Source organism: Streptomyces sp. HUAS MS02, from assembly GCF_055702265.1.
The window spans coordinates 2,792,874-2,850,544 of sequence record NZ_CM146747.1; the positions used below are offsets into that span (position 1 = coordinate 2,792,874).

Sequence of the window (57,671 nt, forward strand, 5' to 3'; positions counted from 1 at the left end):
GCAGGGAGCCGGTGTCGGCGGCGCGCATGTCGGCGTACCGCTGGAGGACGGCACGCGCGCCCTCGACGTCCGTGGCGGTCTGCCCGAAGGGGACGTACTCGTTGATGAAGTCCCGTCCCCGCTCCAGGTGGGCGAGGAACTCCTCGGCGTGCCAGGGCTCCAGGGGCCCCAGTCGGGCTCCGTCGTCACCCAGGGATATCGCGTACATCCTTCGGCCGCTCCTTCTCCACGTCTTCCACCACGACGTCCGCGAGCCTCTCATGGGCGGCGCGGGTCTCGGGCGGTTCGATGCTGATGCGGGGCATGCGGCGGTCGAGCCAGCGCGGCAGCCACCAGTTGGCGCCGCCGAGCATGTGCATCAGGGCGGGGACGAGGAGCGTACGCAGGACGAAGGCGTCCAGGGCGACGGCGGCGGCGAGCGCGATGCCGAACATGGCGATCACACGGTCGCCGCTGAGCACGAAGGCGAGGAAGACGGAGATCATGATGACCGCCGCGGAGTTGATCACCCGGCTGGTCTCGGCGAGGCCGACCCGGACCGCGCGCCGGTTGTCGCCGGTCTCCAGCCACTCCTCGTACATCCGGCTGACCAGGAAGACCTGGTAGTCCATGGAGAGCCCGAAGAGGACCGACACCATGATCACGGGGAGGAAGGGTTCGATGGGCCCGGCCCGGCCGAGGCCGAGCAGCTCGCTCCCCCAGCCCCACTGGAAGATCGCGACGACCACGCCGAACGCGGCGGCGACGGCGGCCACGTTCATCGCGGCGGCCTTGAGCGGTATCCCGATGGACCGGAAGGCGAGCAGGAGCAGCAGACAGCCGAGGCCGATGACGACGCCGACGAACAGCGGGAGCTTGGCGACGATGACGTCCGCGAAGTCGTCGTATCCGGCGGTCACCCCGCCGACGTGCAGGTCGAGGGAGGTTCCGGTCTCGGCGCGCGGCAGCACCTCGTCGCGCAGGCGTTCGACCAGCTCGCTGGTCTTCGCCGACTGCGGGGAGGAGTCGGGGACGACCGTGAGATACGCGGTGTCGCCTCCGGGGCTGAAGGTCACCGGGGTCACCGCCGAGACGCCCTCGGTCGCCCTGAGCGTGGTGTCGAGGTTGCCGAGGGCGAGCTTGTCGGCGGCGCCGTCGACCTCGGTGACCAGGGTCAGGGGGCCGTTCGTGCCGGGCCCGAAGCCGTCGGCGAGGAGGTCGTAGGCCTGGCGGGTGGTCGTCGCCTTCGGGTCGTTGCCCTGGTCGGAGGTGCCGAGGCGCAGGCCGAGGGTGGGCAGGGCCAGCAGGGTCATGACGACGAGGGCGATGGCGCCGAGCTTCTTGGGGTGCCGTTCGACGAAGGCGGACCAGCGTGCGGCGAAGCCCGTGGGCAGCTCGGGCTCGGGGCCGTGCTCGGCGAGGCGGCGGCGTTCGCGGCGGCTCAGCGCCCGCATGCCGATGAACGACAGCAGGGCCGGCAGCAGCGTCACGGAGGCGGCGACGGTGAGGACCACGGTGAGGGAGGCGGCGATCGCGACGCCGTTGAGGAAGCCGAGCCGCAGGATCAGCATCCCGAGCAGGGCTATGCAGACCGTGGCGCCGGCGAAGACCACGGCCCGTCCGGTGGTGGCGACGGCGCTCCGCGCGGCCTCCTCGACGGACAGGCCCCGCTTCAGCCCCCGGCGGTGCCGGGTCACGATGAACAGCGCGTAGTCGATGCCGACGCCGAGGCCGACGAGGGTGCCCAGCATGGGCGCGAAGTCGGCGACCGTCATGGCGTGCCCGAGCAGGGTGATCCCGGCGTAGGCGGTGCCCACGCTGACCACGGCGGTCGCGATCGGCAGCAGGCTTGCGGCGAGCGAGCCGAACGCGAGGAAGAGGACGACGGCGGCGACGAGGACACCGACGATCTCCGCGAGGTGGCCGCCGGAGGTCTCGGTGAGCCCGATCGACGTGCCGCCCAGCTCCACCTGGAGCCCGTCGCTCTCGGCGGACTTCGCCGTGTCGACGACGGCCTCGGCCTGCGCCTTGTCCACGTCCTCGGCCGGCTGGTCGAAGGTGACGGTGGCGTACGCCGTACGGCCGTCCTCGCTGATCCGGCCACCTTCGGCGCCGTCGTAGGGGTCGGTCACGGCGGCGACGCCGGACAGGTCGGCGATCTCGTCGAGGGTGCGGGTCATCGTCTGCTCGACGGCGGCGGCCCGCACGCTCCCGGCCCCCTCGCTCGTGTGCCAGACGACGGTGGCGCTGTCCCCGCTGACTCCCGGGAAGCCCTCGTTCAGCAGCTCGGTGGCGCGGCTGGACTCGGTTCCGGGGGTCTTGTAGTCGTTCGAGTACGCGGCTCCCGCGACGGCGGCGCCGGCTGCCGTGCCGGCGAAGGCGAGAAGCCACAGTAGGACGGCGACAAGACGGTGCCGGACACACCAGCGCGCGAGGGCTGCCACGGATCGTGCTCCTGAGGGGGGAGGCCTGAGTGATTCCCGGCAACTGTTGCACCACAATGTGATCGTTTGGCCCCTTTGAGGGTCTCCTCACATGGGATGGGAGACACCTCACAGGACAAACGGCGGCACTCTGTCGCCCCGTGTCACCGCGGTGACACGCCTGAAGGCGGCCCATCGCCGTGATGTGCCGCCCTCAGGGATACGCAGTGACCCGCTGTCGCGTTCAGCCCTCGCTGACGCCCAGTTTCTCCAGGATCAGTTCCTTGACGCGGGCCGCGTCCGCCTGACCGCGCGTGGCCTTCATGACCGCGCCGACCAGGGCACCGGCCGCGGCCACCTTGCCGCCGCGGATCTTGTCCGCGATGGCCGGGTTGCCCGCGATGGCCTCCTCGACCGCCGTCGTCAGGGCGCCCTCGTCGGAGACGACCTTCAGACCGCGCTTGTCGACGACCTCGTCCGGGGTGCCTTCGCCCGCGAGGACGCCCTCGATGACCTGCCGGGCGAGCTTGTCGTTCAGGTCGCCCTTCGTGACCAGCTCGGTGACGCGGGCGACCTGCTGCGGCGTGATGGCCAGCTCGTCCAGCGCCTTGCCCGACTCGTTCGCGCTGCGGGCCAGCTCGCCCATCCACCACTTGCGGGCGGAGGCGGCGTCCGCCCCGGCCTCGATGGTGGCGACGATCGGCTCCAGCGCACCGGCGTTGAGAATGGCCTGCATGTCGGTGCCGCTGATGCCCCACTCCTCACGGAGCCGGTTGCGGCGGACCAGCGGCAGCTCGGGCAGTGCGGCCCGCAGCTCCTCGACCCACTCGCGCGAGGGGGCCACCGGTACGAGGTCCGGCTCGGGGAAGTACCGGTAGTCCTCGGCCTCCTCCTTCACGCGGCCCGAGGTCGTGGACCCCGTGTCCTCGTGGAAGTGCCGGGTCTCCTGGATGATCGTCCCGCCGGACGACAGCACGGCCGCGTGCCGCTGGATCTCGAAGCGGGCGGCACGCTCGACGGACCGCAAAGAGTTGACGTTCTTCGTCTCCGAACGCGTACCGAACTTCTCGGTGCCGTGCGGGCGCAGCGACAGGTTCACGTCGCAGCGCATCTGGCCCATCTCCATCCGGGCCTCGGAGACGCCGAGCGCCTTGATGACCTCGCGCAGCTCACGGACGTACGCCTTGGCGACCTCGGGGGCGCGCTCGCCCGCACCCTCGATCGGCTTGGTGACGATCTCGATGAGCGGGATGCCCGCGCGGTTGTAGTCGAGGAGCGAGTGCGAGGCGCCGTGGATGCGGCCGGTGGCACCGCCGACGTGCGTCGACTTGCCGGTGTCCTCCTCCATGTGGGCGCGCTCGATCTCCACACGGAAGGTCTCGCCGTCCTCCAGCTGCACGTCGAGGTAGCCGTTGAAGGCGATGGGCTCGTCGTACTGGGAGGTCTGGAAGTTCTTCGGCATGTCCGGATAGAAGTAGTTCTTCCGGGCGAAGCGGCACCACTCGGCGATCTCGCAGTTCAGCGCGAGACCGATCTTGATCGCCGACTCGACGCCGATCGCGTTGACGACCGGGAGCGCGCCGGGCAGGCCGAGGCAGGTGGGGCAGGTCTGCGTGTTGGGGCCCTGACCGAGTTCGGTCGAACAGCCGCAGAACATCTTGGTCTTGGTGCCGAGTTCGACATGGACCTCAAGGCCCATGACGGGGTCGTACGACGCCAGCGCGTCCTCGTACGACACCAGGTCGGTCGTGGTGGTCACGGTGGAAACTTCCCTCTCAGCCCAGCAGGACGTCGTCGTCGCCCAGCCGCTTCAGTTCGCGGTAGAGGACGGCGAGGCCGGTGACGATGCCGATGGCGGCCACGGACGCGTCGATCAGCCGCAGCGTGTCCTGCTCGGCGCGAGCCTTCTTGATCCGCTTGGCGATGCCCCACGCGCCGAAGGCGGTGGTGGCGATGGACACGTACGTACCGGACTTGGACTTCTGGAAGTCCTTGGCCTTGGACAGTGCGTTGCTCACAACGACGGAGCCTCCTCCAGGAGCGGGTGCCCCCACTTTTCCACGAAGGCGGCCTCGACGGCGGCGCCGACCTTGTAAAGACGGTCGTCCTTGAGCGCCGGGGCGATGATCTGCAGTCCGACCGGCAGCCCGTCCTCCGGCGCGAGGCCGCAGGGCAGGGACATCGCGGCATTGCCCGCGAGGTTGGTCGGGATGGTGCAGAGATCCGCCAGGTACATCGCCATCGGGTCGTCGGCGCGCTCGCCGATCGGGAAGGCGGTGGTCGGCGTGGTCGGCGACACGATGACGTCGACCTTCTCGAACGACTTCTCGAAGTCCCGGGTGATGAGCGTACGGACCTTCTGGGCGCTGCCGTAGTACGCGTCGTAGTAGCCGGAGCTGAGCGCGTACGTGCCGAGCATGATGCGGCGCTTCACCTCGGGGCCGAAGCCCGCCTCACGGGTGAGGGAGGTGACCGCCTCGGCGGAGTTGGTGCCGTCGTCGCCGGTCCGCAGGCCGTAGCGCAGTCCGTCGAAGCGGGCGAGGTTGCTCGAACACTCGCTCGGCGCGATCAGGTAGTACGCGGCCAGCGCCAGGTCGAACGACGGGCAGTCCAGCTCGACGATCTCGGCGCCCAGCTCCTTCAGCAGGGCGACGGACTCGTCGAACCGCTGCACCACACCGGCCTGGTAGCCCTCGCCGCGGAACTGCTTGACGACACCGACGCGCATCCCGGCGACGCTGCCGTTGCGGGCGGCCTCGACGACCGGCGGGACCGGGGCGTCGATGGAGGTGGAGTCCAGCGGGTCGTGGCCGGCGATCACCTCGTGCAGCAGCGCCGCGTCCAGGACCGTACGGGCGCAGGGCCCGCCCTGGTCGAGGGAGGAGGAGAACGCCACCATGCCGTAGCGGGAGACCGCGCCGTACGTCGGCTTGACGCCGACCGTGCCGGTGACGGCGGCCGGCTGGCGGATGGAACCGCCGGTGTCGGTGCCGATGGCGAGAGGTGCCTGGTAGGAGGCGAGGGAGGCGGAGGAACCGCCGCCGGAGCCGCCCGGGATACGGGTGAGGTCCCAGGGGTTGCCGGTAGGCCCGTAGGCGCTGTTCTCCGTCGACGACCCCATGGCGAACTCGTCCATGTTGGTCTTGCCGAGGATGACGACGTCCGCGTCCTTCAGTCGCTTGGTGAGGGTGGCGTCGTACGGCGGGATCCAGCCCTCCAGGATCTTCGAACCGACGGTGGTGGGAACTCCGACCGTGGTGAAGATGTCCTTGAGCGCGAGGGGGACACCGGCGAGCGGGCCGAGCTTCTCGCCCCGCTCCCGCTTCTCGTCGACGGCACGGGCCTGCGCGAGGGCGCCCTCGCGGTCGACGTGCAGGAAGGCGTGCACCTTCTCGTCGACGGCCTCGATCCGGGCCAGATGGGCCTCGGTGACCTCGACGGCGGTCAGCTCGCCGGAGGCGATCTTCGCGGCGATCTCCGCCGCGGTGAGCTTGATGATGCTGTCGGTCATGACGTGATCAGTCCTCCCCCAGGATCTGCGGCACCTTGAAACGCTGCTGCTCCTGGGCCGGGGCGGCGGACAGCGCCTGCTCGGGGGTGAGCGACGGACGGACCTCGTCCGCGCGCATGACGTTCGTCAGCGGCAGCGGGTGCGAGGTCGGCGGTACATCTTGGTCGGCGACCTCGCTGACGCGGGCGACCGCGCCGATGATGTCGTCCAGCTGGCCCGCGAAGTGTTCGAGTTCTTCGGGCTTCAGCTCCAGACGCGCCAGCCGTGCGAGGTGGGCGACCTCCTCGCGCGTGATGCCAGGCATGCAGCGATCCTCTGGGGTGAGTGTGTGTGGTTTGGCGCCAATCCTATGGGGCGCGGGGCGCTTGGCGCGCCGCTGGGCCGGGGCGCCTGACAGCTCGGGGGTTGGGGTGTGTTGGCGGGTGCGGGTGAGTGGGGCTTCTCGCGCAGTTCCCCGCGCCCCTGAAAGACCAGGCCCTGCGGGCCTGAATGACCACGGCCCGGCAGCCTGAAGGGCGACGGGGCCGCAGGGCCGGTGGCGGCGCTGCGGGCACGAAAGTCGACAGGGCTGCGGGCATGAACGGCGGCGACGGGGCCGCGGGACTGGAGGTGGCGGGGCCGCGGGGTGAAAAGCATGGGGCGCAGCCCCTGCTTTTCAGGGGCGCGGGGAACTGCGCGAGAAGCCCCACCGAAGCCGCACCCGCCAACACACCCCAACCCCCGAGCTGTCAGGCGCCCCCGCTATTCCTCAGCCGTGACCGCCGGCAGGGCCGCCGCCGGCCGCTGCCAACCCCGAGACCCCCGCGCCCGCAGCCACGCCGTGGTCTCCTCCGGCGGCATCGCCGCAGCGACCAGCCACCCCTGCACCGCGTCGCACCCCAGATCCCGCAACCGCTCCCACGTCTCGTCGTCCTCGACCCCCTCCGCCACGACGAGCAGCCCCAGCGAGTGCGCGAGATCGACCGTGCAGCGCACGATCTCCGCGTCCTCGTTGTCGATGGCCAGCCGCGCCACGAACGACCGGTCGATCTTCAGCTCACTCACCGGCAGCCGCCGCAGGTGCACCAGCGACGAGTACCCGGTCCCGAAGTCGTCGAGCGACATCTTCACCCCGTGCCCGGTCAGCCCGGCGAGCGTGTCCGCGGCCCGCTGCGGGTCCTCCAGGAGCACGTGCTCCGTTATCTCCAGCTGAAGCGCCCCGGCCGGCACCCCGTGCCGGGCGAGCCGCGCGGCCACCGCGCCCGCGAACCCGGGGGTGTGGACATCACGTGGGGACACGTTCACCGCGACCGGCACGTGCAGCCCCTGCGCCCGCCATCGCGCCACCTGCCCGAGCGCCGTCTCCAGGACGTACTCCGTCAGATGCGGCATCAGCCCGGACGACTCGGCGATCGCTATGAACTCGTCCGGCGGTACCTTCCCCCGCTCGGGATGCACCCAGCGCACCAGCGCCTCCAGACCGGCGACCTGCCCGTCGAAGCGGACCTTGGGCTGGTAGTGCAGCTCGACCTCCTGCGCGTCCAGCGCGCGCCGCAGGTCGCCGAGCAGACCGAGCCGGTCCGGGGTGTTGGAGTCCCGCTTGGACTCGTAGACCTCGACACCCGTGCGGTCCCGCTTCGCCTGGTACATCGCCACGTCCGCCCGCCGCAGCAGTCCCTCCGCGTCGAGCGCGTGGTCGGGGAAGACGGCGAGCCCGGCGCTGGCCTCCAGGACGAGGGTGAGCCCGTCGAGGTCGAGCGGTGAGCCGAGCGCGGCGACAAGGTTGCGGGCGACGCGCGACGCGGACGTGGTGGAGTCGGCGACGGGCAGCAGGACGGCGAACTCGTCGCCGCCGAGTCGCGCGGCCTCCGCTCCGCGGGGCAGGGCGACCCGCAGCCGGTCGGCTATCTGCAACAGCAGCCGGTCGCCCGCGAGGTGCCCGAGCGTGTCGTTGACGGACCGGAAACGGTCGAGGTCGATCAGCAGCAGCGCCGATCTCGCCCCGATGCGTTCGGCGTCGTCCAGCGCGGTCCAGGTGCGTTCCAGCAGCCACTGGCGGTTCGGCAGTCCGGTGAGCGGGTCGCGCAGCTGTTCCTCGGCCCGGGCGCGGGCGATCCACAGGGTGGAGTCGAGCGCGATGAGGGGGATGGCGAAGAGCGGCAGCAGCAGGGGCTGGGCGAGGGCGACGACGCAGACCAGCGGGGCGATGCCGAGCAGCGCCACGGCGAGGAGACCCTGTCTGACCAGGGCCGTGCGCGCGACGGTGGGCAGACCGCCGCGCGGTGCGGCCAGGTACCAGAGCAGGACGCGGCTGACCACGAGATAGGCGAGCGCGACCAGGGCCACCTGGGGGGCCGAGTAGAGGTTCCAGCTGTCCGGGTCCCAGGGGTGTTCCACCGAGGGGACACGGCCGAAGACCCGCAGGACGAGCGCGGCGGCGCCGATGCCGAGGATGTCCACCGCGCCGTGCAGCACGCCCTGGCGCCAGCGCCCCCGGCGGGCGACGCCGACGAGCACGACGACCGTGAGGCTGACCATGCCGGCGGCCACCCAGCCGTAGAGCAGCAGGACGGCGAGGGTGAGGGCGGCTCCGGAGCCGGTGCCGCCCCACCAGCGGGCGCGGCCCATGGCGACGAGGTGGCCGACGATGATGCCGGTGAGCAGGGCGAGGGACCAGCCGACCGCTCCGGCCGGAAAGAGGGCGTGCTGTCCCGCGAACGCCCGGTAGAACCCGGCGCCCAGAATGGCGCCGGCCAGGCCCACGATCACGGCGGGCAGGGCGGGCCAGGACAGGTGCCGGTCGGCTTCGTGGCCCGGCAGTTCGTGGCCGCGGCTCTCGCCGAGGGCGCCGCCGAGGGCGGCCGTCCCGCCCGCGTCGACCGCGGTGCCGGAGGTGAGCTGTGCCGGGCCCGGTACGAGCGGGCCGCGTGCGCTCGCACCCGCACGGCCCGGCGGCCAGGTGACGCCGGTCCTGGACACCACCCCTGTCACCCGGCCGGGTCCTCTCTCCCGGCTCCCCGGCTCCGGGCTCGTGGGCCCCCGGCTGCCCGGCTCCCGAGATCCGGACTCACGGCTTCCCCCGAACGGGCGTTCTCCCGTGAACAGGGAGCGGCCCCGTCGCCAGGCCCCGGAGACCCGGCGCAGGCGCAGCCGCGAGTCCGGGGCGACGCTCTCGGTCGGTTCCATTCCCGTCCCTCTCACAGCCGGCGGTGCCCACGCCACGCGGCCCGTTGCTCCCGGACAAACCCGGGGCGACACCGCGTCCGAGAACCCGCCACGCGTCCGGGCACGGCAGGCGCACATCTCAACAGTAGGCCGCACAAGGCTTCCACGGGCAGCGGTTCGGTGTCGGTTGCCCGAATGCGACCGGCCACCCGTATGCATCTGGTATGCGCCGAACGGGTGGCCTTCAACCCCTACTCCTCGATCGGGAGCGCGACTTCCGCGGCCGCGTCCGGACCCTGTTCGAGCAGGACGGCGAAGCCGTCCTCGTTCAGGACGGGCACCTTGAGCTGCATCGCCTTGTCGAACTTGGAACCCGGGTTCTCACCGACCACGACGAAGGAGGTCTTCTTCGACACCGAGCCGGTCACCTTGGCGCCCCGGCTCTGCAACGCCTCCTTGGCCCCGTCGCGCGTGTGGTGTTCGAGTGTGCCGGTCACGACGACCGTCAGCCCTTCGAGGGGCCTGGGACCTTCGTCCTCGCCGGCGCCCTTGTCCTCCAGGGGGACTCCGGCCGCCTTCCACTTACGGATGATCTCCCGGTGCCATTCCTCGGCGAACCACTCCTTGAGCGCCGTGGCGACGATGGCGCCGACCCCGTCGACCGCGGTGAGTTCCTCCTCCGTGGCCTGCTCGATCCGCTCGATCGAACGGAATTCGCGGGCCAGGGCCTGGGCGGCGACCGGTCCGACGTGGCGGATGGAGAGCCCGTTGAGGAAGCGGGCGAGCGGACGGCTCTTGGCCTCCTCGATCTTCTGGAGCAGCGCGAGGGTGTTCTTCTTGGGCTCGCCCTTCTGGTTGGCGAAGACCGTGACGACCTTCGGTTCGCCCGTCTTCGGGTCGTGCTTGGGCAGGCCGCTGTCCGCGTCCAGGACGTACGCCTTGATGGGAAGCAGTTTCTCCACGGTGAGGTCGAAGAGGTCGCCCTCGTCGACCAGGGGCGGGTCGGCCGGCTCCAGCGGGCGGGTCAGGGCCGCGGCGGCGACACCGCCGAAGTGCTCGATGTCCAGGCATTCCCGGCCCGCCAGATACGAGACGCGCTCTCTCAACTGGGCGGGACAGCTGCGGGCGTTGGGGCACCGCAGATCGATGTCGCCCTCCTTCATCGCGCGCAGCGGCGTCCCGCACTCCGGGCACTCGCTCGGCATCACGAAGGGACGCGTCTCGTTCTCGTCGCGCAGTGCCACGACGGGCCCGAGGATCTCGGGGATGACGTCACCGGCCTTGCGGATGACGACCGTGTCGCCGATGAGGACGTTCTTGGCCTTGACGACCTCCTGGTTGTGCAGGGTGGCGAACTCGACCTCGGAGCCCGCCACCGTGACCGGCTCGACCTGGGCGTACGGGGTGACCCGGCCGGTGCGGCCCACGCCCACCTTGATGTCGATGAGCTTGGTGTTGACCTCTTCCGGCGCGTACTTGTAGGCGATCGCCCAGCGGGGTGCGCGGGCCGTCGATCCGAGGCGGCCCTGGAGCCGGATCTCGTCGAGCTTGACGACGACGCCGTCGATCTCGTGCGCCACGGAGTGGCGATGCTCGCCGTAGTAGGCGATGAACTCCCGTACGCCGTCGAGGTCGTCGACCACCCTGTTGTGCTCGGCGGTGGGCAGGCCCCACGACTTGAGGAGGTCGTAGGCCTGGGAGAGGCGGGTGAAGCCGCCGTCGAAGCCCTCCAGGGCGCCGATGCCGTGGACGACCATGTGCAGCGGCAGGGTGGCGGTGACCTTGGGGTCCTTCTGGCGCAGTGAACCCGAGGCGGAGTTGCGGGGGTTGGCGTACGGCTTCTCGCCGGCCGCCACACGGCGTTCGTTGAGGCCCTGGAAGGCCTCCATCGGGAAGTAGACCTCGCCCCGGATCTCGACGAGCCGGGGGACGCGGTCGCCCTTCAGCCGGTGCGGGATCTCGGCGATCGTCATGACGTTGGGCGTGATGTCCTCGCCGGTCCGGCCGGTGCCCCGGGTGGCGGCCCGGGTGAGCCTGCCGTCCTCGTACGTCAGGTTCACCGCGAGGCCGTCGATCTTGAGCTCGCACAGCAGGTGGTAGTCGGACGTGCCGACGTCCTTGGCGACGCGCTCGGCCCAGGCGGCGAGCCCCTCGTCGTCGAAGACGTTGTCGAGGGAGAGCATGCGCTCGCGGTGCTCCACCTCGGCGAGGTCGGTCTCGTACTCGACGGCGACCTTCTGCGTCGGCGAGTCCGGGGTGCGCAGCTCGCTGTACTCGTCCTCCAACGCCTCCAGCGTGCGCAGGAGTTCGTCGAACTCCGCGTCGCTGACGATCGGGTCGTCCTTGACGTAGTACCGGAAGCGGTGCTCCTCGATCTGTTCGGCGAGCCGCGCGTGCTTCTCGCGGGCCTCGGCGGGCACCGCTGCCTCGGCGGTTACCGATGTGGGCTGTGCGTCCTTGTCGCCGGCCACCGTGTTGTCCTCCGTCACTCTGGGTTGTCCGCGAGGGATCTCGCCGCCTTGACACAGTGGGCGAGCGCCCGGCGCGCGTACGCCGGGGAGACCCCCGCGAGCCCGCACGTCGGGGTGACCGTGACCGCGTCCGCGAGCAGCCCCGGATGCAGTCCCAGCCTGCGCCACAGCGTCCTGACCCCCATGACGCTACCGGCAGGCTCTGACAATGCCCCCTCGGTGGTCGGCACGACACCGACGAGCAGCTTCGTGCCTCCTTCCACCGCTTCCCCGATCATGTCGTCGTCACGCTCAGTGAGCAAGGTGAAGTCGAAGGAGATACCGGTGGCACCGGCGCGGCGCAGGAGCGCGAAGGGCACGTCGGGGGCGCAGGAGTGCACGACGACGGGCCCGTGATCCGCGTGGACGCCGATGACGTCCCTGAGGGTGGCCTCGACGAGCTGGCGGTCCACGGCGCGGTGGGTGCGGTAGCCGCTGGCGCTCTTGACCTGGCCGCGCAGGACGGCGATCAGGGACGGCTCGTCGAGCTGAAGCACGATCCGGGCGCCGGGGACGCGCCGACTGACCTCGGCGAGGTGCTGGCGCAGGCCCTCGGCGAGCGAGCCGGCGAGGTCGCGGCAGGCGCCGGGGTCGGAGAGGGCGGCCTCGCCGTTCTTCAGCTCCAGCGCCGTGGCGAGCGTCCAGGGGCCGACGGCCTGGACCTTCAGCGGCCCCTCGTACCCCTGGGTGAACTCCTCCAGCGCGTCCAGGTCCTCGCCCAGCCACGACCTGGCCCGCTTGGTGTCCCGGCCCGGGCGGTCGCCGATGCGCCAGCCGCTGGGCTCCACGCGGGCGTACAGCTCGACGAGCAGGCCGGCGGTTCTGCCGATCATGTCGGCGCCGGGGCCTCGGGCGGGGAGTTCGGGGAGGTGCGCCATGCCTGTCTCCGGCCACTCGAAGGTGCCGGTGACTGCCTTGGCGGCTTCTCGGGCGTCCCCACCCGGCATGGATCCCACGCCGGTGGCCGGGCCAAAACTGAAGTCTTCGCTCACGCCCCGAAGCGTACGGCTCCCTGCGGGGGCGTTGGCCGGGGCACCGGGTGCGTTGTCGGGTGCGGCGGGGTGGGGCTGCTCGCGCGGTTCCCCGCGCCCCTGAAAAAAGCCGGGGCTGCGCCCCGGCTTTTTTCAGGGGCGCGGGGCCTGAATCCTTTAGGGGCGCGGGGAACTGCGCGAGAAGCCCCACTCACCCGCACCCGCCGACGAAACACGCAGCCCCGAGCTGTCAGGCGCCGGGGCGGACCGTGAGGTCGTTCACTTCCGCGTCCCGGGGCAGGTCCAGCGCCATCACGATCGTCGTGGCGACCGACTCCGGGGCGATCCACCGCGCAGGGTCGTACTCCTTGCCCTCCTGCTGGTGGACCTTCGCCTGCATGGGACTGGCGGTGCGCCCGGGGTAGACCGTGGTCACCCGGACCCCGTTGCCGTGCTCCTCCCAGCGCAGGGCGTCGGCGAGGGCCTTGAGCCCGTGCTTGGAGGCCGCGTAGGCGGACCAGTCCGCGTGCGCGTTGAGCCCCGCGCCCGAGTTGACGAACACCACGTGCCCCCGCGCGGCCCGCAGTTGGGGCAGGAAGTGACGGGTCAGCTCGGCGGGCGAGACGAGGTTGACGTTGAGCTGGTGCCGCCAGGTCTTCGGCGTCAGGTCGCCCACCGCGCCGAGGTCGACCACACCCGCGATGTGCAGCAGCGAGTCCACCCGGTCGGGCAGGGTCTGGTGGGAGAAGGCCCAGGACAGCTTGTCCGGGTCCGCCAGATCGCCGACCAGGGTCCGCGCCCCCGGGAACTGAGCCGCCAGTTCCTTCGCCCGCCCCGCGTCGCGCGCGTGCAGCACGAGGTCGTCCCCGCGCTCGTGCAGCCGTCGGGCGACGGCCGCGCCGATGCCGGAACCCGCCCCGGTGATCACATGAGTAGCCATGCGGTCATGCTCGCATCATCCGGGGCGCGCCCTCACGCCCACCCGGCCCCACCTCGCCCCCGCCTCATGCCCACCCGGCTTCAGGCGACGCCCCGGCTCTCCTCCAGATACGCCATCGCCCCCACCGGCTCCTCCGCGAAGAAGACCAGGTCGGTGAGCGGGCGGGGCAGGAAGCCCTCGTCCTCCATGCGCCGGAACTGCTCCTTCAACCCGTCGTAGAAACCGGCGGTGTTCAGCAGGACCACCGGCATCTCGGTGTGGCCGTGCTTCTTCAGCTCCAGGATCTCGGTCGCCTCGTCGAGCGTGCCGGTGCCGCCGACCATGATGACGACCGCGTCGGCCTTCTCCAGGAGCAGCCGCTTCCGCTCGGCGAGGTCCCTCGCGACCACCATCTCGTCCGTGCCGGGCCGCGCCTTCGCCGACAGAAACTCGACCGACACACCCAGCAGTCTGCCGCCCGCCTCCTGCACACCGTCCGCGACCACCTTCATCAGCCCGACGTCCGAACCGCCCCACACCAGGGTGTGTCCGCCCTTGCCGATCAGCTTGGCGAAGTCCTTCGCGGGGCCCGTGTAGCGGTCGGCGAGGTCGGCGGCGGAGAGGAAGACACAGATGTTCATGCGTCCACGTTAGGGGGCGGCACCGACATCGGGGTCCGCTGGACCACCGGCTTCCTCCGCCACCGTCACGCGGATCTTCGACTGGCGGTGCGGCAGGTCCTCCCAGTCGTCCATCAGGCGGGCGGACAGGCCGTATTTGCGGGCGAGTTCGACGAGGGTCTCGGTCCGGTAGTAGAAGTCCTCGTGCAGCACCTGGTGTTCGGCGCCCTCGGTGCGGCCGAAGGTGAAGTCGAAGAAGCCGCCCGGGGCGAGGACACGGCCGACGTGGGCGAGGCACTGCTCGATGACGTGCGGCGGCGAGTGGGAGAACACGCTGTGCGCGTGGACGACGTCGAAGTGCCCGGCGGGCAGGAAGGAGAAGGTGAGGTCGGCGACGAGCGCCAGATGCGGCAGCTTGGCCTGCAGCCCCTCCCGGGCGAGGGTGCGCTGCGCCTCCATGAGGATGGCCGGCGAGATGTCGATGCCGTAGTAGTTGCCGGCGTCCAGGTGGTCGATGAACAGCCGCCCGGCCCGCAGGTTCCCGCAGCCGATCTCCAGCATCCGGTGCCGTGGCTCCAGGCCGTGCCGCAGGAGGTACTCGAACTGCATCCGGCCCATGCGTTCCCACTTCTCGACCGACGGGTTGTGCCCGACGGCGGCCTCCGGGCTGCGCGCCGTGTCGGCGGCCATGACGGCCCGGTAGTAGGAGATGTGGTCGCGGTGCTTGAGCTGAAGCCAGGTGTCCCGCGCGACCCGACGGGCGTGCGCGGGCACGCGCCGGGGGTGCCGCAGGGCGTAGCGGACGCGGTGGGTGAGACTGCGCCGGTTCCTGGACTCGCGTCCGCGTCCGGAATCCCTCCCGGACGGGTCCACGGCCTGCCCGGACGCTCTCCCGGGCCGCTGGGACGGGTTCCCTGACTGCTCGGACGGTGTGCCGGACTGATCCGAGGGGTTCCCGGACCGCCCGGAGGGGTTTCCGGGCCGTTCGGACGGGTTTCCCGGCTGCCCGGACGGATCTATGGCTGTCATCGCGGCCTCCCTACGTCCCCCTGCGGCCCGCCAGGGCCTCCGGCTGGGCTCGACGAGCCCACCAAGCAGCCTGCGCCGCGCACGCGCGGACGGCTACCCGGAGGGGGACGATCGTGGCCGTGGAGCCAGGGCGTGTTTCGGAAGTCCCTTCTGCTCTGCGACGCCCTTCGGGCGACGAAGGGACTTCCGAAACACGCCCTAGACCACGCCCGCCCGCGCGCGCGTGGTCGACGCGATCGTCGCCGACCCCACCACACGCGTGCCGTCGTACAGGACAATCGCCTGGCCGGGGGCCACGCCCCGGACCGGCTCGGTGAAGCGGACCTGGAGCTCGTCGTCGACCAGCTCCGCGCGGACCTCGGTCTCGCCGCCGTGGGCGCGCAGCTGGGCCGTGTAGGTGCCGGGGCCGGTGGGGGCCGCGCCGCACCAGCGGGGGCGGATCGCGGTCAGGGCGTCGACGTCGAGGGCGGCGGCCGGGCCGACCGTCACCGTGTTGTCCACCGGGGAGATGTCGAGGACGTAGCGCGGCTTGCCGTCGGGGGCGGGCGTGCCGATGCGCAGGCCCTTGCGCTGGCCGATGGTGTAGCCGTAGGCGCCCTCGTGGGTGCCCAGGACGTTGCCGGACTCGTCGAGGATGTCTCCCTCGGAGCGGCCCAGCCGGTGGGCGAGGAAGCCCTGGGTGTCGCCGTCGGCGATGAAGCAGATGTCGTGGGAGTCGGGCTTCTTGGCGACCGCCAGTCCCCTGCGCTCGGCCTCCGCGCGGATCTCGTCCTTCGTCGTCACCGTGTCCCCGAGGGGGAACAGGGCGTGGGCGAGCTGCCGGTCGTCGAGCACGCCGAGGACGTACGACTGGTCCTTGGCCATGTCGGAGGCGCGGTGCAGCTCCCGCGTGCCGTCCTCCCGGACGATCACCTGGGCGTAGTGGCCCGTGCAGACGGCGTCGAAGCCCAGGGCGAGGGCCTTGTCGAGCAGCGCCGCGAACTTGATCTTCTCGTTGCAGCGCAGGCAGGGGTTCGGGGTCCGCCCCGCCTCGTACTCGGCGATGAAGTCCTCGACGACGTCCTCGCGGAAGCGCTCGGCGAGGTCCCAGACGTAGAAGGGGATGCCGATGACGTCCGCGGCGCGGCGGGCGTCCCGGGAGTCCTCGATCGTGCAACAGCCGCGCGCGCCCGTCCGGAACGACTGCGGGTTCGCGGACAGCGCCAGATGGACGCCCGTCACGTCGTGCCCGGCTTCCACCGCGCGGGCGGCGGCCACGGCGGAGTCGACCCCGCCGGACATGGCGGCGAGGACACGGAGGGGGCGGGTGCGCTGCGAGATCTCAGTCATAACCCCTCCAGGGTACGGGGCGCCGGGAACCGGAGCCCGCGAGTATCCGTTGACGGGTTCGTGGGAACGAGAAGGGCTTCGAAGAACGGTTCCGGCACCGCCGGAGCGAGCGCCTCCGGCGGCAAGGACGCGGACCGCCGCGTCGGCCGCCGCGCGCTGCTCATCGGTACGGCCGTGGCCGCCGTCGGCACGGCCGTGGTGGCGCGGGACGAGCTGACGCGCGCGTGGTGGCGGGTGCCTGGGGTCACGAAGCCGCGCAAGGAGGGCGAGGTCGACTACACGGGCGCGAAGTGGGTCGCGGCGTCGGACGCGAACTGGCGACTGGCGGACCGGCCGGACGACTTCGGCATAGACATGGTGATCATCCATGTCACCCAGGGCAGCTTCGCCAGTGCGGTGAAGGTCTTCCAGGACCCGGCGCACGGCGCGGCTGCGCACTACATCGTCCGCAAGGACGGCCATGTCACCCAGATGATCCGCGAGCTGGACGTGGCGTACCACGCGGGCAACCGCGACTACAACGAGCGGAGCATCGGCATCGAGCACGAGGGTTTCGTCGAGAAGCCCGAGGACTTCACCGACGAGATGTACGAGGCCTCCGCGCGGCTGACGGCCCGGATCTGCGCCCGGTACGACATCCCTCTCGACCGCGAGCACATCCTCGGGCATGTCGAGGTCCCGGGGACGGACCACACGGACCCCGGCGAGGGCTGGGACTGGGACCGCTACATGAAGCTGGTGCGCGCGGCGGCGAAGGCCGGGGCGTCGACGCCCGCCTGACCTTCGACACCCGGGGCACACGGGTGCGAATGTCACCCCGGTGCTCGCACAGCCCTCAGGCCGAGCATCCGCGGACTCGGTGACCGCGGACTCGGTGACGGCAGCCCCGCCGTCACCTCACGTACGTGTCCGGCAGTCTCAGCTCAGACCCGCCGTGCGGGCGCGTTCCACCACCGGGCCGATCGCCTTCGCCACCGCCTCGACGTCCGCCTCCGTGGAGGTGTGGCCGAGGGAGAAGCGGAGGGTGCCGCGGGCCAGGTCGGGGTCGGTGCCGGTGGCGAGGAGGACATGGCTGGGCTGGGCGACGCCCGCCGTGCAGGCGGAACCCGTGGAGCACTCGATGCCCTGGGCGTCGAGCAGGAGCAACAGGGAGTCGCCCTCGCAGCCGGGGAACGTGAAGTGCGCGTTGGCCGGAAGGCGTCCCGCAGGGGACGGGTCACCGCCCAGCACGGCGTCCGGCACCGCCGTACGGACCGCCTCGACGAGGGCGTCGCGCAGGGTGCCGATCTCCCGGGCGAACCACTCGCGCTGCTCGGCGGCCAGCCGGCCGGCGACCGCGAAGGAGGCGACGGCCGGGACGTCGAGGGTGCCGGAGCGGACATGGCGCTCCTGTCCGCCGCCGTGCAGCACGGGTACGGGGCTGTACTCGCGGCCCAGCAGCAGCGCGCCGATGCCGTACGGGCCGCCGATCTTGTGGCCGGAGACGGTCATCGCGGCGAGCCCGGAGGCCTCGAAGTCGACCGGAACCTGACCGAACGCCTGGACCGCGTCGGCGTGCAGTGGGATGTCGAACTCCCCGGCCACGTCGGCGAGTTCACGGACCGGCATGATCGTGCCGATCTCGTTGTTGGCCCACATCACGGTGGCCAGGGCGACGTCGTCGGGGTTGCGGGCGATCGCCTCGCGGAGGGCCTCGGGGTGGACCCGTCCGTACGGGTCGACCGGGAGGTACTCGACGGTGGCGCCCTCGTGGTCGCCGAGCCAGTGGACGGCGTCGAGGACCGCGTGGTGTTCGACAGGACTGGCCAGGACCCGGGTGCGGGCCGGGTCGGCGTCGCGGCGGGACCAGTAGAGCCCCTTCACGGCGAGGTTGTCGGCCTCGGTGCCGCCGGAGGTCAGGACCACCTCGCTGGGCCGGGCCCCGAGGGCCTCGGCGAGGGTCTCGCGGGCCTCCTCGACGGTGCGCCGCGCTCGGCGGCCGGAGGCGTGCAGCGAGGAGGCGTTGCCGGTGACGCTCAGCTGGGCGGTCAGGGCCTCTGCCGCCTCGGGGAGCATCGGGGTGGTCGCCGCGTGGTCGAGATAAGCCATGGTGAGCCGATTCTACGGGGCCGCGTTCGGGTGGCCTCAGGGGTACGGCCCGGACTTGGCCGTAAGAGCACCTGGTGCCCGGCCGTGCTCTCGGCCCTCGACCGTCAGATGCTCCAGGAGATCGTGTTCGTCGTCTGCATCAGCGTGGCGAGGACGATGAGGTCGGCGACGCCCAGGCCGAGGCCCAGGAAGGCGCGGCCCCGTCGTGTCGTGCCGCGCTTGAGGGCCACTGCCGCGAGGACGATCGCGATCGGGCCGAGGAAGAGGTTGAGCACGAGGAGGCCCAGCAGGCCGAGGACGAAGGAGGCGACGGCCATGCCGTCGGCGTCCCGGCCCCGGGGACGGGACGTGGTGGTTCCGGTCTGCTGACGTGCGGCGGTGAGCTGCATGGTTCTGCTCCCAACGGGTTCTCGGCGAATGGTCGTTCGACGGTGACAGTGGCGGTGGCTGTGGCTGTCGCGGTGGCCTTCGCCGTCGCGGTGGACGGTCAGTGCGTGCCGCGGCCGCGGCGGGCGTGACGCTCGCGGTACGCGAAGATCGCCAGCCAGAGGGCGATACCGACGGCCAGCACGGTCGAGACGGCCGGCGGTACATGCGCCACGGTGCCCAGGACGACACCCAGCAGAAGAAGTGCGGCGACGAGGAACAACATCGTGGGAACGCCTCTCGTTTCAGTTGGGTGAACGGTTGTAGTTACACTTGTTCACTGACTCCCCAGCCTAGCGCGCCGCCCGGCTTTGCAATTACGGAGAACAGTTGTTAACTGCATGGCATGAGTCACACTTTCGGCGTCCGGCAGGTGCAGAAGCAGAAGACCCGGCGGGCGCTCATGGACGCCGCGCTCGCCCTGCTGGAGGAGCAGAGCCTCAGCAGCCTGGGACTTCGCGAGGTCACCCGCGCCGTGGGCGTCGCCCCCACCGCGTTCTACCGGCACTTCCGGTCGACCGCGGACCTCGGTGTCGCGCTGGTCGAGGAGGCGCTCGGCAGTCTGCATCCCGTGCTCGCGGATCTGATGTCGGCGGTGGGCGACAGTGACGAACTCATCGAGCGCGCCGTGGAGCTGATCGCCCGCCATGTCGACGGGTACCCCGCACACGTCCGCTTTATCGCGCGCGAACGGCACGGCGGGGTCCAGCCGGTGCGGGACGCCATCCAGGGCCAACTGACCCGGTTCGCCGAGGAGGTGCGCGGCGAACTGGCCAAGCGGCCGGAGACCGCGGGGTGGACCGACGACGACCGGCTGATGCTCGCGGGCCTGTACGTCGACCAGATGCTGATGGCCGCCTCGCAGTTCCTGGGGGCCCAGGACCAGCCGGAGGAGGAACGCCTGCGGGTGACCCGGCTGGCGGGCCGACGGATGCGGCTGATCAGCATCGGCTGTCACCACTGGCTGGACTGACACACCTCCGCGCACGCGTTCGCGTACGCGCGAAGGAGGGCGCGCCCCGTGTTCGGGGCGCGCCCTCCGCCTTCCGTCACTCGGCCGGTCAGCCGTCCTCGGACGCCGGTGCCGAGGCCTCCTGGCTCGGTGCGCCGTTCGGCGCCCGGAAGCCGGGGCCTCAGTCCGTCAGCCTGGCCCTCGCCAACTGCCGCGACTGGGCGACCAGTCGGTCCGCGCTGTCCCAGACCTCTGCGTCCTCCTCCAGGAAGCCCCCGGCGAGATTGCGGGTGGTGATGGCGACCCGGAGCGGTCCCGGCGCCGGGCGGCACCGGATGTGCACGGTCAGCTCGACCGTCGGCACCCAGCCCTTCAGGCCCATCTCGAAGGCGGTCGGCGGCAGCGCGTCCACCGCGAGGAGCAGGGAGAACGGGTCGGCGTCACGGCCGTCGGCGAGCCCGAACCAGGACCGCATCTCGCCCTTGCCGGAGGGCGCGCCCAGGGCCCAGCCCAGCGTCGCCGGGTCGAGCTTCAGGAACAGCCGGTCGGCGATCGCGGAGCCGCCGGGGACGGGGCCGGGAGCGTCCTGTGGGCCGAAGCACTGCTCGATCGGCGGGATCGCGGGCGGCTTCGCCGTCGTCCGGACGTCGTCCGGGAGGGAGTCCAGGTCGCCGTAGGAGGCGAGGACGCGTATCCGCTCGATCTCGCGGCCCTCGTCGTCGTACTGGAAGAGGGAGGCCTGGCCGGTCGACAGGGTCCGGCCGGTGCGGACGACGTCCGTGCGGACGACCGCGGGGCCGGGCTGGGACGCGGTCAGGTAGTACGCGGAGATCGTGAACGGGTCGCCGTGCGGGAGCGCGTCGGCGAGGGCGCGACCGAGGACGGCCAGGAGATAGCCGCCGTTGACGGCGCCGATGATCGTCCAGCCGGCGGAGAGGTCGATGTCGTAGACACCGGGCGCCCGCCGGGTGACCGCGGTGTCCCGGTCGAACTCGCTGTCGCCGACGGTGGCCTGTACGGAAGCTGCTTCGGGCATGGACGAACCGTACAACAGCTCACTACTAAGCGGTAGCTTTATGCCGTTGGGGGGCTCCAGCCCTCACGCCTCCCCCTCCACGGCCGACGACCGCCGGTTCCACGCCCGCGGGGCCCGCCAGTGGTAGCGCATCGCCAGCAGGCGCAGCACGAACGCCGCGATCGCGGCGAGGGCGGAGGTGAGCGGGGTGAGGGCGTCGAGCTGGATGCACAGGACCACCGTCGCGGCACCGACCATCGCGGGCACGGCGTACAGGTCGCGGTCCCAGCGCAGCAGGGAGGGCACCTCGTTGGCGAGGACGTCCCGCAGCACACCGCCGCCGACGGCCGTGGCGAGGCCGAGGGCCGCGGAGGCGGTCAGGCCGAGGCCGTAGTCGTACGCCTTCGTCGTGCCCGCGACGCAGAAGAGGCCGAGTCCGGCCGCGTCGAAGACGTTCACGCCGGTCTGGATGCGCTCCACGTGCGGATGGAGGAAGAAGACGAGGAGGGCGGCGAGCAGCGGGGTGAGGAAGTAGCCGAGGTCGGTGAAGGCGGCCGGCGGTACGGCGCCGATGATCAGGTCGCGGAACAGCCCGCCACCGAGGGCGGTGACCTCGGCGAGGACGGCGATGCCGAAGATGTCGAAGTTCTTGCGGACGGCCAGCAGTGCGCCGGAGATGGCGAAGACGAAGATGCCGATCAAGTCGAGCGGGTATGGGGACACCCGTACATTCTGCCTCGCAAACAGGTGTGCGCCTTGCAATGCAAGGCGCACACCGTCTGGCGTCAGTCTTTACCGGGCTCCTCGGGCGCCGCAGGCGCTTCCGGCTCCGCCGCGTCCTCCGGCGCCTTGGGCGTCTCAGCTGCCTTGGGTGTCTCAGGTGCCTTGGGCGTCTCAGACGCCTCGGCCTCGTCCGGCGTCTCGGGCTCGTCCGGCGCCTCGGCCTCCTCCGGCGTCTCCGTCTTCTTCACCGTGTCCGGTACCAGCTCGCCCGCCTCCTTCGCGGCCGTCAGCAGGACGACGTCCTGAGGCTGCTGGTCCTCGAAGTTCTCCGGGTGGTGGCAGGCCACGCGCTGGCCGGGCTTCAGCTCGGCGAGCGGCGGCTCGGTGGTCTTGCAGACCTGGGTGGCCTTCCAGCACCGGGTGTGGAAGCGGCAGCCGCTCGGCGGCGCGATCGGCGAGGGCACGTCGCCCTTGAGCAGGATGCGCTCGCTCTTGGCGCCCCGGCGCGACGGGTCCGGGATCGGCACGGCCGACAGCAGCGCCTTGGTGTACGGGTGCATCGGCGCCGCGTACAGCGAGTCCCGGTCGGCCAGCTCGACGATCTTGCCGAGGTACATCACGGCGATGCGGTCGGAGACGTGCCGGACGACGGAGAGGTCGTGCGCGATGATCACATACGTCAGACCGAGCTCGTCCTGGAGGTCGTCCATGAGGTTGACGACCTGGGCCTGGATCGAGACGTCGAGCGCGGAGACCGGCTCGTCCGCGACGACCATCCGGGGCTTGAGGGCGAGCGCGCGGGCGATGCCGATGCGCTGGCGCTGACCGCCCGAGAACTCGTGCGGGTAGCGGTTGTAGTGCTCGGGGCTCAGGCCCACCAGCTCCAGAAGGCGCTGGACCTCCTTCTTCACCCCGCCCTCGGGCTCCACGCCCTGGAGCTTGAACGGCGCCGAGACGATGGTGCCGATGGTGTGCCGGGGGTTCAGCGAGCCGTACGGGTCCTGGAAGATCATCTGCACGTCGCGGCGCAGCGGGCGCATGCCGGCCGTGTTCAGGTGCGTGATGTCCGTGCCGTCGAACTCGATCTTCCCGCCGGAGGGTTCGAGCAGACGGGTGATGAGCCGGCCCATGGTCGACTTGCCGCAGCCGGACTCGCCGACGACGCCGAGGGTCTCGCCCCGGCGGACCTCGAAGTCGATGCCGTCGACGGCCTTGACCGCCCCGACCTGCCGCTGGAGCAGGCCCTTCTTGATGGGGAAGTGCTTGACCAGGCCCTCGACCCTGAGCAGCGGTTTCTCGTCGGCGTCGGCGCGCGGGGCCGGCACGGCGGCCCGGGTCTCAGTCTCGCTCACAGCTTCGGCGCAATCTCTTCGGTCCAGATCCGCGTACGGTCCTCCTGCGACAGGTGGCAGGCGGTGAAGTGGCGGCCGCCGACCTCGCGCAGCTCGGGGCGCTCGGTGCGGGTGACGTTGTCCTTGGGGACGTCCGCGTAGGGGCAGCGCGGGTTGAAGGCGCAGCCCGAGGGGACGTTGATGAGGCTCGGCGGCTGGCCCTTGACCGGGATGAGCCGGTCGGTCTGCGCGCGGTCGATGCGCGGCATCGAGCCGAGCAGGCCCCAGGTGTAGGGGTGCTGGGGCTGGTGGAAGATGTCGTCGACCGGGCCGCGCTCCACGCAACGGCCGCCGTACATCACGAGGATGTCGTCGGCGATCTCGGCGACCACGCCGAGGTCGTGCGTGATGATGATGACCGCGGAGCCGAACTCCTTCTGCAGATCCCGGATCAGGTCGAGGATCTGTGCCTGCACGGTCACGTCGAGCGCGGTGGTGGGCTCGTCGGCGATCAGCAGTTCCGGGTTGTTGACCAGGGCCATGGCGATCATGGCGCGCTGGCGCATACCGCCGGAGAACTCGTGCGGGTAGCCGTCGACCCGCTTGTGGGGCTCCGGGATGCCGACGCGGTCGAGGAGTTCGATGGCGCGCTTGCGGGCGACCTTCTTGCTGACGTCGTGGTGGACGCGGTACGCCTCCACGATCTGGCTGCCGACCTTGTAGTACGGGTGCATCGCGGACAGCGGGTCCTGGAAGATCATCGCCATGTCGCGGCCGCGCAGCCGGCGCACCTCGTCGGGGCTCGCCCCGACGAGTTCCTTGCCGTCGAGCCAGATCTCGCCGGACATCCGCACGTTCTTGCCGCGCGCGCCGAGCCGGTGCAGGCCCATGATCGCCAGCGAGGTGACCGACTTGCCGGAGCCGGACTCGCCCACGATGCCGAGGGTCTTGCCCTTCTCCAGCTGGAAGGAGAGACCGTCGACGGACTTGACCACACCGTCGTCGGTGGGGAAGTGCACCTTGAGGTCGCGCACTTCGAGGAACGCCTCGGGGGCGTCCCCGGCGCGTGCGGGCTCGCCGACGGCGGCCCCGGTCTTGGACAGTTCGGTCACGAGAGCCTCACCCGCGGGTCGATCGTGGCGTACAGCAGGTCCACCACAAGGTTCATGAAGACGACGAAGAACGCCGCGAGCAGGGTCACCCCGAGGATCGGGGGCAGGTCGTTGGCGCTGATCGACTGGACCGCGTACTCACCGATGCCGTGCAGGGAGAACACGGTCTCGGTGATGAGGGCACCGCCGAGGAGCAGACCGACGTCCATGCCGAAGACGGTCACCAGCGGGGTCAGCGCGGCCCGCAGACCGTGCTTGACGACCACCTTGCGCTCGCGCAGGCCCTTGGCCCGCGCGGTGCGGATGAAGTCCTCGTTCATCGTCTCCAGCATGCCCGAGCGGGTGAGCCGGGCGTAGATGGCCGAGTAGAGGAGCGCCAGCGAACACCACGGCAGGAAGAGGGTGTTGGCCCACTGCGAGGGGTTCTCGGTGAAGGGGACGTACGTCCTGCCGAAGATCTCCAGGTTGTAGCTGAACAGCAGCAGGGCCAGCTGTCCGGTGAAGAACATCGGCAGGGAGACGCCCGCGAGCGCCACGCCCATCGCGGCCCGGTCGAAGAACGAGCCGGGCTTCAGGGCCGAGATGACACCGGCCGTGATGCCACCGAGCAACCACAGCACGGCGGCGCCGGAGGCGAGCGAGATGGTCACCGGAAGGCGGCTGGTGAGCTGCGGCCAGACCTCCAGGTGGTCCTTGAAGGAGTAGCCGAAGCAGGGCGCGTCGCAGCGGACCGTGGTGGGACCGAGGTCGTACGTGGCACCGGAGACGATGCCCTTGATGAAGTTCCAGTACTGCTCGTAGACCGGCAGGTCCAGACCCAGGTTCCGCTTGACCGCCGCGATGTCCTCGGGCGTGGGGTTCTTGCCGATGTACTGCTGTGCCAGCTGGTCGACCGTCTGCCCGGCGAGCTTCGGCAGAATGAAGAAGATGCCGAAGGTGACCGCGGTGACGACGAGCAGCAGGATCACCGCCGCGATCGTCCGGCGGATGATGTACGAGATCACGAGGACCGGCGCCGGCGCCCGCGGGTGTGCTCACCCGCGGGCGCCAATGCCTTCACCTGCCTTCCGGGGCTACTTCTTTTCCTTGGCACCGATGTTGAGGTAGTCGTACTGACCGCTGAAGGCCGAGGACGACACCAGGTTGGTGGCGTACGGCGAGCGGTACAGCAGGACCTTGAAGTAGGTCAGCGGCACGATGGCGGCCTGCTCCATGACCTTCTTGTCGACCTCGGTGTACGCGGCGGTGCGGGCGGCCTCGTCGGTGTTGCCGATCGCGTCGTCCAGCAGCTTGTTGATCGCCGGGTCGTCCAGCTCGGAGAGGTTGGTGTTACCGGACTCGCCGATGGCCTTGCCGTGCACGATCTGCTGCAGGAAGCCGTAGCCGGTCGGCCAGTCGGCGCCCCACTGCATCATGATCAGGCCGATGTTGTTCTTCTTGTTGAACGCGGGCACGCCCGCGTAGTCCGAGAAGTACTTGCCCGACGGGTACTGCTTGATGTCGGCCTCGATGCCGACCTTCTTCAGCGCCTCGACGATCGCGGTGGCCGCGTCGACCTCGCCCTGACGGTCGGTGCGGGCGGAGATGGAGGTCTTGAAGCCGCCCTCCTTGCCACAGGCCTTCAGGTGCTCCTTGGCCTTGGTGACGTCACCCTTGTTGTCCGGGGTGGCGTACGTGTCGGCCTTCTCGTAGCCCGTGACGTCGGTCGGCAGCACGGTGGAGGCGATGTCGCCGCGGATCGGGCCGCCCATCGCGGTCTGCACGGCGACCTTGTCGATCGCGTACTGGACGGCCTTGCGGCAGTCGACGTTGTCGAAGGGCGCGACCTTGGTGTTGATCGCCGTGTAGACCAGACGGCCGCCGAGCGCGTTGTCGGTGTTGGCCAGCTGGTCCTTGTCCTTGAGGACCTGGGCCTGGGTCTGGGCGTCGACACCGGTGCCCTGGATGTCGATCATGGTGTCGCCGGACATGACGTCCTTGTCGATGGTGGCCTTGTTGACCTTCAGGTTCACCACGATCTTGTCCGGGTACTGCTTGCGCAGCGGGTCCGTCTTGGCGTCCCACTCGGGGTTGCGGACGAGGACGATCTGCTTGCCCTCGTCGTACTTCTCGAACTTGTACGAGCCGGTGGAGACGACCTTCTTGGTGTAGTCGACGCCGGTGTCCTTGGCCTTCGGCACCGGAGCCGTCTGCGGCATGCTCGCCAGGTAGTCGAAGTCGGCGAAGGGCTTGTTGAGCTTGAAGACGATGGTGTTGTCGTCCGGCGTCTCGAGGGACGAGATGCCCGCCTCGTTCTTGTCCTTGTACGGGCCCTTGTACTTGTCCCCGCCGTCCAGCAGCTGCTGGAAGTAGTTGGGGCCGGAGGAGAGCACGTCGCGCGCGAAGTTCGAGCGCTCGACCGCGTACTTGACGTCCTTCGAGGTGACGACGGTGCCGTCCTCGAACTTGACGCCCTGACGGATCTTGTACGTCCAGGTCTTGCCGCCGTCGCTGGGCACGCCCGCGCTCTCCGCGAGGTCCGGGACCAGCTCGTTGCCCGCGTCGCCCGCGCCGGGCTTGAACGTCATCAACGGACGCGCGTAGAGGCGGCTGAAGTTGAAGCCGTACGCGTAGTACATGTTGCCCGGGTCCAGGGACTCGGGGGCGTCGGAGCTGGCGTACGTGACCGTGCCGCCCTTTTGGGTGGACTCGTTGACGACACCCTTGGTCGCGGCGTTGGCGCCGGCGCCCTTGGGGGCGTCGTCCGTGCCGTCATCCGCCTTGCTGCAGGCGGACAGAAGCAGTCCGGCGGCGCTCGCAACCGCGACCGCGGCCATTGCTGACCTTCTCATGATGGTCGGTTTCCCCTTCGTAGTTGGACAGTTGTGTGGGACGACAGACCGCAGACGTCAGCGGCTGCGGGGGTCGAGGGCGTCCCGGAGGCCGTCACCGAGAAGGTTGAAGGCCAGCACCGTGATGAAGATCGCGAGGCCGGGAACGATCATGTATTGCGGGTCGACCTCGAAGAAGTCGACCGCCTGGTTGAGCATGCCGCCCCAGGACGCCTGCGGCGGCTGGATCCCGACCCCGAGGAAGCTGAGCGACGCCTCGAAGATGATGTTGGTCGGGATCAGCAGGGTCGAGTAGACGATGATCGGCGCGACGAGGTTGGGCAGCAGTTCCTTGAACAGGACGTACGGGCCGCCCGCTCCCATCCCGCGCGAGGCGTCGATGAACTCCCGCTCGCGCAGCGCCAGGGTCTGACCGCGCACGATGCGCCCCATGTACGGCCAGTTGAAGAAACCGATGACGAAGATCAGCACCGAGATGTGCAGCGGCAGTCCTTCGAGGCCGAAGGCGCCGCCCTGGAGCGTCGCGGAGATGGCGATGGCGAACAGCAGCAGCGGGAACGCCAGGAAGGTGTCCATCAGCCGGCTCACGATCGTGTCGACCCGGCCGCCGTAGTAGCCGGCGACCAGTCCTAGCACCACTCCGATGGCGTTCGACAGGAGCGTCGCGCCGAAGGCCACCACCAGGGAGACCCAGGAGCCCTCCAGGATGCGGGCGAGGATGTCGCGGCCGAACTTCGGCTCGACGCCGAGCGGGTGGTCCCAACTCATCCCGCCGAAATCGCCCTTGGGGAGGGAGGTGTTGGGGTCGATCAAGTCCTGGTTGAACGCGTTGGGGTCGAGCCCCAGCATCGACTGCAACGGCCGGGAAAGGGCCGCGATCAGGATCAGCAGGACGACGATGATGCCGCCGGCGACCGCCACCTTGTCGCGCTTGAAGCGGGTCCAGGCGATCTGACCGAGGGAACGGCCCTCGATCTTCTCGGCCTCGACACCTTCCAGCACGGCTTCGGGCTGAGCGTCGGTCTGCGCCCCAGTGGTCTCGATCGGTGCGGTCACAGTGACCCGACCCTCCTCGCCGGTGGTAACCGGCCTACACCCGCCGCGGATTACGGCTTTGTCGACTTTCCATCGATCACGGGATCCATCGATCCCGCATCTGACTGGGGGAGTCTTCAACGTCGCCGCGATCACCCGCCAGATCTGGCGGGGAAAGTATGCACAACCGTGATGCGGCGCCGGGGATTCCGTTATCCGAACACCGGGTAGCGCCCCCCGGACGGGAGACAGTCCGGGCATACGGGGTGAATCATCGGAATCAACGACCATCCGCAGCCCTCTACGCGCGAAGAGTGGGTCAAGGAGAAGATCGCGTCTCACAGACCGGAGAGCGCATCCGCGTCACCCCGGGCGTAGGCCGGACCCCGACAAACCGCCCCGACCTTCACCTGTGCAAACTCGTGGGTGCTTCGCGGATGCGGTCAAAGTTTCCGAGCGATGCCCCCGGCGGGCCCTGCACGCCCGAGCCGTGAGGGCGGTCGGGGCGCCGACGGGCGCGGTGAACACAAGAAGAGCGCACCTGTGGGAAAGGGTGCGTGAGCGAAGAGCACTCACTCCCGGCGGAGGCCCGACGGCGTCAGTACGACGGCGGGCCCGGGTAGCCGTATCCGGCGGCCGGGGCCTGGGCGGGGGCCGCGGCGTGGGCCTCGCGGTCGTAGAAGGGGCGGGCGCCCGCGCGCAGCCACATGGCGACCGGGTCGTACTCGTCGGACATGGCGACGGTGGAGACGGGCAGACCGTCCGGGACCGCGCCGATGGACTGCTGCATCATCGCCCGCACCGAGTCGACGGCCGGCGGCGAGGTGTCGTACACGTCGAGGCCGATGGCCAGGTACGGCGCGCCGAGCGCGGGCTGCACCCAGGCGCGGCGCAGCGAGCGCACAGCGGGCGTGCGGTGGGCGTTCTGTGTCAGCAGGGCGTAGAACTGCGGGATCTCGATGGCCGGTTCGGACAGTCTGAGGGGGCCGGCGGGCTGCCGCTCCAGGCCGGTCGCGATCCGGCGCAGGTCGAGCCAGGGGATGCCGACGCCGCCGCCCGGCGCGTGCGGGTTGAGCCAGAGGCCGTAGTGGTCGGGGTAGAGGGTGCGGGCCACGTCGAGGCCGTCGACCACCTCGTAACTGCGGTTCCAGCCACTGGCGGAGAGCTCCTGGGCGGAGGTCACGCACGGGGCGTAGTTGAACCCGTCGACCTCCATGTTCCCGTACTGGGCGTCCGGGGAGCCCGCCTGGCCGTGCCAGAGCAGCATCCAGATCTGGCCGGAGGGCGGGGTGGCGAGGGCACGCAGCAGTGCCTCGTAGGCGTCGTAACGCCCCGGCGTCACCTGGCGCAGCATGTGCTCGACGTTGCCGCTGCCGCTCACGTTGGCCGCCCTTCGGTGTTGGACCTTGGTTTTGGGAACAGCTTAGGTGGTTCGCCGGTCGAGCCGATCAGGGCTCGGGGTTGCGGTGACCTGCGGACCGCGGGTCGTGCGGGGTTGATCGCGCCCACGCGGCGGAGCCGCATGGGGACACAGCCCCGGGCCCCAATGAGGCGCGGGTCAGTACCCCTGCTGATAGAAGGGCCGTACCTTTTCGCGGAGCCAGTCGCCCACCGGGTCCTGGGCCACGTCCAGGAAGACCATGTTGACCGGCCAGGAGACGGGGGCCTTGGCGAGGACCCGGCCGAGGGCGGCGAGGGGAAGGGAGCGGTCCGCCTCCCAGGAAACCAGTTCGACACCGATGAACATCACGGGATCGGCGGTCTCGATGGTGGCGAGGCAGCGGCGGGCGGAGAGGACGACTCCGGTGCCGGCGAACTCGGCGGAGGCCGCGGCCAGGAAGTCCACCGGGTCGTCCTGCCAGTCCGGTTCGAAGAGGCGGACCCGCGCACCGCTCGCCGATCCGTCCAGCGGGGTCCGGCCGGCCCGGCACAGCTCGGCCACGGCGGGCGGCGGCAGCGGGATGCCCACGACACCGTCGGGGTTGAGGGCGAGCCCGACCTGCGGGGGCAGACCCCGCGCGAACTCGACGGCCGGGGCGATCGTGTACGACATGTGGTTGCCGACGACCTGCCGGAACTGCTCCTCGGAGCTGAAGACCGGCACGTACGCCTGCCCGTCGAACTCCATGGTCGGCAGGTCGAGCTGACCGCTCTGCGGGCCGCCGCCCTCCGGCAGCGGCACCCATACGAAGCTGCGGGCCAACACCTCCACGATCCGCGCCCCGGCCTGGGGCACCCCGAGCGAGGCGGACAGCACCTCCTCCAGCTCGTTGCCGGGCCATCCGCCGTGCCCATGGGGATACGCCTGTGCCGGAAAGTCCGCCGGGAAGTCCATCTGCTGCCTACCGCTTTGCTCCGTGATGCTGTTGTCCCTGCACCTTAATTGCTCCCGGGGCGGGGGCGCGCCCCTCAGGAGCGCGGGAAGTCGATCCGCTTCAGGACATCGGCGGCGGCCCGGTCGATGAGGACGGCCGCTCCGCACCCCTTGGGCAGCCTTCCCTTCTCCACCGCCCGCAGCAGCCGGGTCATCGCCCCCCGGTGCCGGGCGAACGCATACCGGGAGACGCCCCGGCCCCGCTCCCGCTGCCCGTCCCGGGCCTCGCCGGGAGTGACGTCGAGCAACAGCAGGTGCAGCGTGCCGCCCCGGCGGCGGGCCTCGCGCGCGAGCCAGTTGCGCACCCACGCCTGCGCCCCGCAGTCGTGCACGACCACGCCCTCCCCCGAGCGGAGGGCGCGTCGCAGCCCGGCGTAGTGCGCGAGGCGCACGAAGGGGCGGTAGACGGCGTACGGCAGCCGGCGGGCGAAGCGGGCGTCGAAGCGGTCGCGCGTGTCCTGGGAATCGATGCGGGTGCCGGGCACGGCCCGCCGCATCAGGGTCGACTTGCCGCTGCCGGGGAGCCCGGTGACGACCACCAGGTCGTCCGGCCCGAAGGACAGCTCGTGGGGACTGCGCCCGGACCGCCCCCGGAGGTCGCGGACGACCGCCCTCGGGAACGGGCCGCACACCGCACCGGCCGGCGCGACGGGCTGCTTGGGCATAGCGACACCCGACGTCGTCGCGTACGCCCTGGTCCTGTTCACCGTGATCGTCCTCCCCAGGGGCATGGAGGTCCCATCCCCACAGACCGTAAAGAAAAGGTAATGCCCGATCCCTCCTCATTCAGTCCTCGTATGGCCACAAGAGTGCTACGGACCGCTGTGTCCGGCTCCGCCGACGTCTTCCCCCACCTCTCGAAGGTCCCCCTGCCGCCCCGCGTCGATGCGTGCAATGATGTCCGCGCCAACTGCATACCGGCCGCTTGAATCCGCGCGGGAGAGCTCCCAGCAGTCCATCGCTGGGGCGCCGAAGGAGCAAGTACCTCCCTTGAATCTCTCAGGCCCAGATACCGCGCGGGCGAGGCACATCTGAAAAGCGGGCCGTCCCTCTCCTTGGGGGGCCGGCTCCACCCACGGTGCAAGTCACGACCACCGGTACGTACGGTCGTGGTGAACCTCTCAGGTTCCGATGACAGATGGGGAGGACTTTCCCTCGCCTGTCGCCTGTCTTGCACTGGGAGCAGAATCCGATGAGCAGCAGCTCCACCACTGAACCGCGCCGTACCGCGCTCGACGCCCTGCACCGCTCGCTCGGCGCGACGATGACCGACTTCGCGGGCTGGGACATGCCCCTGCGCTACGGCTCCGAGCGGGACGAGCACATCGCCGTCCGCACGAAGGCCGGCCTCTTCGACCTCTCCCACATGGGCGAGATCACGGTGACCGGAGCGCAGGCCGCGGCGTTCCTGAACCACGCCCTCGTGGGCAACATCGGCAGCGTCGGCGTCGGCCGCGCCCGCTACACCATGATCTGCCGTGCGGACGGCGGCATCCTCGACGACCTGATCGTCTACCGGCTGGGTGAGACCGAGTACCTGGTCGTGGCGAACGCCTCCAACGCCCAGGTGGTGCTGGACGCGCTCGTGGAGCGTTCCGCCGGCTTCGACGCCGAGGTGCGCGACGACCGGGACGCCTACGCGCTGCTGGCCGTGCAGGGCCCCGAGTCGCCCGGGATCCTGGCCTCCCTCACCGACGCCGACCTCGACGGCCTGAAGTACTACGCGGGGCTGCCGGGCACGGTCGCCGGGGTGCCCGCGCTGATCGCCCGCACCGGCTACACCGGCGAGGACGGCTTCGAGCTGTTCGTGAAGCCGGAGCACGCGGTCGAGCTGTGGCAGGCGCTGACGAAGGCGGGCGAGGGCGTCGGCCTGGTGCCGTGCGGGCTGTCCTGCCGGGACACGCTCCGGCTGGAGGCGGGCATGCCGCTGTACGGGCATGAGCTGTCGACCGCGCTGACGCCCTTCGACGCCGGGCTCGGGCGGGTCGTGAAGTTCGAGAAGGAGGGCGACTTCGTCGGGCGCGCGGCCCTGACCGAGGCCGCCGAGCGCGCCGCCTCCGCCCCGCCCCGCGTCCTCGTCGGGCTGGTCGCCGAGGGTCGCCGGGTGCCGCGCGCCGGGTACCAGGTCGTCGCCGACGGCCAGGTGATCGGCGAGGTCACCTCCGGCGCCCCCTCCCCCACGCTGGGCAAGCCGATCGCGATGGCGTACGTCGACGCCGCGCACTCCGCGCCGGGCACGGCCGGTGTGGGCGTGGACATCCGGGGCAGCCACGAGCCGTACGAGGTCGTGGCGCTGCCCTTCTACAAGCGCCAGAAGTAGACACTGGGCGCGCGGTCGCCCGGCCCGAGCGTGACACTGGGCACATTCGCGCTGCTCAACAGCGGTTTCAGCAGTCCCCCCTTCATCACCACTCCCTCGCGTACAGGAGAATTCAGGCCATGAGCAACCCCCAGCAGCTGCGCTACAGCAAGGAGCACGAGTGGCTGTCGGTCGCCGAGGACGGCGTCTCGACGGTCGGCATCACGGAGTTCGCGGCGAACGCGCTCGGCGATGTCGTCTACGCCCAGCTCCCCGAGGTGGGCTCCACGGTGACCGCGGGCGAGACCTGTGGCGAACTGGAGTCCACGAAGTCGGTCAGCGACCTGTACTCGCCGGTCTCGGGTGAGATCACCGAGATCAACGAGGACGTCGTGAGCGACCCGTCGCTGGTCAACACCGCCCCCTTCGAGGGCGGGTGGCTGTTCAAGGTACGCGTCGCGGAGGAGCCGGACGATCTGCTCTCCGCCGACGAGTACGTAGCCCACACCGCCGGCTGAGAAGACGAGGTCGTACGCATGTCGCTTCTGAACACGCCCCTGCACGAGTTGGATCCGGACGTCGCCGCCGCCCTCGACGCCGAGCTGCACCGTCAGCAGTCCACCCTGGAGATGATCGCCTCGGAGAACTTCGCTCCGGTGGCGGTCATGGAGGCGCAGGGGTCGGTCCTGACCAACAAGTACGCCGAGGGCTACCCGGGCCGCCGTTACTACGGCGGCTGTGAGCACGTCGACGTCGCCGAGCAGATCGCCATCGACCGGGTGAAGGAGCTGTTCGGCGCCGAGTACGCCAACGTGCAGCCGCACTCGGGCGCCTCCGCCAACCAGGCCGCGCTGTTCGCCCTCGCCCAGCCCGGCGACACCATCCTCGGGCTGGACCTGGCGCACGGCGGCCACCTCACCCACGGCATGCGGCTGAACTTCTCGGGCAAGCAGTTCGAGGTCGTCGCCTACCACGTGGACACCGCGACCGGCCTGGTCGACATGGCGGAGCTGGAGCGCCTGGCCAAGGAGCACCGGCCCAAGGTGATCATCGCGGGCTGGTCGGCGTACCCGCGTCAGCTGGACTTCGCGGAGTTCCGCCGGATCGCCGACGAGGTCGGCGCCCGACTGTGGGTGGACATGGCGCACTTCGCCGGTCTGGTCGCCGCCGGGCTGCACCCCAACCCGGTGCCCTACGCCGACGTGGTCACCTCCACGACCCACAAGACGCTCGGCGGGCCGCGCGGCGGCATCATCCTGGCGAAGAAGGAGTTCGCGAAGAAGCTGAACTCCTCGGTCTTCCCCGGCTTCCAGGGCGGTCCGCTGGAGCACGTCATCGCGGCGAAGGCGGTGTCCTTCAAGGTCGCCGCATCGGAGGAGTTCAAGGAACGCCAGCGGCGCACGGTCGAGGGCGCGCGGATCCTCGCGGAGCGGCTGACGGCCCCGGACGCCCGCGAGGCCGGTGTCGACGTCCTCTCCGGCGGCACCGACGTGCACCTGATCCTGGTCGACCTGCGCAACTCCGAGCTGGACGGACAGCAGGCCGAGGACCGCCTCCACGAGGTCGGCATCACCGTCAACCGCAACGCGGTCCCCAACGACCCGCGTCCGCCGATGGTCACCTCCGGCCTGCGCATCGGCACCCCCGCCCTGGCCACCCGGGGCTTCACCGCCGAGGACTTCACCGAGGTCGCCGACGTCATCGCCGAGGCACTCAAGCCGGCCTACGACGCCGAAGCACTCAAGACCCGGGTCAAGGCACTCGCCGACAAGCACCCGCTCTACCCCGGGCTGGGGAAGTAACCCGGGCTTCACCGGCCCGTAGTCCCGCTTTTCGGGGGCACCGCGCACACTGGGAAGTGAGCGCGGTGCCCCACCCCCTGCACCACCCTCCCCCGTTCTGAGGAGTCACCGTGGCCATCTCGGTCTTCGACCTGTTCTCGATCGGCATCGGCCCGTCCAGCTCCCACACGGTCGGCCCGATGCGGGCCGCCCGGATGTTCGCCCGCCGGCTGCGCAACGAGGAACTGCTCGCGGGCGTCGCCTCCGTACGCGTCGAGCTGTACGGCTCGCTGGGCGCGACCGGTCACGGCCACGGCACCCCCAAGGCCGTGCTGCTGGGTCTGGAGGGTGCCTCACCGCGCACGGTGGACGTCGAGTCGGCCGACGACCGGGTGGAGGCGATCAAGGCATCGGGGCACATCCGTCTTCTCGGCGACCACGAGATCCCGTTCGCCTTCGACGAGGACCTCGTCCTGCACCGGCGCGAGACGCTGCCCTACCACGCCAACGGCATGACGATCTGGGCCCACGACGCCGACGGCGCCGAACTCCTGTGCAAGACCTACTACTCGGTGGGCGGCGGTTTCGTCGTCGACGAGGAGGCGGTCGGGGCCGACCGCATCAAACTCGACGACACGGTCCTGAAGTACCCCTTCCGCACCGGCGACGAACTGCTCCGGCTCACCCGGGAGACCGGCCTGTCCATCTCCGCGCTGATGCTGGAGAACGAACGGGCCTGGCGCACGGAGGCGGAGATCCGCTCCGGGCTCCTGGACATCTGGGGGGTGATGCAGGCCTGTGTCTCCCGGGGCATGACCCGTGAGGGGATCCTTCCGGGCGGTCTGAAGGTCCGCCGCCGCGCGGCCGTCTCCGCCCGCCAACTGCGCGCCGAGGGCGACCCGTTGGCCCACGCCATGGAGTGGATCACCCTCTACGCGATGGCCGTGAACGAGGAGAACGCCGCCGGCGGCCGGGTCGTCACCGCGCCGACGAACGGCGCGGCCGGTATCATCCCCGCCGTCCTCCACTACTACATCAACTTCGTGCCCGGCGCGGACGAGGACGGCGTCGTACGCTTCCTGCTCGCGGCCGGCGCCATCGGCATGCTCTTCAAGGAGAACGCCTCCATCTCCGGCGCCGAGGTCGGCTGCCAGGGCGAGGTCGGCTCCGCCTGCTCCATGGCGGCGGGCGCGCTGGCGGAGGTGCTGGGCGGCTCCCCCGAACAGGTCGAGAACGCCGCCGAGATCGGCATGGAGCACAACCTCGGCCTCACCTGCGACCCCGTCGGCGGCCTCGTCCAGATCCCCTGCATCGAACGCAACGGCATGGCGGCGGTGAAGGCCGTCACCGCCGCGCGTATGGCGATGCGCGGCGACGGTACCCACAAGGTCTCCCTCGACAAGGTCATCAAGACGATGAAGGACACGGGCGCCGACATGAGCGTCAAGTACAAGGAGACAGCGCGCGGGGGCTTGGCGGTCAACATCATCGAGTGTTGAGGAAAGAGGCCCTGACCAGCGCGTTCGCATCTTTCAGCGCTGTCGGGGCCTTCCCTGCTTACGCGGCGGAAAGTCCCTGGAAAGTCCCTCGGACAGGCGTGAAAGTCCCTGAAAAGTCCCTGGGGAAATCCCAGGGTATTGGCTTCTGACCTGCGGGTTCGTGACACATGGGCAACAAGGGGAACTCCGCCCCACCATCGGGATGTACCAAATCGATCCCCTGGCCTCGCCAGAGGGGCACCATTCGATACATGCGTGCTGCGAAGATCTCGCGCCTGGAGCAGCGACTGGCCAGCCCGTCCCCTACCTTCACGACAGCACAGCCACGTCAGGCCCTGCTCCCGGCCCGCGATCTAGCTGCGCCACAGTCTCGTCGACGCCTCAGCCAGTAGCCGCAGTTCACCGTCCGGAGGGAGTACCACCGGCAGTTGCGGCCCGGCCCGGAACCCGTCGCCCAACACGCGACCGTTCAACCACCGAATAGCCCGGACTCCTCATGCGGGTCCGCCGGCCGGTGCGGTCGGCCGGTCCCCCGCGCTGCAGATCGGGAGTCACTCTCCGTGGTAGAGGCGGGGCAGGTCGATCAGTTGAAGCGTGGGGTCGCTCTTTGCCAGGTGATTCAGCTCATCGGTGAAGCCGGTGCCGCTGAAGCAGTAGAGCCTCGTTGCCTCGGTAGCCGTGCCGTTCTTGATCAGGAGGGAACGGATGTGCCGGAGGCGTTCCAGGTGGCCGGCTCCCATCACCTCACTCCACTTCGCTTCGCCGATGGCGAGCAGCATCTGTCGACCCTCTTGGCTCTCGCCGTGGACTGCGACGTCGACGTCGTGACTGGTCCTGGCAGCCGGGTCGTTGACAGTTCCGCCGGCGACGCGTGTGACGTGTCCTCCCTGAGTCTCGGGTGCCGCATGCCAGCGGGCCCATTCCCGGCAGACCTGCTCGAAGTGCGGACCGACGACTTTGCTGCGGAAGGTGGCCCGGGTCCGGCGCCATACGTCGGACGCCCGCCCGGGGCGTTCCAGATCGCCCCAGGCCGGGCGCATGACCGCGTGGTAGAAGGTGACGAGCGGTTCGGCGATGCGGTAGGCGGAGCGATTGCGGCGAAAGGCATCGGCTTCGTGGGTGATCATGCCGACGTCCTGAAGAACGCTCAGCGGGTGGGCGAGGTCGGTGGACTTGCGCCCCAGGTAGTCGGCGATGCCGCCACGAGCGGCGTTACCGGCGGCGATGGCTGCCAGTACCGAGTGGTACAACGCGGTGTCGTGAAGTTCGGGCTCCTCGGCGAGAAGGTAGCGGGCTTCTCGGAAGAGCGGACGCGCCGGGTTGAGGACGGCTCGGACGACCCAGTCGTCGAAGTCGTCCGGCCCGGCCGGGGTGTCGCCCTGGGTGAACTCACGGCGGTAGGCGGGCGTGCCGCCGACGACGGCATTGGTCAGCAGCGCGGTGCGCGGGTCGTCGATCTGCCAGAACTCGGCCGCGAGCCGGAAGTCCAGGGTCGGGACCACGAGTTCGAGGCCGGCTCGGCCACGCAGCGGAGCATTGCCGGACAGCAACCGGCCCATGAACGACAGTGCGGAGCCGCACAGCAGCAGGCGCACGGGAGTGTTGGTGTGCTGGGCAGCAGGGTCCAGAGCACGCTGAATGATCGAAGGCAGGGAGGGAGACGCCTTGGCGAGGAAGGGGAACTCGTCGATGACCGCCACGGTGGGGCCGCCCGCGTCGGCGATGCGCATGAGTTCCGCGACCGCCTCGTCCCAGTGCGCGAAACGGAACGGAGTGGACTGCCCGCGGTAACGGGCCAGTGCCTCACCGAACTGACGCAGGGCGTCGGCCTCGGTGGTCTCGGTGGCGGTGAACATGAAGCCGCCACTGGCACGAGCGACGGCGTCGAGCAGGAAGGTCTTGCCCTGTCGGCGGCGACCGGAGACCACGCCCAGCGTGGCCCGCGGGCCCGGCAGGGTGGCGAACCGAGTCAGCTCGACCCATTCGAAGGCACGGTCGAACATCTCGGCGGGCTTGTCCACAGCACCAGCTCCTATGTATGGGTGCAGTTATTATAGCTAGACCTATACGTCACCTCGATCCGCCGAACGCCTCCGGATCTCGCGAGACGAACACTCGTGCCACCGCTTCCAGGCGATGTGCGCATTGAGGTCCGGCTCGTTTCAACGACGCCAGCGGACGGAGGCGACGCACAGGCTTGACCTGCGGTTCACCATGGAGCCGCCTTCGGGATTCGAACCCGAGACCTACGCATTACGAGTGCAGGGCCCACCGAAGCCCTCGGATGCCGCCCGAGCATCAACGGACCCGGCCCCGCAAGCGCCTCACGGAGCATGGTCGCGGCGACTCCCACCGCGGACGAACGGGCCGAGCGGACGGCACGGGCGATGGCGTACGTCCGCGCGAACCTGCGGCCGGATCTGACCGATGAGGACGTGCGGGAGGCTCAGGCCTGGCGCGCGGAGATCGCGGCGGGCCGCCTGGGGGAACGTCGGTGATCGTTCTGGACCACACGGCGGTGATCGCCCTGTGCAGGGGCCACCGTCTGCTCTCCGGCCTGGCCGTGGCCGAAGTCGAGGATCCGCTGCAACGCGCGCACGTCCCCGCGTTGTGTCTGTTCGCGGCAGGCACGGAGCTTCCTGGCGCGGTGGCGCACGTGGGGGCGCTTCCCGGCCTGGAGTTCCTACCTCTCGACTTCGCGGGTGCCGCCGCCGTGGAACAGGCGACCGCCGCGGGCATCGACTGGCGGCACGCGCACGCGGTCTACGCGTCGGCGGCCGGCCAGGGCGAAGGTCAGGTACTGACCGCGACCCCGGAGGCGTACGACGGCACGGGTGTCTGGGCGGTGGACATCGGCAAGCCGTGAGCACGGTCGCCACGGCCACCCGATTCGATGCCGCCGCCTGTCTCCGGGTCCAACCTCTACCGCTCCTCCATGTCCGGGAGCGCGGGGCGGCAGGGGTGGGGCGTGGGCTCCGGGGCGGGGTGGTAGGGGCGCAGGACGGGGTCGAGCAGGAGGGTGAGCGGGGCCTCGGTGGGGGTCTCGGCGGCGGTCGCGGCGAGGAAGTCGGTCTCGACGGGGGCGAGTTCCCCTATCAGGGTGTCGAGCGGGTGGGCCGCGACGAAACGGGCGCAGCTGTTGCCCACGAGCATGAACGAACGAGCGCCCATCGGGTGCCTCCTCGGGGCGACGGCTGCGGCGGTGCACCGCACCCTAGCCGCGGCCGTCCGCGCCGATTCGTTCCTGCCGCGCCCGCGTGGTGAAGCTCAGTAGCGGGTCACGTGGTTCCACGTACGGCGCTGGTGCGGGCCTCGCGGCCGGTGAGGCCCGAGAGGGACAGGGCGCCCGGGCCGGCGAAGACCAGGAGGAGGAAGCCCCAGCAGAAGAGGACGGGGGCGAGGCCGCCGTTCTGGAGGGGGAAGAGGCCGTCCTTCTGGTGTTCCGTGAAGTAGGCGAAGGCCATGATGCCCGAGCTGAGGAACGCGGCGCCGCGCGTCGCCACGCCGAGGAGGATCAGGACGCCGCAGGTCAGCTCGATGACTCCGGCGTACCAGAAGGGCCAGTCGCCGACCGGACTCGCCTTGCGGTCCAGGATGCCGAAGACCGTGGCCGCGCCCTCGCTGGTGAACAGCAGGCCCAGGACGATGCGGAACAGGCCAAGGACGAGGGGCTGACGTTCCGTCAGCCAGTCGTTCAGGCGGGGCGGGCTGCTCATGGGTACTCCTCGGGTGTGTCGGCTAAGCGTGGGTGTTTCCGATGCTTCCGGATTTCCTACGTATCCGCCCGACGTCCGGTTCACGGAATCGGGCGCGGACTTCCGGCCGACTTCGGCGCCGACTTCGATAGGGGTGCGTCGCGGGCTTCTGGCGGCGTGACGGGGCGGATGCGCCGAGGCGGATCAGGGGCCTCCCCGGTGCCGGCGAGGGCCGCGCCGAGTTCCGATCTGCGGCGGATGCCCAGCTTGCGGTAGGTGCTGGTCAGATGGGTCTCGACGGTGCGGCGGGCCAGGTGGAGGAGCTGCCCTATCTCGGTGTTCGTGCGGTTCTGGGCGGCGAGTTCGGCGATACGGCGCTCGCCGGCGGTCAGGGCGGAGGGGCCGGTGAGGGGGGTCGCCGTGCGGCGGGCACCGCCCTCGCGCAGCGCCGACTCGGCGATGGCGCGCATGCGGTGGGCGCCGAGGCGCTCGGCGCGTTCGGCCGCCTCCCGGAAGGCGTCCCGGGCCCGCGCCCGCTCCCCGACGGCGACGAGCCCCCGCCCCTGCGCCACGAGCGCCGGTATCAACTCCATGTCGACGGGCGCGAACGAGTCCGGCGCCGTCCCCCGCAGGCCTCCCACGGCCACCGATCCACCGCCGTCCGGCACGGCCCGGCCACGGGCCCACGGCGCCGAACCGTTTCCGTCCGGCGGCGCGGTCCGGCTCCCCGGCTGTGGGGAACCGTTTCCGTCCGGCGACACCGCCCCGCGACCGTACGCCACGCCGTGCCCGTCTCCGGCCGGCGGCAGCGTCTCGGCCGAGGTCGGAGTGGCGTGCCGTCCCGGGTGTGGGGCGGCGGGCGTAGTCGTTCGCGGATCGGGGGTGCGTGCCGCGTCCGCCCGCGCCACGGTCCACCGCCCGCCAGGTGCCTCGGGCGGCGCCCAGCCGGTGACCGACGAGAACGCGGACGTCCCGTCCGTCGGCCGGCCGCCCACTGCTCGCACCGGGCCCCCGCCCAGCGCCCAGCCGCGCATCGCCGTCACCGTCGCGGGCGGGCCGCCCGACACCGCGGCACTCCACAGGGAAGGGCCACCGCCTGCCGCTGTGGCGTTCCACGAGGCCGCGGCACCCCAGAGCGCCGGGCCGCCGCCCGACGCGTCGGCGCCCCACAGAGCCGGCCCGTGGTGGGCGGCGGCGGTCTCCGGCGGCGCGGCCGTGGCCCCGGGCTCCCCCGGGCCTTCCGTGCCGTGGCGGAGGAGGTGCACCGCCCGGTCGGCCAGGTGGAGGCCCCGGTGGCCCCGGGTGGCCGTGGCGAGGGTGGTGAGGGCGCGGCCGACCACTCGGGGCGTGTTCCAGACGGTGGCCAGCGAGAGTTCCTGTTCGGCCAGGACCAGGGCCTCGTGGGGGCGGCCGAGGGCGAGGTGGCACTCGGCGGCGGCGGTGCGCCAGGGGGTGACGACCGGGCTCGCCACGTCCCGTGCCGCCTGGCGGCGACCGCATTCCAGGAAGTCGTCCAGGGCGGCCGCCGGGTCGCCGGTGGCGGCGCGGAGGAGTCCTCGGGCGTAGAGGAAGCGGTTCAACTCCCAGGTGTCGTAGGCGTTCTGGAGGTCGAAGCCGTCGGCCAGGCGTGCGGCCTCGTCCGCGCGGCCGGTCTCCACGAGGGCGATGACCGCGTGGGCCAGCGCGTTGGCGGACTCGGAGCGGCCCGCGACCGCGCGCCTGACCTCGGGGTCGGCGAGGACCTCCGCGGGGGCGCCGCGCGCGGCGGTGATGTCGACGCGGACGTTGCGCAGGGCCAGGTGCATGGGGTGCAGCAGGGAGGTCCGCCGGCCGCCGAGGCCGCGCATGACCAGCCGTTCGGCCTCGTCGAGCTGGTCGGCCCACTGGGCGACCGCGGCGGCCGTGCCCAGCAGGAAGACCTCGTCCGCGGGGTCGACCGGCTGGGCGAGCAGGGCCCGGACACGGTCCATCGCGGCGGCCGCCGAGGTCAGGCCGGCGGTGGCCTCGTAGCGCACCAGGAGCGCCTGCCCCGGCGGGCCGACCAGGTGGGGGGCCGCCTCGGCGGTCTCGCGCAGCCGGCGGTAGACCTCCTGCCGTACGCCCTGGTCGTGGTCGGAGAGCAGCGCCGAGGCGGTCTGGACCGTGCGGATCAGGTCCGGATGGTCCGTCAGGTGCTCGTCGTGCAGCCCGCGCAGCACGTCGACGGCGGCGCGGGCCTCGCCGCGCCGGGCCAGGGCGGTGCCGAGCGCGACGGCCGCCTGGACGCGCTCGTGGGGCGGGCCCGGCTGGCGCATCGCCTCGACGAGCCGGGGGATGCCGGCGCCGGACCGTACGGTGGCGTACTCCAGGGAGCCCAGTTCGGTGAGGACCACGGTGCGGCGGGCGGGCGGCATCGGTTCGTCGAGGGCACGACGCAGAAGGGCGAGGGCGTCGTCGCTGCGGTCGTCGCGGACGGCGAGGTCGGCGGCGTCGAGCAGGGCGCCGGTCGCCCAGGCCTCGCCCACGGGGCCGCAGCGCAGCAGTTGGCCGGCGACGGCCGCGGCGCTGTCACCGCGGTGCAGCATCGCCTCGGCGGCCCGGCGGTGGGCGGCCTGCCGGTCGGCGCCGGCCCAGCCGCCGAGCACGGCGTCCCGCAGCAGCGGGTGGGCGTAGCGCGGCCGGCCCCCGGTGTCGGGGCTCAGCAGGCCGAGGCCGGTCATGGCGGTGAGCCAGCCGGGGACGCGGGCGGGGTCGACTCCGGCCGTGCGGGCGAGCAGGTCGGCGTCGATCGGCACGGGGGTGCCGTCGCCGACGGGCGAGGGGGCGTTCTCGTCACCCGGTGCGGAGGTGCGGGCGTCACCCGGTGCGCGGGCGTGCGTGTCGTCCAGCGCGGCGAGTGCGCGGGCGACCTCGACGGTCGCGGGCCCGGCGCTGTCCAGCCACCAGGACACCGCGGCGGCGTAGTTGCCCGGGTAGAGCGCCGCGCAAGTGTCCGGAAGGGCATCCTCGAAGGCCCCGGGGTCGGTGTCGCGGAGGTCGGACAGCAGGGCGTGCAGCAACAGCGGATTGCCCGCGCCCGCGCGTAAGCAGGCGTCGACCCGTTCCGGCGGGGCACCGGGGTGGACGGTGCGGACCAGTCGCGCGGCGGCGTCCGGGCTCAGCGGGGCAAGGGTGTGGGTGTGCACGAGGGCGGGCGAGAGGGCGTGCGCGAGACCGTCCGCCGGGGGGTCGATGTCGTACTGGCCGCGCTCGGTGACGACCAGGAGGACCGGCAGCCGGTCAATGCGGCGGACGGCCTCGACGAGCCAGCGGCGGGAGGCGGGGTCGGCGAAGTGGACGTCGTCCACGGCGACGAGGAGGGGGGACTCGGCCGCGTAGGACCGCAGCAGGCGCCACAGCCGGGCGGGTGTGCGCCGGTGCGGCGGGGTGCCCGGAGGGTCCGGTGCCTCGCCCGCGACCTGGTCGAACTCCGGCCCGTGGGAGAGGAGTTGGCAGACGGTGTCGAACGGTACGGAGGTGTGCTCGGGCGAGCAGCGGGCCCGCAGGACCCGCATGTTGTTCGCCGCCGCGTGCTCGGCCGCGGACTCCAGGAGCGCGGTGCGGCCGGTGCCGGTGGCACCCCGGAGCAGCACCAGGCGACCCGAGCCGTTTCGGGCACGGGTTGCCTCCGCGGTCAGCAGCTCCATGGCCTCGCGGCGTTCGAGAAGCGGTTCCGGCGGGCACATCTCTGTCTCCTTCGTGGAAGGTCGTTTTCCGCTTCCGTAGACGGGGCAGGGCCCGTCGAGGTGCACCGTTCGCGGACGGTCGGCGTGAAACCGCCGTGGCCGGTCCCGCGGTCCCTCCCGCGGCAGTCCCGTGGTTCCCCCCGCGGTGATCTCGTGGTGTATCTCGTGGTCCTCCACGATTGCGCAGCGCACACGACACACAGAAGTGTGAATCGAGCCCATCGGCCACTCCCCTCGCAGGAGCGGCGATTTCGTGCATACGGGAGAAACGGTTGCGCAGCACTTTCCGGACCACGGACCCGGCGACAGCCCCGGCCGCGGCCACCCTCACGTCGGCGTCCCAGGAGACCCGGCGCCGTATCCCGGTCGTGGTCCACACCCTCGACCCGCTCTCCCGTGCCGGCGTGCTCAGCCAGCTGCGGGGGCACCCGGTGATCGACCTCGTGGACGACACCGAGGTACGGCCGGGCACCGTGGCCGTGCTCGTCGGGGACACCCCGGACGAGCCGCTGCTCTCCGCGCTGCGCCGACTGGTGCGCAGCGAGGGGGCGCGGGCCGTGTTGGTGGTGAGCACGATCCGGGAGACGGAGCTGCTCGATGTCATCGAGTGCGGGGTCGGGGCCATCGTGTGGCGGCAGGAGGCGACCGCGCACCGGCTGGCGCAGGCGGTGCTCGCGGCCTCGCGCGGGGACGGCGATCTGCCCGCCGACCTGCTCGGCCGGCTGATCAACCAGGTGGGGACGTTGCAGCGGTCGGTGGCCGGGCGCACCGGGGCGCCGCTGTCGGGCCTGGTGCCGAGGGAGATCGACGTCCTGCGGCTGGTGGCCGAGGGGATGGACACCGGCGAGATCGCGAGCAAGCTCTCCTACTCCGAACGCACCGTCAAGAACGTGATGCACGGGCTCACCACCCGGCTGCACTTGCGCAACCGGGCGCACGCGGTGGCCTATGCCCTCCGTGAAGGCTACATCTGATCGAACGGGCAGCCGAACCCGGCCACTTGGGCACCGCACTCTGCCCGCCGGTCGTCCCCGGTACGTCTACGGAGATGACGCCCGCGCCGGGCAGGATCGACGGACAGACATCCGGCACGACGGCGGACAGAGATCCGGCACGACGGCGGACAGACATCCGACACAGCAGGAGCACAGGAGCACGACCGTGATCCACGAGGTGGACGAGGTCCTCAAGGGACTGATCGGCGGTGGCGCCCTGGCCGGCTCCGGCATCGACGTCTCCTTCGAGGCCCCGACCCGCGACTGGGCGGCCCGGCGCAACGCGCCCGCCGTCAACACCTATCTGTACGACATCCGTGAGGACGTCTCGCGCCGCCAGCGCGGTCACATGCCGGTCCGCGACGAGCGCGACATCGTCGTGCGCCGCCGTCAGCCGCCCCGCTGGTTCCGGCTGTCGTACCTGGTGACGGCCTGGACGAAGCAGCCCCAGGACGAGCACCGGCTGCTCTCCGCGGTGCTGGCCAACCTGCTGCCGCGCGAACTGCTGCCCCCGAGCGAACTCCCGGGCGCCCTCGGCGCGCTGGGCCTGACCCTGCCGCTGTCGGTGGCCGGGCTGCACACCGAGTCCCGCTCCCTGGCGGAGATCTGGTCCGCGCTGGGCGGCGAACTGAAGCCGTCCCTCGACCTCGTGGTCACGGTCCCCTTCCCGGCCTTCCCCGAGTACGACGCCGGTCCCCCGGTCACCGAGGGCGCGGCGATCCGGGTGCGCGGCATCGACGGCGGCCTGGAGGGCTCGGAGGAACGAGCGCACCGGCCGGGGCAGTTGGCGTCCGCGCCGATCACCGGGGAGCAGCGGCGGTGACCGTGCGCGTCGCCCGGGACACCGATGCTCTCCTGCTCCGGCTCGCCCGACTGCGCGAGCGCGTGGCCGAGTTGGTGGCCGAGCGCGGTGCCGGTGATCCGACGGCGAGCGATCCGCTGCGTGGGCTGTACCTGTCCGAGGAGGGCGTACGGCATCTGCTGGAGCCGTCCGCGCGGCCGGGCGCGTCCGTGTTCGCCGACGCCCGGCCGGGGCGGGAACCAGGGCTGGAGCCGGAACCGGAGCCTGGCGGGGAGGCTCCCGCCGACGGTCCGCTGGAACGGCTCGCGGGGCGGCTGGGGCTGACCGAGCTGGACACGCGGATCCTGCTCATCGCCCTGGCGCCCGATCTGGACCGCTCCTACGAGCAGTTGTACGGGTACCTGAACGACGACGTGAGCAGACGCCGGGCCACGGTCGGGCTCGCGCTCGATCTGTGCGGACTGCCCGTGCACCTCGCGCGGGCGCGGGCCCGGTTCGCTCCCTCGGCACCGCTGAGCGCGCTCGGGCTGCTGACCGTCGAGGACCCCGAACGCCCCTTCCTCGGGCGCGGGTTGCGGGTGCCGGACCGGCTGGTCGCGCATCTGCTCGGCGACGACACGCTGGACGCGTCGCTTGTCGGCCATGTCCGTCCGCTCGCGTCGCCGTCGCCGTCCGCGGTGGCCCCGGCCGCGTCCTCGTCCGCGGAGGACGGCGGGTTCACCGCCCGGCTGGCCGCCCGGCTCGCCGCCGCTCCGGTCACCGTGCACCTACGGGAGCACCGCGAGGGCGACGGTCTGCTGCGCGCCGGAGCCGCCCTGCACGCGGCCGGGGCGCGGGCGCTGCACTTCACGCCCCCGGCGGCCGAGGACGAGCTCTCCGCGCTCCTGCCCCGCCTGCTGCGCGAGGCCCGGCTGCGCGGGTGCGCGGTCGTGGTGTCGCCGTTGCCGGAGAAGCCGGGGCCGTTGTTCCGGGCGTTGACGGCGGCCGACGTGACCGTGCTGTTCGCGGCGCCGCAGCCGTACGACCCGCAGTGGTGCGACCGTGATCCGCTGGTCCTGGACGTGCCCCGGCCGCCCGCGGGCGCGGTGGACGCCTGGTCGGCGGCGCTCGGCGCCGGGGCGGACGGGCCGGGGTTCGACCTGGCGGCCACGGTCGCCCCGTACCGGCTCGGCGGTGACCGGATCGAGCGGGCGGCCCGCGCGGCCGTGGACCTCGCGGCGTTCGACGGCACCGAGGTGACCGCGGCCCATCTGCGGCTCGCGGCACGTCTGCAGTCCGCCTCCGGTCTGGAGCGGCACGCCCGCCGGATCCGGCCCGACGTCGGCTGGGACGACCTGGTGCTGCCCGACAAGCCCCTCGCCCAGCTGCGGGAACTCGCTCTGCGCGCCCGGCATCGCGACCGGGTGCTCGGCGACTGGCGGCTGAGCGCCGGGGGCGGCCGGGGCCGGGGGGTGCTCGGGCTGTTCGCGGGCGAGTCGGGCACCGGGAAGACGCTGTCGGCGGAGGTCGTGGCGGCCGAACTCGGCCTGGACCTCTATGTCGTGCAGCTCTCCTCGGTGGTCGACAAGTACGTCGGCGAGACCGAGAAGAACCTGGAGCGGATCTTCACCGAGGCCGACCGCACCGACGCCGTGCTGCTCTTCGACGAGGCGGACGCGGTTTTCGGCAAGCGCTCGGAGGTCAAGGACTCCCACGACAAGTACGCCAACATGGAGAGCGCCTATCTGCTCCAGCGGCTGGAGTCCTTCGACGGGATCGCCCTGCTGACCACGAATCTGCGGGCCAACATCGACGAGGCGTTCACCCGGCGGCTGGATCTGGTGGTCGACTTCCCGTTCCCGGACACCGCCCAGCGGCTGGCGCTGTGGCGGCACAGCCTGGCGGCCGTGCCCCGTGCCGACGACACGGATCCGGCGGCGGTCGCCCGCGACTTCGAGCTGGCCGGCGGTTCCATCCGCAGCGCGGTGGTCACCGCCGCCTATGCCGCCGCCGGACGCGGCGGCCTCGTCACCTCCGCCGACCTGCGGGAGGGCGCGGAGCGCGAGTACCGCAAGGCCGGACGGCTGGTGCCGGGCGAGGGCAACTGGTAGCGGGGCGGCGGCCGGTGGGGCGGGCCGAAGGCGGAGCGCCCCACCGGGACGGCAAGGGCCGCCCGGTGGCGGGGCAAGCGCCGCCCGCCGGTGGCGGCCCCGCCGCTCGGACCGTGACTACTTCACGCGCCACTTCTGGTTGGGCGTGCCCGAGCACGTCCACAGCTGGAGGTCGCCGCCGTTGCGGGTGGCGTTGTCCTTCACATCGACGCACTTGTCGGCCTGCGGGTTGACCAGGTCGCCGTGGACGCTGAGCACGAACTGCTGGGCGGGGTTGCCGCTGCACCGGGCCAGCTGGATGACCGCGCCGTCGTCACGGGAGCCCCAGGCGACGTCCATGCACAGGCCGAGGGAGCGGACGGTGCCGTCGCCCCGGAAGTCCCACTTCTGGTTGGCCGAGCCGGCGCAGTCCCAGATCTGGAGGGGGGTGCCGTCCTTGCCCTTGCCGTTCTGCGCGTCCGTGACGTCGATACAGCGGTCCGAGCCCTGGCCGATGATCGCGAAGCCCTTGACGGTGGACGGCTTCTTCGTCTCCTTCGTCTCAGGTTCCTTCTGCGACCCGGAACCGGAGCCACCGCCGGAACCGGAACCGGAGCCCCCGCCCGAACCGGAGTCGGGAGCCGGGTCCGCCTGCTCGGGCTCCTCCTCCTGCTCGGGAGCCTCGGGCGTCTCGGAGGGCAGCGGCGCCGCGGAGACGGTGGGCGCCGGGGCCATCGCGGACGGGCTGGCGCTCGGCAGGGTGGTCGTACCGGCCTGCTGGAGGTCGCTCGCGGCACTGACGACCTTGGGCTGGTAGGCGAACCACAGGGTCACGAAGGTGATCGCCAGCGCCACGGCCACCCCGAGGCAGGTGGCGAGCCAGCCCGGCAGGAACCCCCGCTGGACATAGGTGCCGTCGACGGACTGCGGTGCCACGCCCGCCCGTTGGACGGCGAGCGCGTACGGTCTCTCCTCCTTGGACCCGAACCAGATGATCTGCCGGGGCTTCAGCGTGGCCTTCACGAACGCGGCACGGCCGGGCTCGATCTGCACATTGCTCGGGTGGATGTCGTACGACAGCTGGTCACCGTTGTCGCTGCCGCTGACGGCGGCGGTGACCTTGGTGTTGCCGAGGTTGTCGATGGCGAGCTGCGGACGGCCCCGCAGGCGTCCCTTCACGGTGGGCGGGACGAGCTCCGCCCGCACCTCGGTGAACGGCGTGACCGTCAGGTTCCCCTCGGGGACCGTCGTCGCCTCCGGGTGCTGCGTGGGGGTGATCCGCACCGCGTACGGATTGGGCCCGGCCGTCGCGTCCGGGGTGCGCGGCGGCGCGAACGTCAGCTCGACCGTGCCCGTCGTCCCCGGGTAGAGCCGCAGGGTCTGCGGCTCCACGGTCGTCCACGGCGTCATGTCACCGACCGGCTCGAACCGGTACTCGTCGACCACGTCACCGGTGTTGCGCAGCCGCAGCCGTACGGTCGTACTGCTCCCCGGGTCCACAGTCGCGGAGGCGGGTTCGAGCGAAGTCCAAAGGCTCACAGAGGGACGCTACGCGGTTGGCCGCGTACGGTCAGGAGTCGCCGGGGCAGGCCGGGCTGCCCCGAAGGCCACCCGGCTCCGCCCCGACAGCCTTGTCACACGGTGAACTTGACGGCTTCCAGCCAGATGCCGTTGTCGAGGGTGCCGCCGAAGATGTAGTTCTCCCCCTCGCCGGGCTTGTCGCAGGCCAGGTTCTGCCAGCCCCGGTCCTTCTGGTGCACCGACTGGCAGACGCCCCGGCGGCCCTCGTCGACGTTGATGGTGAAGCCCAGCATGCTGGGGGCGTCCTGCTTGGAGTCGCCGATGTAGTTGTCCAGGCCGTCGGGCGCGCCCGACCAGGGTTCCACGTAATGGCCCTGACCGTTCGTCGAGCCGGGGTTGTGGACGAAGGCGGCGCTGGCGGTGCCGCCGACGCCGGACACCGCGATGTTGAGGGCCGTCAGCGGCCGGCTCTGGCCCACCGTGCCGGCCGTGTCGCCGTCGCACTCCGGGGCCGTCCAGCCCTTGCCCTTGACGAAGGCGCGGTAGCAGACGTGCCGGCCACCGGGGTCGGACGCGGCGAGCTGCCGTACGGCGGTCGCGGCCGTCGGCGCCTTCTTCGGCTTCTCCTCGGACCCGCCGCCCGATCCGCCGCCACCGTCGTCACCGCCTCCGCCGCCGCTGTCGTTCTTCGGCTCCTCCGTCTGCGGGGGCGCCGACGAGACCGGCGGAGGGGAGGGCGTCGGCTCTGCGGGGGCGGACAGGGACGGCGTGGGCGAGGGCGCCAGCGTGCTGACGCCGGCCTCCCGCAGCTCCGTGGTGGCGCTGACGACCCTGGGCTGGTAGGCCAGCCACAGCGTCAGGAACGTGATGGCGAGCGCCAGGAAGATGCCGAGACAGGTGGCGAGCCAGCCGGGCAGGAAACTCCGCTGCACATAGGTGCCCTCGACGTCGAGCGGGGTCACCCCCGACCGCTTCACCGCGAAGGTGTACGGCCGCTCCTCCTTCGACCCGAACCAGATGATCTGCCGGGGCTTCAGCGTGGCCTTCACGAACGCGGCACGGCCGGGCTCGATCTGCACGTTGCTCGGGTGGATGTCGTACGACAGCTGGTCGCCGTTGTCGCTGCCGCTGACCGACGCGGTGACCTTCGTGTTGCCCAGGTTGTCCACGGCGAGCTTCGGCCGCCCCCGGAACCGCCCCTTGACCGTCGGCGGCACGAGCTCCGCCCGCACCTCGGTGAACGGCGTGATCGTCAGGTTCCCCTCGGGGACCGTCGTCGCCTCCGGATGCTCGGTCGGCAGGATCCGCACCGCGTACGCGTTGGGGCCGGCCGTCGCGTCCGGGGTGCGCGGCGGCGCGAACGTCAGCTCCACCGATCCCGTCGTCCCCGGGTACAACCGGAGCGTCTGCGGCTCCACGGTCGTCCACGGCGCGATGTCACCGACCGGCTCGAAGCGGTACTCGTCGACCACGTCACCGGTGTTGCGCAGGCGCAGCCGTACGGTCGTACTGCTCCCCGGGTCGACAGTCGCGGAGGCGGGTTCGAGGGAAGTCCAAAGGCTCACCACCGGGACGCTACGGCAGTGCCCGGCGGCGGGTCAGAGACGCCGGGGCAGCCTTCCCTGCCTCAAGGGGCAGCCTCCGTACCGGTCACCCCGGCGGCGCGCGGCGGGCGGCGTGGGGCGGCGGGCGGCGTGGGGCGGATCCCCGTCTGCGTGGGGCGGCGGTCAGCCGTTGCCCTTGACCTTCGTGACCGTGGCGCTGGAGATGTCCACCGAGTTGGGCAGCATCGCCTGCGGGCGCAGCAGCTCCCGGAGCAGGAAGTCCATCAGCTCGGCTCCGCTCATGGCCTTGAGCCGCTGGGCCAGCGGCGGGTTGGCCTGCTCGAACCGGATGATCTCCACGAGCGCGCGCTCGACCAGCCCGGGGATGATGTCCGAGCCGGCGAGGATGTTCTTGTGCAGGAGTTCGGGCCGCTTGAGCTCCTTCTCCGGGCCGTAGACCATCTCGTCCCCCGGCACCGTGAGCGCGAGCTGCCGCGCGAACATGTGCGCCTGCTGCTCCTCCGGGTCCTGGATGTGCGAGAAGGCGGTGGCCATGCCCATCAGGGCGTCCCCGTCGACCTCTCCCCGCTTGAACTCGCGCACCGGCTTGTACGCGGCCTGCTTCTGCGCGAGTTCCCGCTGACCCGACTTCGCCTTGTGCTCCGGCAGGTCCGGCCGGTTCACGGGGGCGACGAGTTTGGGGTAGTCGCGCTGGATGAAGTCGCTCAGCATGATCCAGCCCTCGCTCACCAGCCGGTCGATGCCGAGCTCCAGCCGGATCTCGCCGAAGCGGGGGGCGCGGTCCGTCTTGCCCCTGGGCTCGATGTAGAAGAAGACGAAGCCGTCGTTGCCGAGGACCAGTTCGTCGACGTTCATGGTGTTGTTCTCGGCGTCGCCCAGCTCCGACTTGGGCTTCAGCTTCTTCTCCGAGGCGAGCATCGCATCGGCCCGCTCCTGCTGGGTGTAGTGGGCGAGCACGCTGTTGTTCAGCTCGTTCTCCAGCTTGGCCCTGACGTCCTTGACCCAGGCCCTGGCGCTCGCGCCGCCGATCTCCTTCGTGAGCTCGGCCCGGTTCAGCTCCGACATCTCCCGGACGTAACCGAAGCCGGACATGCCGAAGTTCACGGTGCTCTGCGCGAACTGCGGGTCCTTCCACATGGTGCCCCGGTCCGTCATGGCCTTGTACGGCGCGGCCGCCGTCTCGGGCATGCTCCCGTCGCGCTCGGCCTGCCCGCCCACGACGTTCATCTCGGCCCTGACGGCGGTGAGCACGTTCTCGAGGTAGCGCAGGTCACCGGGGAGCGCCCCCTCGCGCAGGGGCAGGGCGAGCATCTGGAGCTCCGCCAGCTGGTTCAGGCACTGCTGCGGGTCACGGACGGTGGACCGGTCGTACGCCAGGACGGCCTCCTTCACCGGGGCCACCGCCTCGGAGACCGGTTTCTCCTTGATCCAGCCCGCGAGGCGGCCGGTCAGCGACTTGGCCGGGGCGTTCGCCGCGCTCTCCAGCGTCTCGTGCCCCTTGCGCTGGACCGTGTGCCCGGCCGGGGCACCCGGCACCGCCGCCTTTCCGGGGCCGTCCGTCGCGCGTTGCGTCCCGGAGCCGTCCGTCGCGGGTTCCTTCCCAGGGCCGTCCGCCGCGCGCTCCCGCCCCGGGCCGTCCGCCGCGCGTTGTACGGGAGCGGGGCCGCCCATCACCCGCCGGGCGGTGGCCTCCGCCTGCTTCTCGGCCCAGTCGGAGGGGTCGGAGACGCGCAGGCCGGAACCGTCGTCGGTGCCGGGCACCGCGCCGCGCCGTTGCTGGCGGACGTGGTCCAGTTCATGGGCGAGGGTGTGCTTGTCCCGGCCGTCCCACACCACGTGGGAGCCGGAGGTGTACGCCGTCGCCCCTATCTCCGCCGCGGAGCGCTGGGCCACGGCGTCGGTGTGGACGCGGACGCCGCCGAAGTCCTCGCCGTCGAACCGGCCCTCCATCTCGGTGCGCAGCGCGGGATCCAGCGGCTGACCCGAGGTACGCAGAACCTGGTGCACGGCGGAGCGCTGCACCGGCGCGCCCTGTCCGCGGTCCGCGCCGTGCCCGCAGTCCGGGCCGTGCCGGTGGCGCTGCTCCTCGACGGCGCGGGCCACCGCCGCGTTGCCCGCGGCGCGTTGCAGGGCCAGGAGCGCGGCGGCCAGCCCCTGCGGCGTGCCACGTCCGGGCATGCGCGCGGCCCCCGTCCGGCCCCGCTCCCTCTCGGTCGCTCCGTTCTGCGTGCGCACCGGTTCTCCTCGGCTCGAAGACACCTGCTCGGACACCTGCTGGGACACGTGCTCGGATCGACCAGCCTCACCGGACCGGCCACGGCGGCGAAAGGTCCTCGGGGGCAGTCCCGGGGGCAGACAGGGCCGTCGTTGCCCCCGCACGTGCCCCTGCGGGCAACGACGGTGCCCCCGTCCCGGCCCTCCAGGACGTTTCGGGACACGCGCTTCGCGCGTGAGGGTGAGAGGCGACCTGTCTCGTACCCCAAGGAGAGCAGAGCATGCCGTCCTACCTGTCGCCGGGCGTCTACGTCGAGGAGGTGGCCAGCGGCTCGCGTCCCATCGAGGGTGTGGGCACCTCGGTGGCCGCCTTCGTCGGCCTGGCCCCGACCGGTCCGCTGAACGAGCCGACCCTGGTGACCAACTGGTCCCAGTTCGTCGCCGCCTTCGGCGAGTTCACCGACGGCTACTACCTCGCGCACTCCGTGTACGGGTTCTTCAACAACGGCGGCAGCGCCGCGTACGTCGTCCGCGTGGGCGGTACGGCCCAGGACGGCGCGTCCGCCGGCTCTCCGGCCGCCGTGACGGGGTCCGCCGCGCCGGCCGCGCTCCCGCCGGGCGAGCCGAAGCAGCTGGGCACGTTCAGTGTGACCGCCATCGCGGGCGGCTCGCTGAGCGTCGAGGTCGCCGACCCCGAGGGCGAGGGCCCGGCCGAGCGCTTCAAGCTGATCGTCAAGGACGGCGACAAGCCGGTCGAGACCTTCGACGTGACGGCCAAGAAGGGTGGCCGCAACTACGTCGTCACCCAGGTCAAGGAGCGCTCCAAGCTCATCACGGTCACGGAGACCGCGCCGGCCGCGCAGCTGGTGCGCCCCGACAACCAGACCGTGGCCCTGGCGGCGCCCGCCGCTCCGGCGGCCGTCGCGCCCGCCCCGGCCGACGACGCCCACCCGGGTCCGGCCGAGTACCTCGGCGACTCCGCCGACCGCACCGGCTTCGGCGGCCTGGAGGCCGTGGACGAGATCTCCATGGTCGCGGTGCCGGACCTGATGGCCGCCTACCAGCGCGGCGCGATCGACCTGGAGGCCGTCAAGGCGGTCCAGCTCGGTCTGATCGCGCACTGCGAGCTGATGGGTGACCGGGTCGCCGTCATCGACCCGCCGCCCGGCCTCAACGCCCGGCAGATCCGTGTCTGGCGGCAGGAGACCGCCGGCTACGACTCCAAGTACGCGGCGCTCTACTACCCCTGGATCAAGGTCTTCGACCCGGCCACCGGCCAGTCGAAGGTGATCCCGCCGAGCGGTCACGTCGCCGGTGTCTGGGCCCGCAACGACTTCGAGCGCGGGGTGCACAAGGCGCCCGCCAACGAGGTCGTACGCGGCGCGGTGGACCTCGAACTCCAGATCACCCGGGGCGAGCAGGACCTGCTCAACCCCATCGGCGTCAACTGCATCCGCGCCTTCCCGGGCCGCGGCATCCGCGTCTGGGGCGCCCGCACCATGTCCTCCGACCCGGCCTGGCGCTACCTGAACATCCGCCGGTACTTCAACTACCTGGAGGAGTCGATCCTGATCGGCACCCAGTGGGTGGTGTTCGAGCCGAACGACCACGCGCTGTGGGCCCGGATCCGGCGCAACGTCTCGGCGTTCCTCGTCAACGAGTGGCGTCAGGGCGCCCTGTTCGGCCAGCGGCCCGAGGACGCGTACTACGTCAAGTGCGACGAGGAGACCAACCCGCCGGAGTCGGTCGACCTCGGCCGGGTCATCTGCGAGATCGGTATCGCCCCGGTGAAGCCCGCTGAGTTCGTGATCTTCCGGCTGGCCCAGTTCTCCAGCGGCAGCGGCGAGTTGGAGGAGTAGGCCGCCGCCACCGGCCCGCGCCCTTTCCCGCTTCCCGCTGAAGCCCCATCCCCGCTGAAGCCAGCCCTTTTCCCAGCCCCCTCAGAAGGACACAGAACAGATGAGTCTCGCGCCGGGTGACGCCCTTACTTCACACAATTTCGGCCTGCAGATCGACGGGGTGATGGTCGAGTACCTCGCGGAGGTCAGTGGCCTCACCCTCGAACAGGACGTCATCACGTACCAGCAGAACTCCGCCCAGGGCCGGCCCGAGGTCAACCTCCTGCCCGGTGTGCAGAAGAACGGGCAGTGCACGGTGGTCCGCGGTATGACCCAGTCGGCCGCGTTCAACACGTGGATCAACGACTCGATCAACGGTCAGATGGGCTCGGCGCGCAAGAACGCGTCGATCATCATGATGGATTACCAGAACAACCCGGTGAAGCGTTACAACATGCGCAACGCCTGGTGCAGCAAGATCGACGCGAGCACCCTCAAGGCGGGCGAGGCGTCCGCGCTCACCGAGACCGTGACCATCGTCTTCGAAGAACTGGTCATCGAGTAATGCGGCGTACGGCTGGCAGGGCGGGCGCGATGACGGTGACGGGGCAGGAGGCGGCGCCTTCCGCCGCGTCCCCCTTCCCCACCACCGGCGCTCCCATCGCCGCGCCGGAACCGGCGCCTGCTCCGGCGTCGGGTCCGGCATCGGCTCCGGCTCCGGCTGTCGCGCCGGTGGCGCAGCGGCTGCGGACGGAGTTCCCGTTCGAACTGCCGCGCGGGTACGTCGACGAGGCGGGGAACGTCCACCGGGAGGGCGTGATGCGTCTCGCCACCGCCCGGGACGAGCTGATCCCGTTGCGCGACGTCCGGGTCCAGGAGAACCCGGCGTACCTGTCGGTCGTGCTGCTCGGCCGGGTCATCACCCGGCTGGGCAATCTGCCGATGGTCCACGACGGGATCGTGGAGAACATGTTCGCGTCCGACCTCGCGTTCCTCCAGGACTTCTACCGGCAGGTCAACGCGGAGGGCCACACCCGCGCGGCCGTGGAGTGCCCCCACTGCTCCGAGCCCTTCGAGGTCGAACTCGGCGGGAGCCGCCTGGGGGAATCGTGACGTACGCGACCGACCGGCTGCACGAGGAGATCGCGTACGTCGCCTTCCACTTCCACTGGAGCTTCGAGGAGATCCTCGACCTCGAACACCACGACCGCCGCCGCTACACCGAACAGATCGCGTCCCTCGTGACACGGGGCGGGTCGGAGGGCTGAACACGTGGGCTTCATGGATCGCCTACGGGGCGCCGCCGGGTCGGCGGCGCGCCGGGGTCGGGTTGACGGCGACGGCGGTGCGTCGGGTGACGGGGTCGGTTCGGGCTCAGGTTCGGGCTCAGGTTCGGGCTCAGGTTCGGGTTCGGGTGCAGGTTCGGGTGCAGGGGGTGCTTCCGGTGCAGGGGGTGCTTCCGGTGTCGGGGGTGCTTCCGGTGTCGGGGCGTCTGCGGGTGCCGGGGCCGGTCCGGTCGGCGAGGGTGCTTCCGTCGGTGGGGCCACTTCTGCCGGTGTCGTTGCCTCCGGCGGTGGTTGGGAAGGGTTGGGTCCGATTCAGCGGGCCACCGGCGGCGGACGGGCCGCTGTCGCGGACGCCGGGTTCAGTGGGCGGTTGAGCACCTGGCAGAACCCGTCCTTCACCGGGACCCTGTCCCACGCCGTCCTGCCCGGCGCGCCGGGCGGGCTGGTGAAGAACGTCCTCACCACGTCGGCGACACCCGTCGCCGGCCTGGAACTGCCCTCGCGCACCCTGCCGGTGGCCGGCGACGAGCCAGAGTCCTCGTCCGCCGGTCCCACGTCCGCATCCGCATCCGCATCCGGCGGGCCTCGGCCGGTGCCGCGAGCCCCGTACCAGGTCAAGCCGTCCCGTCCGACCGGCCCGCGGGTCACCCCCGCGCCTCCCCGGGCCACCCGCCCGACGCCGCTGACCAAGGCCCCCGCCACACCGGCCGTCCAGCGCCGGACACTACCGGCGGCCCGGTCCGCGACCACCGGGTCCAGGGGGTCGACTGCCACCCCGGCGGGTACCGCTTCGGAGCCGACGACTTCGAGCGGCGGGTCCTCCGGGCCCGTGACGTCCGGTGGCTCCACGTCACCGCGTCCGGAGTCGGCCGCCGCCGCACCGGCGCGTAGGGCAACCGTCGAGCGCGGGGCGGGCTCGGCGGACTCGGGCCAGCGTCCGGTCGGCGCGCCGGGCGGCACGCCTCGGGCAACGACGCCTGCCGCAAAGGCTGTTGGGCCCGAGGCACCCGCGGGCGGCCCCGCCGGTACAGCTGAGGCCGTCACTCCGGGCAACACCACCGCCGACACCGGTCCTGCGGGGCTCGCCGTCCAGCGGGCGACGCCGGACGCGGCCGCGGGCACGACGCCCAACTCAGCCCAGGCATCCGCGAACTCCCGCCCGGGCCCTACGGCATCGCACTCCCCGGGTACGACGCCGAGCCCCGGCCGTACGCCATCGAAGCCCGCAGGCACGACGCCGAACCCCGGCCCTGCGGCGTCGAAGCCCGCAGGCACGCCGTCGAACTCCGGACGTCCGGCATCGCACTCCGCCGGTACGACGCCGAACCCTGGCCGTACGCGGGCGAACTCCCGCACCACCGCTGCGCCCTCCACCGGTACGGCGTCGAACTCCGGCCGTACGCAGGCCAACTCCGCCGGTACGGTGTCGGACTCCGCCCGTACGGCAGCGAACCCCCGGGCCAAGGCAGTGGGCGCCCCCGGGACCGCGCCCTCATCCGACGTCACGGGCAACCGCCCCGCCGCTTCCGGACGCGGCGAGGTCAGCGTGCAGCGGGCGGCCACCGGGAGCACCACCCCCACTGCCCCGGGCCCCCGTGAAGCCGGCGCCCATCGGCCGACGACCGCATCGAACGACACGGTGGGCACCCCCGGCGTCCCCAGCAGTTCGGGCACCAACTCCGGCGTACCCGGGCCCTCCGGCGTCGACATCCAGCGGGCACCGAGCGAGCCCAGCGCTACGGCAACCAGCCCGGCCGGTACGCCGACCGGGCCCACCGGCAACCGCACCAACCCCACCCGCGTCCCGGCCACCCCCGGACACCCCGAGGTCAACGTCCAGCGGACAGCGACCGGTCCCAGCCGTACCGCGCCGACCACCACCGGCGAGACGCTCACCCGCCCCACCGGCGCATCGGACCTCGCTCACGGAGCATCCGGGCTCCCCGGTGGCACGGCGGCCGGTGCCGATGCCGATGCCGATGCCCAGGCTGCCGACAGCCGACCGTCAAGGTCAGGTCTCGGCAACCCCACCGGCACCACGCCGCGTACGTCGACGCCTCACGGCACCACGCCCCACGTGC

At 71.4% G+C, this 57,671-nt stretch carries 49 protein-coding genes and 1 riboswitch (1 of these 50 only partly in view); of the genes, 15 read left to right on the forward strand and 34 right to left on the reverse strand.

What is annotated here, in order from left to right:
- From ACZ9QC_RS11755 to mnmA, 13 genes are all read right to left on the reverse strand, one after another.
- Nucleotides 1-208: the 5' end (the start) of a GNAT family N-acetyltransferase gene (locus tag ACZ9QC_RS11755; protein ID WP_472920102.1), read on the reverse strand. The gene continues 368 nt to the left of window position 1, outside the view; the window shows 208 of its 576 coding nt (coding positions 1-208); its start codon is at nt 206-208; its stop codon lies beyond the left edge, outside the window.
- Nucleotides 186-2,423 carry an MMPL family transporter gene (locus tag ACZ9QC_RS11760; protein WP_472920103.1) on the reverse strand — a complete coding sequence of 746 codons (2,238 nt, stop codon included), beginning with the start codon at nt 2,421-2,423 and terminating at the stop codon, nt 186-188. Before ACZ9QC_RS11760 ends, ACZ9QC_RS11755 begins: the two co-directional genes overlap by 23 nt.
- 223 nt (nt 2,424-2,646) lie before the next feature.
- A complete protein-coding gene (gene gatB / locus ACZ9QC_RS11765) occupies nt 2,647-4,161 on the reverse strand; it encodes an Asp-tRNA(Asn)/Glu-tRNA(Gln) amidotransferase subunit GatB (RefSeq protein ID WP_472920104.1) in 1,515 nt (504 codons plus the stop codon).
- Nucleotides 4,162-4,177: 16 nt separating this feature from the next.
- Complete coding sequence (locus ACZ9QC_RS11770; RefSeq protein ID WP_472920105.1) at nt 4,178-4,420, reverse strand: hypothetical protein; 243 nt, start codon at nt 4,418-4,420, stop codon at nt 4,178-4,180.
- Nucleotides 4,417-5,913 carry an Asp-tRNA(Asn)/Glu-tRNA(Gln) amidotransferase subunit GatA gene (gatA, locus tag ACZ9QC_RS11775; protein ID WP_472920106.1) on the reverse strand — a complete coding sequence of 499 codons (1,497 nt, stop codon included), beginning with the start codon at nt 5,911-5,913 and terminating at the stop codon, nt 4,417-4,419. The genes ACZ9QC_RS11770 and gatA overlap by 4 nt, the downstream gene beginning before the upstream one ends.
- A gap of 7 nt (nt 5,914-5,920) precedes the next feature.
- Nucleotides 5,921-6,217, reverse strand: a complete 297-nt coding sequence (gene gatC, locus ACZ9QC_RS11780) for an Asp-tRNA(Asn)/Glu-tRNA(Gln) amidotransferase subunit GatC (protein ID WP_005480000.1) — start codon at nt 6,215-6,217, stop codon at nt 5,921-5,923.
- Nucleotides 6,218-6,654: 437 nt separating this feature from the next.
- Nucleotides 6,655-9,078, reverse strand: a complete 2,424-nt coding sequence (locus tag ACZ9QC_RS11785) for a putative bifunctional diguanylate cyclase/phosphodiesterase (protein ID WP_472920107.1) — start codon at nt 9,076-9,078, stop codon at nt 6,655-6,657.
- Nucleotides 9,079-9,308: 230 nt separating this feature from the next.
- Nucleotides 9,309-11,528 (reverse strand): NAD-dependent DNA ligase LigA, encoded by a 2,220-nt coding sequence (gene ligA / locus ACZ9QC_RS11790; RefSeq protein WP_472921663.1) that lies wholly within the window; start codon nt 11,526-11,528, stop codon nt 9,309-9,311.
- 14 nt (nt 11,529-11,542) lie between these two features.
- Entirely contained in the window at nt 11,543-12,559 is a 1,017-nt protein-coding gene (locus ACZ9QC_RS11795) for a methionine synthase (protein ID WP_472920108.1), read from the reverse strand.
- Between the two features lie 229 nt (nt 12,560-12,788).
- Complete coding sequence (locus ACZ9QC_RS11800) at nt 12,789-13,478, reverse strand: SDR family oxidoreductase (protein WP_472920109.1); 690 nt, start codon at nt 13,476-13,478, stop codon at nt 12,789-12,791.
- A gap of 80 nt (nt 13,479-13,558) precedes the next feature.
- Nucleotides 13,559-14,098 carry an LOG family protein gene (locus ACZ9QC_RS11805; protein ID WP_217185295.1) on the reverse strand — a complete coding sequence of 180 codons (540 nt, stop codon included), beginning with the start codon at nt 14,096-14,098 and terminating at the stop codon, nt 13,559-13,561.
- Between the two features lie 9 nt (nt 14,099-14,107).
- On the reverse strand, nt 14,108-14,851 hold the full coding sequence (locus tag ACZ9QC_RS11810; RefSeq protein ID WP_472920110.1) for a class I SAM-dependent methyltransferase: 744 nt from the start codon (nt 14,849-14,851) through the stop codon (nt 14,108-14,110).
- Between the two features lie 453 nt (nt 14,852-15,304).
- The gene (mnmA, locus tag ACZ9QC_RS11815) at nt 15,305-16,435 is read right to left on the reverse strand and encodes a tRNA 2-thiouridine(34) synthase MnmA (RefSeq protein WP_472920111.1); all 1,131 of its coding nucleotides are present in this window, start codon (nt 16,433-16,435) and stop codon (nt 15,305-15,307) included.
- 60 nt (nt 16,436-16,495) lie between these two features.
- Between mnmA and ACZ9QC_RS11820 the strand changes: the two genes are divergently transcribed.
- Complete coding sequence (locus ACZ9QC_RS11820) at nt 16,496-17,215, forward strand: N-acetylmuramoyl-L-alanine amidase (RefSeq protein ID WP_472920112.1); 720 nt, start codon at nt 16,496-16,498, stop codon at nt 17,213-17,215.
- A 138-nt stretch (nt 17,216-17,353) separates the two neighbouring features.
- Here the strand turns inward: ACZ9QC_RS11820 and ACZ9QC_RS11825 are convergent, their stop codons facing one another.
- The 3 genes from ACZ9QC_RS11825 to ACZ9QC_RS11835 all read right to left on the reverse strand — a co-directional run bounded on the left by ACZ9QC_RS11825 (nt 17,354) and on the right by ACZ9QC_RS11835 (nt 19,175).
- Entirely contained in the window at nt 17,354-18,523 is a 1,170-nt protein-coding gene (locus ACZ9QC_RS11825) for a cysteine desulfurase family protein (protein ID WP_472920113.1), read from the reverse strand.
- A 104-nt stretch (nt 18,524-18,627) separates the two neighbouring features.
- Nucleotides 18,628-18,912, reverse strand: a complete 285-nt coding sequence (locus tag ACZ9QC_RS11830; RefSeq protein ID WP_472920114.1) for a DUF4190 domain-containing protein — start codon at nt 18,910-18,912, stop codon at nt 18,628-18,630.
- Between the two features lie 98 nt (nt 18,913-19,010).
- Nucleotides 19,011-19,175, reverse strand: coding sequence for a hypothetical protein (locus tag ACZ9QC_RS11835; protein ID WP_184899684.1), 165 nt, complete (start codon nt 19,173-19,175; stop codon nt 19,011-19,013).
- A gap of 120 nt (nt 19,176-19,295) precedes the next feature.
- Here ACZ9QC_RS11835 and ACZ9QC_RS11840 point away from each other — a divergent pair, with 120 nt between their 5' ends.
- The gene (locus tag ACZ9QC_RS11840; protein ID WP_472920115.1) at nt 19,296-19,922 is read left to right on the forward strand and encodes a TetR family transcriptional regulator; all 627 of its coding nucleotides are present in this window, start codon (nt 19,296-19,298) and stop codon (nt 19,920-19,922) included.
- Between the two features lie 160 nt (nt 19,923-20,082).
- Here ACZ9QC_RS11840 and ACZ9QC_RS11845 read toward each other — a convergent pair whose 3' ends face one another.
- The 10 genes from ACZ9QC_RS11845 to ACZ9QC_RS11890 all read right to left on the reverse strand — a co-directional run bounded on the left by ACZ9QC_RS11845 (nt 20,083) and on the right by ACZ9QC_RS11890 (nt 31,029).
- On the reverse strand, nt 20,083-20,937 hold the full coding sequence (locus ACZ9QC_RS11845; protein ID WP_472920116.1) for a thioesterase family protein: 855 nt from the start codon (nt 20,935-20,937) through the stop codon (nt 20,083-20,085).
- A 63-nt stretch (nt 20,938-21,000) separates the two neighbouring features.
- Nucleotides 21,001-21,639, reverse strand: coding sequence for a trimeric intracellular cation channel family protein (locus ACZ9QC_RS11850; protein ID WP_316725654.1), 639 nt, complete (start codon nt 21,637-21,639; stop codon nt 21,001-21,003).
- Between the two features lie 62 nt (nt 21,640-21,701).
- Nucleotides 21,702-22,991: an ABC transporter ATP-binding protein gene (locus ACZ9QC_RS11855; RefSeq protein ID WP_472920117.1), complete on the reverse strand. Its 1,290-nt coding sequence runs from the start codon at nt 22,989-22,991 to the stop codon at nt 21,702-21,704.
- Nucleotides 22,988-24,082, reverse strand: a complete 1,095-nt coding sequence (locus tag ACZ9QC_RS11860) for an ABC transporter ATP-binding protein (protein WP_472920118.1) — start codon at nt 24,080-24,082, stop codon at nt 22,988-22,990. Before ACZ9QC_RS11860 ends, ACZ9QC_RS11855 begins: the two co-directional genes overlap by 4 nt.
- Entirely contained in the window at nt 24,079-25,086 is a 1,008-nt protein-coding gene (locus ACZ9QC_RS11865) for an ABC transporter permease (protein ID WP_472920119.1), read from the reverse strand. The genes ACZ9QC_RS11860 and ACZ9QC_RS11865 overlap by 4 nt, the downstream gene beginning before the upstream one ends.
- A 69-nt stretch (nt 25,087-25,155) precedes the next feature.
- Entirely contained in the window at nt 25,156-26,913 is a 1,758-nt protein-coding gene (locus ACZ9QC_RS11870; RefSeq protein ID WP_472920120.1) for an ABC transporter substrate-binding protein, read from the reverse strand.
- A 57-nt stretch (nt 26,914-26,970) separates the two neighbouring features.
- Complete coding sequence (locus ACZ9QC_RS11875; RefSeq protein WP_472920121.1) at nt 26,971-27,969, reverse strand: ABC transporter permease; 999 nt, start codon at nt 27,967-27,969, stop codon at nt 26,971-26,973.
- 577 nt (nt 27,970-28,546) lie between these two features.
- Complete coding sequence (locus tag ACZ9QC_RS11880) at nt 28,547-29,302, reverse strand: enhanced serine sensitivity protein SseB C-terminal domain-containing protein (protein WP_472921664.1); 756 nt, start codon at nt 29,300-29,302, stop codon at nt 28,547-28,549.
- 204 nt (nt 29,303-29,506) lie between these two features.
- A complete protein-coding gene (locus ACZ9QC_RS11885) occupies nt 29,507-30,283 on the reverse strand; it encodes an enhanced serine sensitivity protein SseB (RefSeq protein WP_472920122.1) in 777 nt (258 codons plus the stop codon).
- Between the two features lie 74 nt (nt 30,284-30,357).
- The gene (locus ACZ9QC_RS11890; RefSeq protein ID WP_472920123.1) at nt 30,358-31,029 is read right to left on the reverse strand and encodes an AAA family ATPase; all 672 of its coding nucleotides are present in this window, start codon (nt 31,027-31,029) and stop codon (nt 30,358-30,360) included.
- A 219-nt stretch (nt 31,030-31,248) separates the two neighbouring features.
- Nucleotides 31,249-31,347, forward strand: a riboswitch (glycine riboswitch).
- Nucleotides 31,348-31,514: 167 nt separating this feature from the next.
- On the opposite strand from ACZ9QC_RS11890, the gene gcvT reads away from it, so the two are divergent.
- From gcvT to ACZ9QC_RS11910, 4 genes are all read left to right on the forward strand, one after another.
- Nucleotides 31,515-32,642, forward strand: a complete 1,128-nt coding sequence (gene gcvT / locus ACZ9QC_RS11895; protein WP_472920124.1) for a glycine cleavage system aminomethyltransferase GcvT — start codon at nt 31,515-31,517, stop codon at nt 32,640-32,642.
- A gap of 119 nt (nt 32,643-32,761) precedes the next feature.
- Nucleotides 32,762-33,139, forward strand: coding sequence for a glycine cleavage system protein GcvH (gene gcvH, locus ACZ9QC_RS11900; RefSeq protein WP_045562486.1), 378 nt, complete (start codon nt 32,762-32,764; stop codon nt 33,137-33,139).
- A gap of 18 nt (nt 33,140-33,157) precedes the next feature.
- On the forward strand, nt 33,158-34,423 hold the full coding sequence (gene glyA, locus ACZ9QC_RS11905; RefSeq protein WP_472920125.1) for a serine hydroxymethyltransferase: 1,266 nt from the start codon (nt 33,158-33,160) through the stop codon (nt 34,421-34,423).
- A gap of 110 nt (nt 34,424-34,533) precedes the next feature.
- Complete coding sequence (locus ACZ9QC_RS11910) at nt 34,534-35,901, forward strand: L-serine ammonia-lyase (RefSeq protein WP_472920126.1); 1,368 nt, start codon at nt 34,534-34,536, stop codon at nt 35,899-35,901.
- A gap of 551 nt (nt 35,902-36,452) precedes the next feature.
- Here the strand turns inward: ACZ9QC_RS11910 and ACZ9QC_RS11915 are convergent.
- Nucleotides 36,453-37,904: an AAA family ATPase gene (locus tag ACZ9QC_RS11915; RefSeq protein ID WP_472921665.1), complete on the reverse strand. Its 1,452-nt coding sequence runs from the start codon at nt 37,902-37,904 to the stop codon at nt 36,453-36,455.
- A 330-nt stretch (nt 37,905-38,234) separates the two neighbouring features.
- Here ACZ9QC_RS11915 and ACZ9QC_RS11920 point away from each other — a divergent pair, with 330 nt between their 5' ends.
- Nucleotides 38,235-38,399 carry a hypothetical protein gene (locus ACZ9QC_RS11920; protein ID WP_472920127.1) on the forward strand — a complete coding sequence of 55 codons (165 nt, stop codon included), beginning with the start codon at nt 38,235-38,237 and terminating at the stop codon, nt 38,397-38,399.
- Nucleotides 38,396-38,767, forward strand: coding sequence for a PIN domain-containing protein (locus tag ACZ9QC_RS11925; RefSeq protein ID WP_472920128.1), 372 nt, complete (start codon nt 38,396-38,398; stop codon nt 38,765-38,767). The genes ACZ9QC_RS11920 and ACZ9QC_RS11925 overlap by 4 nt, the downstream gene beginning before the upstream one ends.
- 56 nt (nt 38,768-38,823) lie before the next feature.
- On the opposite strand, the gene ACZ9QC_RS11930 is transcribed toward ACZ9QC_RS11925, so the two are convergent.
- The 3 genes from ACZ9QC_RS11930 to ACZ9QC_RS11940 all read right to left on the reverse strand — a co-directional run bounded on the left by ACZ9QC_RS11930 (nt 38,824) and on the right by ACZ9QC_RS11940 (nt 43,300).
- Nucleotides 38,824-39,072, reverse strand: a complete 249-nt coding sequence (locus tag ACZ9QC_RS11930) for a hypothetical protein (RefSeq protein ID WP_472920129.1) — start codon at nt 39,070-39,072, stop codon at nt 38,824-38,826.
- A 107-nt stretch (nt 39,073-39,179) separates the two neighbouring features.
- Complete coding sequence (locus ACZ9QC_RS11935; RefSeq protein ID WP_472920130.1) at nt 39,180-39,617, reverse strand: DoxX family protein; 438 nt, start codon at nt 39,615-39,617, stop codon at nt 39,180-39,182.
- Between the two features lie 80 nt (nt 39,618-39,697).
- Nucleotides 39,698-43,300, reverse strand: a complete 3,603-nt coding sequence (locus ACZ9QC_RS11940; RefSeq protein ID WP_472920131.1) for an AAA family ATPase — start codon at nt 43,298-43,300, stop codon at nt 39,698-39,700.
- A gap of 272 nt (nt 43,301-43,572) precedes the next feature.
- On the opposite strand from ACZ9QC_RS11940, the gene ACZ9QC_RS11945 reads away from it, so the two are divergent.
- From ACZ9QC_RS11945 to ACZ9QC_RS11955, 3 genes are all read left to right on the forward strand, one after another.
- Nucleotides 43,573-44,274, forward strand: a complete 702-nt coding sequence (locus ACZ9QC_RS11945) for a helix-turn-helix transcriptional regulator (protein ID WP_472920132.1) — start codon at nt 43,573-43,575, stop codon at nt 44,272-44,274.
- Nucleotides 44,275-44,461: 187 nt separating this feature from the next.
- Nucleotides 44,462-45,118, forward strand: a complete 657-nt coding sequence (locus tag ACZ9QC_RS11950; protein WP_472920133.1) for a Pvc16 family protein — start codon at nt 44,462-44,464, stop codon at nt 45,116-45,118.
- Nucleotides 45,115-47,187, forward strand: coding sequence for an ATP-binding protein (locus tag ACZ9QC_RS11955; RefSeq protein ID WP_472920134.1), 2,073 nt, complete (start codon nt 45,115-45,117; stop codon nt 47,185-47,187). Before ACZ9QC_RS11950 ends, ACZ9QC_RS11955 begins: the two co-directional genes overlap by 4 nt.
- A gap of 117 nt (nt 47,188-47,304) precedes the next feature.
- On the opposite strand, the gene ACZ9QC_RS11960 is transcribed toward ACZ9QC_RS11955, so the two are convergent.
- The 3 genes from ACZ9QC_RS11960 to ACZ9QC_RS11970 form a co-directional block, all read right to left on the reverse strand.
- Entirely contained in the window at nt 47,305-48,705 is a 1,401-nt protein-coding gene (locus ACZ9QC_RS11960; RefSeq protein ID WP_472920135.1) for a ricin-type beta-trefoil lectin domain protein, read from the reverse strand.
- Between the two features lie 95 nt (nt 48,706-48,800).
- Entirely contained in the window at nt 48,801-50,252 is a 1,452-nt protein-coding gene (locus ACZ9QC_RS11965; RefSeq protein WP_472920136.1) for a hydrolase, read from the reverse strand.
- A gap of 162 nt (nt 50,253-50,414) precedes the next feature.
- Nucleotides 50,415-52,487, reverse strand: coding sequence for an eCIS core domain-containing protein (locus tag ACZ9QC_RS11970; protein ID WP_472920137.1), 2,073 nt, complete (start codon nt 52,485-52,487; stop codon nt 50,415-50,417).
- Between the two features lie 260 nt (nt 52,488-52,747).
- On the opposite strand from ACZ9QC_RS11970, the gene ACZ9QC_RS11975 reads away from it, so the two are divergent.
- From ACZ9QC_RS11975 to ACZ9QC_RS11990, 4 genes are all read left to right on the forward strand, one after another.
- On the forward strand, nt 52,748-54,325 hold the full coding sequence (locus ACZ9QC_RS11975) for a phage tail sheath subtilisin-like domain-containing protein (RefSeq protein ID WP_472920138.1): 1,578 nt from the start codon (nt 52,748-52,750) through the stop codon (nt 54,323-54,325).
- A gap of 100 nt (nt 54,326-54,425) precedes the next feature.
- Nucleotides 54,426-54,869 (forward strand): phage tail protein, encoded by a 444-nt coding sequence (locus ACZ9QC_RS11980; RefSeq protein ID WP_033526822.1) that lies wholly within the window; start codon nt 54,426-54,428, stop codon nt 54,867-54,869.
- Nucleotides 54,869-55,417: a hypothetical protein gene (locus tag ACZ9QC_RS11985; RefSeq protein WP_472920139.1), complete on the forward strand. Its 549-nt coding sequence runs from the start codon at nt 54,869-54,871 to the stop codon at nt 55,415-55,417. Before ACZ9QC_RS11980 ends, ACZ9QC_RS11985 begins: the two co-directional genes overlap by 1 nt.
- A complete protein-coding gene (locus ACZ9QC_RS11990) occupies nt 55,414-55,572 on the forward strand; it encodes a DUF6760 family protein (RefSeq protein WP_086786782.1) in 159 nt (52 codons plus the stop codon). The genes ACZ9QC_RS11985 and ACZ9QC_RS11990 overlap by 4 nt, the downstream gene beginning before the upstream one ends.
- Before the next feature lie 330 nt (nt 55,573-55,902).
- Here the strand turns inward: ACZ9QC_RS11990 and ACZ9QC_RS11995 are convergent, their stop codons facing one another.
- Nucleotides 55,903-57,486, reverse strand: coding sequence for a hypothetical protein (locus ACZ9QC_RS11995; protein ID WP_472920140.1), 1,584 nt, complete (start codon nt 57,484-57,486; stop codon nt 55,903-55,905).
- Nucleotides 57,487-57,671: the final 185 nt, after the last annotated feature.

Excerpts from the sequence above, each read along its gene's own strand:
- gatA (WP_472920106.1), bottom strand. The coding sequence starts at position 5,913 with ATGACCGACAGCATCATCAAGCTCACCGCGGCGGAGATCGCCGCGAAG.
- gatC (WP_005480000.1), bottom strand. The coding sequence starts at position 6,217 with ATGCCTGGCATCACGCGCGAGGAGGTCGCCCACCTCGCACGGCTGGCG.
- ACZ9QC_RS11785 (WP_472920107.1), bottom strand. The coding sequence starts at position 9,078 with ATGGAACCGACCGAGAGCGTCGCCCCGGACTCGCGGCTGCGCCTGCGC.
- ACZ9QC_RS11800 (WP_472920109.1), bottom strand. The coding sequence starts at position 13,478 with ATGGCTACTCATGTGATCACCGGGGCGGGTTCCGGCATCGGCGCGGCC.
- ACZ9QC_RS11805 (WP_217185295.1), bottom strand. The coding sequence starts at position 14,098 with ATGAACATCTGTGTCTTCCTCTCCGCCGCCGACCTCGCCGACCGCTAC.
- mnmA (WP_472920111.1), bottom strand. The coding sequence starts at position 16,435 with ATGACTGAGATCTCGCAGCGCACCCGCCCCCTCCGTGTCCTCGCCGCC.
- ACZ9QC_RS11825 (WP_472920113.1), bottom strand. The coding sequence starts at position 18,523 with ATGGCTTATCTCGACCACGCGGCGACCACCCCGATGCTCCCCGAGGCG.
- ACZ9QC_RS11830 (WP_472920114.1), bottom strand. The coding sequence starts at position 18,912 with ATGCAGCTCACCGCCGCACGTCAGCAGACCGGAACCACCACGTCCCGT.
- ACZ9QC_RS11835 (WP_184899684.1), bottom strand. The coding sequence starts at position 19,175 with ATGTTGTTCCTCGTCGCCGCACTTCTTCTGCTGGGTGTCGTCCTGGGC.
- ACZ9QC_RS11840 (WP_472920115.1), top strand. The coding sequence starts at position 19,296 with ATGAGTCACACTTTCGGCGTCCGGCAGGTGCAGAAGCAGAAGACCCGG.
- ACZ9QC_RS11845 (WP_472920116.1), bottom strand. The coding sequence starts at position 20,937 with ATGCCCGAAGCAGCTTCCGTACAGGCCACCGTCGGCGACAGCGAGTTC.
- ACZ9QC_RS11870 (WP_472920120.1), bottom strand. The coding sequence starts at position 26,913 with ATGAGAAGGTCAGCAATGGCCGCGGTCGCGGTTGCGAGCGCCGCCGGA.
- ACZ9QC_RS11880 (WP_472921664.1), bottom strand. The coding sequence starts at position 29,302 with ATGCTGCGCCAGGTGACGCCGGGGCGTTACGACGCCTACGAGGCACTG.
- ACZ9QC_RS11885 (WP_472920122.1), bottom strand. The coding sequence starts at position 30,283 with ATGGACTTCCCGGCGGACTTTCCGGCACAGGCGTATCCCCATGGGCAC.
- gcvT (WP_472920124.1), top strand. The coding sequence starts at position 31,515 with ATGAGCAGCAGCTCCACCACTGAACCGCGCCGTACCGCGCTCGACGCC.
- gcvH (WP_045562486.1), top strand. The coding sequence starts at position 32,762 with ATGAGCAACCCCCAGCAGCTGCGCTACAGCAAGGAGCACGAGTGGCTG.
- glyA (WP_472920125.1), top strand. The coding sequence starts at position 33,158 with ATGTCGCTTCTGAACACGCCCCTGCACGAGTTGGATCCGGACGTCGCC.
- ACZ9QC_RS11915 (WP_472921665.1), bottom strand. The coding sequence starts at position 37,904 with ATGTTCGACCGTGCCTTCGAATGGGTCGAGCTGACTCGGTTCGCCACC.
- ACZ9QC_RS11920 (WP_472920127.1), top strand. The coding sequence starts at position 38,235 with ATGGTCGCGGCGACTCCCACCGCGGACGAACGGGCCGAGCGGACGGCA.
- ACZ9QC_RS11930 (WP_472920129.1), bottom strand. The coding sequence starts at position 39,072 with ATGGGCGCTCGTTCGTTCATGCTCGTGGGCAACAGCTGCGCCCGTTTC.
- ACZ9QC_RS11935 (WP_472920130.1), bottom strand. The coding sequence starts at position 39,617 with ATGAGCAGCCCGCCCCGCCTGAACGACTGGCTGACGGAACGTCAGCCC.
- ACZ9QC_RS11940 (WP_472920131.1), bottom strand. The coding sequence starts at position 43,300 with ATGTGCCCGCCGGAACCGCTTCTCGAACGCCGCGAGGCCATGGAGCTG.
- ACZ9QC_RS11975 (WP_472920138.1), top strand. The coding sequence starts at position 52,748 with ATGCCGTCCTACCTGTCGCCGGGCGTCTACGTCGAGGAGGTGGCCAGC.
- ACZ9QC_RS11980 (WP_033526822.1), top strand. The coding sequence starts at position 54,426 with ATGAGTCTCGCGCCGGGTGACGCCCTTACTTCACACAATTTCGGCCTG.
- ACZ9QC_RS11985 (WP_472920139.1), top strand. The coding sequence starts at position 54,869 with ATGCGGCGTACGGCTGGCAGGGCGGGCGCGATGACGGTGACGGGGCAG.